The 43,644-nt window shown below is 54.4% G+C and carries 40 protein-coding genes (1 of these 40 running past the window's edge); 25 read left to right on the top strand and 15 right to left on the bottom strand.

Translation table 11 applies throughout. The features are described from left to right. The first annotated feature begins 445 nt into the window (after positions 1-445). Genes WEB54_RS08625 through WEB54_RS08615 form a run of 3 tightly spaced genes read left to right on the top strand, consistent with a single transcriptional unit; the run spans position 446 to position 2,907 of the window. Positions 446-1,279, top strand: coding sequence for a transporter substrate-binding domain-containing protein (locus tag WEB54_RS08625; RefSeq protein ID WP_368055094.1), 834 nt, complete (start codon positions 446-448; stop codon positions 1,277-1,279). Further along, complete coding sequence (locus WEB54_RS08620) at positions 1,276-2,160, top strand: amino acid ABC transporter permease (protein ID WP_368055092.1); 885 nt, start codon at positions 1,276-1,278, stop codon at positions 2,158-2,160. Before WEB54_RS08625 ends, WEB54_RS08620 begins: the two co-directional genes overlap by 4 nt. 3 nt (positions 2,161-2,163) lie before the next feature. Next, a complete protein-coding gene (locus WEB54_RS08615; protein ID WP_368055090.1) occupies positions 2,164-2,907 on the top strand; it encodes an amino acid ABC transporter ATP-binding protein in 744 nt (247 codons plus the stop codon). A 288-nt stretch (positions 2,908-3,195) separates the two neighbouring features. Here WEB54_RS08615 and WEB54_RS08610 read toward each other — a convergent pair whose 3' ends face one another. From WEB54_RS08610 to WEB54_RS08595, 4 genes are all read right to left on the bottom strand, one after another. After that, positions 3,196-3,963 (bottom strand): phosphatase, encoded by a 768-nt coding sequence (locus WEB54_RS08610; protein ID WP_368055089.1) that lies wholly within the window; start codon positions 3,961-3,963, stop codon positions 3,196-3,198. 99 nt (positions 3,964-4,062) lie between these two features. Beyond that, complete coding sequence (locus WEB54_RS08605; RefSeq protein ID WP_368055088.1) at positions 4,063-4,446, bottom strand: DUF1761 family protein; 384 nt, start codon at positions 4,444-4,446, stop codon at positions 4,063-4,065. A gap of 50 nt (positions 4,447-4,496) precedes the next feature. Further along, positions 4,497-4,919 (bottom strand): SRPBCC domain-containing protein, encoded by a 423-nt coding sequence (locus tag WEB54_RS08600; protein ID WP_368055086.1) that lies wholly within the window; start codon positions 4,917-4,919, stop codon positions 4,497-4,499. Next, positions 4,912-5,256: an ArsR/SmtB family transcription factor gene (locus WEB54_RS08595; RefSeq protein ID WP_368055084.1), complete on the bottom strand. Its 345-nt coding sequence runs from the start codon at positions 5,254-5,256 to the stop codon at positions 4,912-4,914. Before WEB54_RS08595 ends, WEB54_RS08600 begins: the two co-directional genes overlap by 8 nt. Positions 5,257-5,446: 190 nt before the next feature. Between WEB54_RS08595 and WEB54_RS08590 the strand changes: the two genes are divergently transcribed. After that, entirely contained in the window at positions 5,447-6,850 is a 1,404-nt protein-coding gene (locus WEB54_RS08590) for a hypothetical protein (RefSeq protein ID WP_368055082.1), read from the top strand. A gap of 75 nt (positions 6,851-6,925) precedes the next feature. On the opposite strand, the gene WEB54_RS08585 is transcribed toward WEB54_RS08590, so the two are convergent. Next, on the bottom strand, positions 6,926-7,843 hold the full coding sequence (locus WEB54_RS08585) for a LysR family transcriptional regulator (protein WP_368055080.1): 918 nt from the start codon (positions 7,841-7,843) through the stop codon (positions 6,926-6,928). Positions 7,844-8,025: 182 nt separating this feature from the next. On the opposite strand from WEB54_RS08585, the gene WEB54_RS08580 reads away from it, so the two are divergent. The 3 genes from WEB54_RS08580 to WEB54_RS08570 all read left to right on the top strand — a co-directional run bounded on the left by WEB54_RS08580 (position 8,026) and on the right by WEB54_RS08570 (position 12,725). After that, complete coding sequence (locus WEB54_RS08580) at positions 8,026-9,027, top strand: TAXI family TRAP transporter solute-binding subunit (RefSeq protein WP_368055078.1); 1,002 nt, start codon at positions 8,026-8,028, stop codon at positions 9,025-9,027. Positions 9,028-9,109: 82 nt separating this feature from the next. Continuing rightward, positions 9,110-11,074, top strand: a complete 1,965-nt coding sequence (locus WEB54_RS08575; RefSeq protein WP_368055076.1) for a TRAP transporter permease — start codon at positions 9,110-9,112, stop codon at positions 11,072-11,074. 4 nt (positions 11,075-11,078) lie between these two features. After that, positions 11,079-12,725: a sulfatase-like hydrolase/transferase gene (locus WEB54_RS08570; protein WP_368055075.1), complete on the top strand. Its 1,647-nt coding sequence runs from the start codon at positions 11,079-11,081 to the stop codon at positions 12,723-12,725. Between the two features lie 187 nt (positions 12,726-12,912). On the opposite strand, the gene mdlC is transcribed toward WEB54_RS08570, so the two are convergent. From mdlC to WEB54_RS08550, 4 genes are all read right to left on the bottom strand, one after another. Further along, a complete protein-coding gene (mdlC, locus tag WEB54_RS08565) occupies positions 12,913-14,493 on the bottom strand; it encodes a benzoylformate decarboxylase (RefSeq protein ID WP_368055073.1) in 1,581 nt (526 codons plus the stop codon). A 14-nt stretch (positions 14,494-14,507) separates the two neighbouring features. Then, positions 14,508-16,511: a tripartite tricarboxylate transporter permease gene (locus WEB54_RS08560; RefSeq protein ID WP_368055071.1), complete on the bottom strand. Its 2,004-nt coding sequence runs from the start codon at positions 16,509-16,511 to the stop codon at positions 14,508-14,510. Between the two features lie 102 nt (positions 16,512-16,613). Next, positions 16,614-17,657, bottom strand: coding sequence for a Bug family tripartite tricarboxylate transporter substrate binding protein (locus WEB54_RS08555; RefSeq protein ID WP_368055070.1), 1,044 nt, complete (start codon positions 17,655-17,657; stop codon positions 16,614-16,616). 406 nt (positions 17,658-18,063) lie between these two features. Further along, entirely contained in the window at positions 18,064-19,515 is a 1,452-nt protein-coding gene (locus WEB54_RS08550; RefSeq protein WP_368055068.1) for an aldehyde dehydrogenase, read from the bottom strand. A gap of 151 nt (positions 19,516-19,666) precedes the next feature. Between WEB54_RS08550 and WEB54_RS08545 the strand changes: the two genes are divergently transcribed. Beyond that, complete coding sequence (locus tag WEB54_RS08545) at positions 19,667-20,563, top strand: helix-turn-helix domain-containing protein (protein ID WP_368055066.1); 897 nt, start codon at positions 19,667-19,669, stop codon at positions 20,561-20,563. On the opposite strand, the gene WEB54_RS08540 is transcribed toward WEB54_RS08545, so the two are convergent. Next, on the bottom strand, positions 20,564-21,505 hold the full coding sequence (locus tag WEB54_RS08540) for an AEC family transporter (RefSeq protein ID WP_368055064.1): 942 nt from the start codon (positions 21,503-21,505) through the stop codon (positions 20,564-20,566). A 66-nt stretch (positions 21,506-21,571) separates the two neighbouring features. Beyond that, positions 21,572-22,246 carry a TetR/AcrR family transcriptional regulator gene (locus WEB54_RS08535; protein WP_368055062.1) on the bottom strand — a complete coding sequence of 225 codons (675 nt, stop codon included), beginning with the start codon at positions 22,244-22,246 and terminating at the stop codon, positions 21,572-21,574. Positions 22,247-22,492: 246 nt separating this feature from the next. On the opposite strand from WEB54_RS08535, the gene WEB54_RS08530 reads away from it, so the two are divergent. The 3 genes from WEB54_RS08530 to WEB54_RS08520 all read left to right on the top strand — a co-directional run bounded on the left by WEB54_RS08530 (position 22,493) and on the right by WEB54_RS08520 (position 25,352). Beyond that, positions 22,493-23,500 (top strand): DctP family TRAP transporter solute-binding subunit, encoded by a 1,008-nt coding sequence (locus WEB54_RS08530; RefSeq protein WP_368055060.1) that lies wholly within the window; start codon positions 22,493-22,495, stop codon positions 23,498-23,500. A gap of 86 nt (positions 23,501-23,586) precedes the next feature. After that, entirely contained in the window at positions 23,587-24,084 is a 498-nt protein-coding gene (locus tag WEB54_RS08525; RefSeq protein ID WP_368055059.1) for a TRAP transporter small permease, read from the top strand. Then, positions 24,081-25,352, top strand: coding sequence for a TRAP transporter large permease (locus WEB54_RS08520; protein ID WP_368055057.1), 1,272 nt, complete (start codon positions 24,081-24,083; stop codon positions 25,350-25,352). Before WEB54_RS08525 ends, WEB54_RS08520 begins: the two co-directional genes overlap by 4 nt. Before the next feature lie 152 nt (positions 25,353-25,504). On the opposite strand, the gene WEB54_RS08515 is transcribed toward WEB54_RS08520, so the two are convergent. Beyond that, a complete protein-coding gene (locus tag WEB54_RS08515; protein ID WP_368055055.1) occupies positions 25,505-25,981 on the bottom strand; it encodes a DUF3237 family protein in 477 nt (158 codons plus the stop codon). Between the two features lie 42 nt (positions 25,982-26,023). Then, positions 26,024-26,971 (bottom strand): alpha/beta hydrolase, encoded by a 948-nt coding sequence (locus tag WEB54_RS08510; protein ID WP_368055053.1) that lies wholly within the window; start codon positions 26,969-26,971, stop codon positions 26,024-26,026. A gap of 652 nt (positions 26,972-27,623) precedes the next feature. On the opposite strand from WEB54_RS08510, the gene dctP (WEB54_RS08505) reads away from it, so the two are divergent. The 5 genes from dctP (WEB54_RS08505) to WEB54_RS08485 all read left to right on the top strand — a co-directional run bounded on the left by dctP (WEB54_RS08505) (position 27,624) and on the right by WEB54_RS08485 (position 33,306). After that, positions 27,624-28,604: a TRAP transporter substrate-binding protein DctP gene (gene dctP / locus WEB54_RS08505; protein WP_368055051.1), complete on the top strand. Its 981-nt coding sequence runs from the start codon at positions 27,624-27,626 to the stop codon at positions 28,602-28,604. Positions 28,605-28,659: 55 nt separating this feature from the next. After that, positions 28,660-29,154 carry a TRAP transporter small permease gene (locus WEB54_RS08500; protein ID WP_368055050.1) on the top strand — a complete coding sequence of 165 codons (495 nt, stop codon included), beginning with the start codon at positions 28,660-28,662 and terminating at the stop codon, positions 29,152-29,154. Between the two features lie 19 nt (positions 29,155-29,173). Beyond that, on the top strand, positions 29,174-30,469 hold the full coding sequence (locus WEB54_RS08495; RefSeq protein WP_368055049.1) for a TRAP transporter large permease: 1,296 nt from the start codon (positions 29,174-29,176) through the stop codon (positions 30,467-30,469). A gap of 66 nt (positions 30,470-30,535) precedes the next feature. Further along, positions 30,536-32,422, top strand: a complete 1,887-nt coding sequence (locus tag WEB54_RS08490; RefSeq protein WP_368055047.1) for a bifunctional sugar phosphate isomerase/epimerase/4-hydroxyphenylpyruvate dioxygenase family protein — start codon at positions 30,536-30,538, stop codon at positions 32,420-32,422. Continuing rightward, positions 32,419-33,306 (top strand): shikimate dehydrogenase, encoded by an 888-nt coding sequence (locus WEB54_RS08485; RefSeq protein ID WP_368055045.1) that lies wholly within the window; start codon positions 32,419-32,421, stop codon positions 33,304-33,306. Before WEB54_RS08490 ends, WEB54_RS08485 begins: the two co-directional genes overlap by 4 nt. A 197-nt stretch (positions 33,307-33,503) precedes the next feature. Here WEB54_RS08485 and WEB54_RS08480 read toward each other — a convergent pair whose 3' ends face one another. Next, positions 33,504-34,868: a GntR family transcriptional regulator gene (locus WEB54_RS08480; RefSeq protein ID WP_368055095.1), complete on the bottom strand. Its 1,365-nt coding sequence runs from the start codon at positions 34,866-34,868 to the stop codon at positions 33,504-33,506. Positions 34,869-35,085: 217 nt separating this feature from the next. On the opposite strand from WEB54_RS08480, the gene dctP (WEB54_RS08475) reads away from it, so the two are divergent. The 6 genes from dctP (WEB54_RS08475) (at position 35,086) to WEB54_RS08450 (ending at position 40,148) form a co-directional block, all read left to right on the top strand. Continuing rightward, positions 35,086-36,075: a TRAP transporter substrate-binding protein DctP gene (gene dctP, locus WEB54_RS08475; RefSeq protein WP_368055043.1), complete on the top strand. Its 990-nt coding sequence runs from the start codon at positions 35,086-35,088 to the stop codon at positions 36,073-36,075. A 61-nt stretch (positions 36,076-36,136) separates the two neighbouring features. Beyond that, positions 36,137-36,664 carry a TRAP transporter small permease gene (locus WEB54_RS08470; RefSeq protein WP_368055041.1) on the top strand — a complete coding sequence of 176 codons (528 nt, stop codon included), beginning with the start codon at positions 36,137-36,139 and terminating at the stop codon, positions 36,662-36,664. A 2-nt stretch (positions 36,665-36,666) separates the two neighbouring features. After that, positions 36,667-37,959 carry a TRAP transporter large permease gene (locus WEB54_RS08465; RefSeq protein ID WP_368055039.1) on the top strand — a complete coding sequence of 431 codons (1,293 nt, stop codon included), beginning with the start codon at positions 36,667-36,669 and terminating at the stop codon, positions 37,957-37,959. A 21-nt stretch (positions 37,960-37,980) separates the two neighbouring features. Next, a complete protein-coding gene (locus tag WEB54_RS08460) occupies positions 37,981-38,424 on the top strand; it encodes a type II 3-dehydroquinate dehydratase (protein WP_368055037.1) in 444 nt (147 codons plus the stop codon). A gap of 54 nt (positions 38,425-38,478) precedes the next feature. Then, the gene (locus WEB54_RS08455; protein ID WP_368055035.1) at positions 38,479-38,769 is read left to right on the top strand and encodes a hypothetical protein; all 291 of its coding nucleotides are present in this window, start codon (positions 38,479-38,481) and stop codon (positions 38,767-38,769) included. Positions 38,770-38,822: 53 nt separating this feature from the next. After that, positions 38,823-40,148, top strand: coding sequence for a methyl-accepting chemotaxis protein (locus WEB54_RS08450; protein ID WP_368055033.1), 1,326 nt, complete (start codon positions 38,823-38,825; stop codon positions 40,146-40,148). Positions 40,149-40,197: 49 nt separating this feature from the next. Here the strand turns inward: WEB54_RS08450 and WEB54_RS08445 are convergent, their stop codons facing one another. After that, complete coding sequence (locus tag WEB54_RS08445) at positions 40,198-41,442, bottom strand: LysR family transcriptional regulator (RefSeq protein ID WP_368055031.1); 1,245 nt, start codon at positions 41,440-41,442, stop codon at positions 40,198-40,200. A 331-nt stretch (positions 41,443-41,773) separates the two neighbouring features. On the opposite strand from WEB54_RS08445, the gene WEB54_RS08440 reads away from it, so the two are divergent. The 3 genes from WEB54_RS08440 to WEB54_RS08430 form a co-directional block, all read left to right on the top strand. Continuing rightward, the gene (locus tag WEB54_RS08440) at positions 41,774-42,796 is read left to right on the top strand and encodes a TRAP transporter substrate-binding protein (protein WP_368055029.1); all 1,023 of its coding nucleotides are present in this window, start codon (positions 41,774-41,776) and stop codon (positions 42,794-42,796) included. Positions 42,797-42,870: 74 nt separating this feature from the next. Beyond that, positions 42,871-43,398: a TRAP transporter small permease gene (locus tag WEB54_RS08435; RefSeq protein WP_368055027.1), complete on the top strand. Its 528-nt coding sequence runs from the start codon at positions 42,871-42,873 to the stop codon at positions 43,396-43,398. Continuing rightward, positions 43,395-43,644, top strand: partial view of a TRAP transporter large permease gene (locus WEB54_RS08430; protein WP_368055025.1) — the beginning only. 1,037 nt of this gene lie beyond the right edge of the window; the window shows 250 of its 1,287 coding nt (coding positions 1-250); it begins with the start codon at positions 43,395-43,397; the stop codon falls past the right edge of the window. Before WEB54_RS08435 ends, WEB54_RS08430 begins: the two co-directional genes overlap by 4 nt.

Raw genomic sequence — 43,644 nt, 5'->3', positions numbered from 1 at the left:
CTCTGACCTCTGCCTCCGGAGGGCAGCGCTCTATCCAGCTGAGCTACGGGCGCGTAACGGGGCGCAGTATACAGATTTATCATCCCAAGTCCACAATTGGTTGTTATTTCAAGGGCTTAGCTGACCCTGGCAAACCAATTCCGCCCTTTCCTTCAATCGACCATCCTTCAGTACGCCTTTCACCGATTAATCCAATCACGCCTTCTGAAAGGTCAGTATGGACAGGCACATGTAAGGTCATTTTTTATTGCCCCCGGGCATGCCCGTCCGGAGCCTGTCAAACACTCCGTCTATCTCGATCTACTTGACCTGTAAGCCGCTATTCGTCAGCATTGCCGGGGATTTCCTGTGAATATCTCTGACCCCCCGTCGCCAGTTACGACGCGCCATTCCAGTGAAATACACCCTCGTTCGGTCGCTTGCGACCTTCACAATGGAGTCTGTCATGTCTGAACGTACTGCCTTTCGAAGTGCTTTGATCGTTCTGTTTTCGCTGTTGATGACCGTATTTACCCAGGCCTTCGCTGAAGAGCGAACGACCATGGACCCGCGCCTGGTCACTCCCGGTAAGCTGACCGTGGGCACCGGTGACCCGGTCTACCCGCCCTGGATGCTGAATAACGACCCGGCCGGTGGTGAAGGCTTCGAAAATGGCCTGGTGTATGCGCTGGCCGATGAAATGGGCTTCGATGCTGACGACGTGGTCTGGGTTAGCCAGACGTTCGACCAGGCAATCGCCCCGGGCAACAAGCCCTACGATTTTGCCATCCAGCAGATTTCCGTCACCGAGGCACGCAAGCAGATCGTCAGCTTCAGCCAGGTGTATTTCCAGCCGGAAAAGGCCGTGCTTGCACTGCCGGGCAGCCCTCTGGAAGACGCGACCAGCTACGATGACCTGCGTGATGCGCGCTGGGGTGCCACCATCGGCACCACCGATAACGACTACCTGGTCAACGTGCTGGGCATCACCGAGGCTGCTATTTACAACGAACAAGTGGATGTATTTCAGGCAATGCGTGCCGGTCAGATCGACGGCACACTGATCTCACTGCCGACAGCCTTGTACGTCACCGCCGTTCAGGTCCCGGAAGCCAACATCGTTGCCCTGTTGCCGCCGGATGAAAACGACCGGGGCCACGGCCTGTTGTTTGAATACAACAACCCGCTGGTTGACTGGGTAGACGACGCAATAACCGCCGTGATCGAGCGCGATGTGGTCGAAGACCTGAAAGCCGAATACCTCATTGCCGACCCTGACCTGCCCATTATTACCCAATGACACACAGCCACCTGCCCGAACAGGGCCCCTCAGGCGGCGCCACCCGGCGCCCGCCTCCGCCACCGCCTGGCCGCACATTCGACTGGCGCGAGGCGCTGGCACCCAGTCTTATCAGCATTGTCAGTATTGTCGTTGTCTTTGGTGCTATGGCCTGGGTGATAACCTCGGCCGAGCAATGGCCGCGTATCAAGCTGCAATTCTTTAACATCGATGCCATGGTCGCTGCCTTCCCGCGCGTTTTACAGGGTTTCTGGATCAATATGAGCATCTGGCTGATCGTGCTGGCGTGCATCCTGTTTCTCGGCATTGCGCTGGCGGTTATCCGGTCACTGCGCGCGCCCTGGTTTGCCCCCTTCCGGCTGATGGTCATTCTGTATATTGATCTGTTCCGGGGCCTGCCGGTATTGCTACTGGTGTTGCTGTTCGGCTTCGGTATACCGGCACTCAACCTGCCCGGGCTGCCGTCGAGCAGTTTGTTCTGGGGTGCCGTTGCCATGGTGCTTAGCTACTCTGCCTATGTCTGCGAGATCTACCGCTCTGGGATAGATGCCGTACACGAAGGCCAGTGGGCCGCCGCCAAGTCACTGGGTTTAACCGAGTGGCAAACCATGATCTATACCATCCTGCCGCAAGCGCTGCGCAATGTGTTGCCGGCGATGATGAATATTGTCGTTGCGCTGCAAAAAGACGTGGCGTTGTTGTCAATTATTGGCGTGCGCGATGCGGTGCGTGAAGCACAAATCTATACTGCCAGTACGTTCAATTATTCATCTCTGATCGTTGCAGCGGGCCTGTTCTTGCTGGCCACCATTCCCATGGCGCGCCTGGCAGATTACGTCACCCAGCGCGATCGTGCTCGTCGTTTGCAGATAGGGGGTTAACCGTTGCCGCGTGTTCAATTGTTCGAGGTGACCAAGTATTTTGGCGATAATCTGGTGCTGGATCAGGTGGATTTATCCGTCGCACAGCACGAAGTTGTGTGCCTGATTGGTGCCTCCGGTTCCGGCAAGTCGACCCTGCTACGCTGCATCAACCGCCTGGTAAAAGCCGACTACGGTGACATCTGTCTCGATGACGTACCGGTCACCGATGAACGCTTTGGCAAGGTAGGGCTGCACAAGCGCATCGGCATCGTGTTTCAGTCGTACAATCTGTTTCCGCATTTAACGGTGCTGGATAACCTGACGCTGGCGCCGCGCAAAGTGCATGGCAAAAGCAAGAAGGAAGCCGAGGCACAGGCACTGGCACAGCTCGACCGCTTCGGCATGGGCAGCTTTGCCAAAGCCTACCCGGAGCAATTATCCGGTGGTCAGCAGCAGCGTGTGGCCTTCGTTCGCGCATTGATGAACAAGCCGGATGTGCTACTGCTCGATGAAGTGACCGCCGCGCTGGACCCGGAACTGGTCGGTGAGGTGCTCGGCATCATCAAGGAGCTGAAAGCCCAGGGCATGACCATGATCATCGTCACTCACGAGATGGGTTTCGCCCGCGATGTGGCCGACCGGGTTTGCTTTCTGGAAGGAGGTCGGATTCTCGAAGAAGGCGACCCACATCAGATGTTCAGCGCGCCCCAACATGAACGCACCCGGGCGTTTCTGGATCGGATTATTGAGGCTGGGCGGTTGTAGTGCTTCGGCGTTTGGTGTCATGAGTCAGAAATTCGGTGTGTAACTCGCTTCACTGGTTGCCGTTATTACAGTGCCAAGCGGGCAATCGGGTACGTCTACTGGAGGCACGCCGTGAACCCCTCCATGGGATTCACCCTAGGGGCTCGCTTCGCTCATGCTAAAACACTCCCGGCGTTTTAGTCCATGTTGTCTAACGGCCACTAGTAGACGCACCCGACAGCCCTTGGATTCTATAGCGGTTGTTTTTTATGAATTTCTGACTCATGACACCAGAATTAACAACTGTGGTTAACTGACGTGGGTCTCAAACTGGTTCGCCCATTCTGCCATCTCTTGCGCGACTGGCTTATCGTGCTCACCCAGGAACCGCAAAAACCGGGGTGTGTTGGCGTTGACGATGCGATGCTCGGGAAAGCCAATTCGTTCAGCATGGGCGATGGCATGGTCAAAATCACCCACGCTGTATGCAATGTGTGAATCCGAACCAAAGCTCACTTTCCAGTCCAGCCGGTCGATCAGTTCCATGATGTGTACGCAATTGGGTTCGCTGCCCAGGCGAGATAGTGAGAAGGAGGAATTGTTGATTTCCAGCACCACATTGTTGTCGCGCGCGGCCCGAATCACCTCTTCATAATCCAGCGGGAAATTCGGGTTGCCGGGGTGGCCGATAATCTGGCATTCGCCGGTCTTGATCGTGTTTATCACCGCTCTGGTGCAGGTGGCTTTATCCGCCGGTGCAAACACCGGTTCGTGGAAACTGGCGATGGCGAAGTCGAGAAATTGGTGCAGTTTGTCGGGGATATCCAGGCCGCCCTCGGGTTCCAGGATGTTGGCCTCGATGCCGCGCAACAGACCTACATTATTGACCACCCTGGGAATAACCTTCATGTTGCCAAAGTGCCAGTAATGGGCGCCGTCGGGCATGGTCGGGGCGTGGTCGGTAATGCTGAACAGCTGCAAGCCCTTGTCGCAGGCGATCTGAAAATAGTCGTGCACGGTGCTGTAGGCGTGGTCGCTGGCAACGGTGTGGGCATGGGTGTCGGTAAGAATGCGCATTGAAGGCCCTGTAAACATGGCTGAGGTCTGACAGGATAGCACAAAGCCCATGACGCTTTCATGAAGGGGGTTGCTTACCCGTAGCACCCCCCCTTCCGTTTAAAAAATACCCTGCGCCACGATCATGACGATGCCGGCAACGATGACGTAGCCAGCATCGACGGCTATCGCGTAGGCCGACTTTTTCACGAAAGCAGCCATCGACGATACAAAAACCGCAACTGCCAATATCGTCAGGATGGCGGTAAACAACGCATCAATGGTCGCAGTGAGTCCGATCACCATGGCCAGCAATAGCAGCGCCACGAGCTGGGACACCATAGCGAACACCGGCATGGACTGAGCGCTGCCCAGGCTCACACCCGAACCCTCCGCCCATTTCTTGCCAAAGACGGAGGGGCTGTACCAGGCCCAGCCGACCAGAAAAGCGACGACGGTACCGGTTAAGACGGCGAGCCAGCTGACTGCTGAGAAATCTTCCATAGTTAGGTTCCTTGGTGGTTAATGAGTGCTAGCCCTGAAAGCTTAGCCGATCAGCTCAGCACGGTGTTCAGTGCTTCCAGAATGTTGGCCCAGCCACTTTCGTGGTTGTTTCGGGAATCCTCACTCGGGAACTTCACATGGGTCAGTTCAACCTGAGTACCTTCCGCCACTTCGTTCAGTTCAACAGTGACGGTAGAGCCTTCAATGGAGAAAGGGGACTCCCAGGTGAAGACGATTCTGTTGTGCGGGTTAAGCTCTTTGTATTCACCGCCATGCGGCAATTCATCGCTACCGGCGGCCATGGTGATGGCAAAACGGCCACCCACACGCGGGTCGGTATCGGCCTTGGGCACGCTCATGCCTTCGCCGGGAAGCATGAATTGGGCCAGGGTGGAAGGGTCGAGCCAGGCGTTATATACGCGTTCTATCGGGGCTTTGATGGTGCGGGTTACGCTTAGAGTCAGGTCAGTCATGGTGTCGATCCTCTTGCAGCAGTTGGTCCAGTTTTTCCAGCCTCAGGTCCCAAATACTTCTCAGGTTCTGAAACCAGCTGTCGATCCTTTGGATCGGCTCCAGGTTGGCCTCTATCAAATGGGTTCGGCCCAGCGTTCTGCGGCTGACCAGTCCAGCGGCTTCGAGCACTTTAATGTGCTTACTCACCGCATTGAGGCTCATTTCATAATGGTTGGCGAGATCCGTCACCCGCGTGGGGCCTTCCTGAACCAGGGTGGTCAGCAGGGAGCGGCGGGTGGTGTCGCTGGTGGCTTTCAGAATGTCCGAAAGCGCTTGTTTATTACTTTGTTCAACCATATGGTTGAATATATACCTGAAACTTTATTAGTCAACCTTTTAGTTGAATATTTTGTAACAGAAGGTCTCCACGGCTACTGCACAACACAATAATTTCCTGGCACCTTTCAAGCCTGTCGCTGTCTTCGCTTTATAGAACGCGACACCTTACACTGCTAGAGTTGCTGTAACGCCCGAGTTGTTCTGCCTCATGTCCCTGCACCGCTTTCTGGCTTTATCGCTGCTGGCAACACTGCTGGCCGGTACGCTGTTGTATCAGTTGGCCAATGTTGAGCCCGCCCTCTGGATCGCCGGTTTCGCGCTGATCGCCTTTATTGTTGTGCGCTGGCGCCGACTGCCCCAGTCGCCGCGCATACTGGTCGGGCTGGCTTTGTGCAGCGGCTTCTTTCTGCCCTGGACCGAAGACCCCTGGGCGGTGTTGCGCACGGCATTCGACCGCGCCGGGTACTTCTCGACCTTTCTGGTTGCATTGAGCTTTCTGCGCCTGGCGGCTCAGCGGTCACGCATGGTACGGCGTTGCGGTGCACTGGCGGTGAATCAGCCGCCCGCCCGGCGATACGGTATTCTCAGCTATACCACGGCGCTGTTTGGGCTGATTCTCAACTTTGGTGTATTGCATCTGCTTGGTTTGATGGTGACCCGGGGCAACACGCTGGCTGCGGCGGCTGGCAATGTCAGCATCCAGCGCACCCGTCAGCGCCGTATGTCACTGGCTATGTTGCGCGGTTTTGCCGCCCTGCCGATGACTTCGCCCTTCTCCATCACGCTGGCCCTGCTGCTGACCATTATTCCCGGGCTGCGCTGGCAGGATATTCTGCCCATCGGCTTTGTCACCGCCCTGTTGCTGATACTGATCGGCTGGATTCAGGATTTTCGGCACAATCCGCGCCGGGCCCCACCGGGTATGGAAGCCAGCCAGAAACGCTACAGCTGGCAACCGGCTGTGCAACTGGTTGGCCTGATCGGCCTGCTAACCGGCGGTGCATTCTTGCTCGAAACCACGACCGAACTGTCACTGACGCTGGCGGTTATTATGATCAGCCCTTTAGTCGGCATTGGCTGGCTTGCCTGGCAGGGTAACCGGGCAGGCACATGGGGTGCCCTGGTTCTGCTCGGCCGCCGGCTGAAAACCGATATTCCCAATCAGGTGGCGCCGCTCAGTGGTGAAGTGAGTTTACTGGCCGGGGCGGGTTTTCTCGGTGCAGCCATTACCGGTCTGGTCACTGAATCTCAGGTGTTGTGGCTGGTGTCTTCGTTACACTTAAACGGTTATTACTTGCTTATTGTTGCAATGATCCTGACCGTCGCACTCGGCCAGGTCGGGTTTAACCCCATCGTCTCGGTCACGTTACTGGCGTCAGCCTTGCAACCGGTAGCAAGCTTCGGATTAACCAATGAATTGCTGGCATTGGGTCTGATGTCGGCCTGGTGTTTAACGGTGAATTCCTCGCCGTTTACCATTTCGGTGTCGATCGTGGGTCACCTGAGTCAGGTGTCGCCACGCCATCTGGCCTGGAACTGGAACCGGCGTTACTTGCTGGTGAGTTTTGTGTTTTTGAGTGCCTGGTTGTTTGGCTTGCAGTGGGTTTATTGAAAGCCCCAAGACCCTTCGACTGGCTCAGGGCGTATATGGCACTTTAAAATTCTGTTTAGGGCAATTGGAAGCAAGTCAGGTTGCCATACGACGTGCAAAAGCAGCTTTCACTATCTGCACCCAGCCCTGGTCCAGATCCTGGGCCCGATGCCACAAAAAGACATCCCGACGCCCGAAGTCCGCCTCAACCGGCAATACCACCAGGTTGTACTCAGCCGTTACCCGGCTGGTCAGTTTTTCCGGCATCAGGCTCAAGTGATTGCCCTCACGCAATATATTCAGGGTAATCGCCGCATCTCCCGATAAGGCGATGGGCGTGTGAATGCCAGTGACGCCCATGGCCTGCAGGCGCTCGACCGGTGATTCCTCAAAGCGAGCGTAGGTGCCCATATTGATCCAGGCCCAATCGTTCAACTCCGACAGCGCCAGGGCATGGTGGCCAGTTCCATCAAAGGCTTTCTTCGCCAGGGTGTGTTGCCTGGCGGCGACCACCACCAGCCTATCTTGCAGCACCAGTTCACAAACCAGATCCTGCGTCGGGGATTGCACTTTGGGGGAAAACACCAGGTCGAGTTCTTCATCATGAATCTGTTCGATCAGGCGGTACGGTGTGTCTACTCGTATCAGCAGGGATAAGTCGTCATGCTCGGCCATCAGGTCCTGGGCCATCTGATTCATCAGGTTATTGGCCAGCAAGGGGCCGACGCCGATACGCAGTTCCTGCTTGAGACCGAGCCCATGACGAATAGCCACCTGACGCGCCGACCAGACGGCCTTGGCGATGGCCCGGCCATAACGGGCCAGGTCAGCCCCCAGCGGAGTCTGCTTTACGCCATGTCGGCTGCGGGTAAAGAGCGGGCCACCGGCCTGCATTTCCAGCGTCTGGATATTGCGCGTCAGGGTTGGCTGGGTGACGTTCAAACGGTTAGCCGCAGCACTGATCGAGCCGCTGTCGAGAATGGTGGCCAGTTGCACCAGATGCTTCGATTCCATATCACCTCCGTTGCGAATCGCCGTGGCCCAATGAAAAACCTTTGGTCAGGCGAGACTAGGCTACCATACAAAAATGTCTGTTTAACCGATTATAAATGAATTATACGAATGCCACTGATGGATGCACACTGTCTAACTGTCGAACAATCCATAAATCCAATAACACGCACGACGAGGTCAATATGAAAAAATCACTGACGCTCGGTCTGGCCAGCCTGGTCCTGACCTTAACTGCCGGTTTCAGCCAGGCAGAAAACCTGCAAATGGATGCCGGTGGCGCTGCCTCGGTAACCGGCATGCTGCCTCAGGCTTATGCCCAATACACCAATCGCGAAGGCATTAACCTGCAAGTCGTGCTCGGCCAGACGCTGACCCGCTCGGTAATGATGCTGGGTGCCGGCCAGCTCGGCTCTTCAGTAGTACCGCCACCGGCGTTCAGCGCCATGAAAGCCGGCGTTGGCCCCTATGCCAGCAACGCCGAACAGGCGAAAGCCCTGTCGAAAAATGTTCGCGCTATTACCGGCCTGCCGGGCAGCACCTATCACGCCATTACCTGGGACCGGGACGGCATTGAAAGCTGGGACGACATTCGCGGCAAACGCGTCTTTGTCGGCCCACCGGCCGGTGCCGCCAACATGCAGATCATGGGCATGATCGAAGCAGCCTCGGGCCTGGTTGATGGCGACTATGAAGCCATTCGCGCGCCCTGGGGTTCGGCTGTTCAGGGCTTTCAGGATGGTCAGTACGATGTACTGGTGCTGTCTGCCCCGGTCGGCCAGCAATCGATCAATGAAATGAGCCTGCAGAACCCGATTCGCATTCTTGGTATTTCCGAAGACCGTATTGGAACCCCGGAATGGAACGATTATGTAGAAGCCGCCGCCATGTCTTACACCGTAATTCCGGCTGGCACCTATCGCGGCCAGGTCAATGGCGATGAAGATATTTTCACGGCCTCAAACATCATGTGGATGGGTGTGGGCGCATCGATGTCCGATGACATGGCCTATCGGCTGGCCAAGGCTTACTGGGAAAACATCGACGAGTTGAAAGCCTCTAACGCCCTGCTGCGCACCATTAGCACCGAGAACCCCTTTGAAGGCGTCAACGCGCCACTGCACCCCGGTGCGGTTCGTTACTATCAGGAAAACAACATCGCCATTCCTGAAAACCTGATGCCCTGACAGGCCTAACCTGGAGTGGTCGCCCGACCACTCCATCTGTTAAACCAGGGCGCCTGATCCCAGGCACCCGGAGGACCCTCCCATGACGACACCGTCCATGATGTTAGCCAATCGATTGCAACAAGCCCTCTGGGTCGTCGGCGGTGTGCTGGCACTGGTAGGCCTGATCAATGTACTGCCCAGCTACGGCTTCCTGCCGCGCCTTGGGCCGTTTGAACTTGAATGGTTCCGTCCGTTCTTTTTCACCCTCTGTGTGGTCATTGGCATTTTATATCAGTGGCGCGAACAGACGCTGACCAAAGGTGTGCCTTCGATTTTGCGCGTAACCTTCGACCTGGCTCTGATCGCCCTGACGCTGTATTGCAGCGTGCGCTACTTTCAGGTCGCGCGGATCATGGAAATGTCCATCATGTTTTTTACTACCTGGGATGGCATTACTGCGCTGATGGCCGTTCTGGTCGCTACGGTTATTTGCTGGCGTCTATGGGGGGCTCCCATTGCCATTATCGGCTTAATCGCCGTGTTGTACCTGGGTACCGGCGAATACTGGCCCGGCGTGCTGCAAACCGCTGGCGGCAATGCGATGGACCGGCTGGCCGCCAACCTCTGGTTCGGTAGTGATAACGGCGTGGTCGGGTCCATTTTCGCGGTAATTCTATCGACCGTTTTGCCCTTTATTATTCTCGGCGGCGTGTTGGAAGGTTGTGGTGCAGGCTCGTCGATGATCCGTATTTCCTTTGCCCTGATGCAACGTTTTCGGGGCGGGCCTGCCTATGCGGCCATTCTGGCCTCTGGCATGTTCGGTACTGTTTCTGGCAGTGCAGTCGCCAACGTGGTCGGCACCGGTGTGGTGACCATTCCAATGATCCGCAAGCGCGGCTTCAGTGGTAACTTCTCCGGGGGGCTTGAGTCTTCAGCCTCGGCTGGCGGTCAAATTCTGCCACCGATAATGGGCGCCGCGGCTCTGGTGATGGCCGACTATGTCGGCGTATCTTACCTGACCGTGATCGTAGCGGTGATGATTCCGGCTATCGCCTATTACGCGAGCCTGTTTCTGGCCGTTTATTTTGAAGCGAAAAAGCTCGGCCTCAACGCTGAGCCGGAAGGCGACCTGCCTGAACCGATCGATCGTCAGGACTGGATCAACCTACTGCTGCTTCTGGCACCACTGGCAACCATTGTCTGGCTGTTGATAGAAGGTCTGTCTCCCGCTGGTGCCTCCATCAGCGCCATTTTGTTACTGCTGGTATTGAGCTTTCTGAACCCCAGCGTCAGACAGAAACCTCTGATACTGCTTACTTCGCTGGCCGAGGGCGGTGTTACCGTTGGCCGACTGTCGATGGCCATTGCTGTGGTCGGCATCATCGTCGCGACGTTGGCGGCCACCGGTATTCCCACCACCTTTGCGGTGTTGTTGTCGAATGCGTCGGACTACTCACTGCTGGCGGCCCTGCTGATCACCGCGCTGGGTTGCATCGTGCTCGGCATGGGCATGCCCACTTTGCCCGCCTACATCGCCATCATTTCAGTGATGGGGCCCACCCTGCAGGCCTTTGGCATGGAACTTCTGACGGCTCACATGTTCGTGTTCTTCTTTGGCGTTGCCTCGGTCATTACGCCACCGGTAGCCATCGCCGCTTACGCAGCGGCGTCCATCTCCGGTGGCAAACCCATGGCCACCGCCATTGCCAGTACCCGGATTTCAGCAGTGCTGTTTCTGATTCCATTTGCATTTGCCTATAACCCGTTAATGCTCACCTCGGCCGCAGCGGGCGGTGATTTCTCGCTCGGCGCTTACGCCTGGCTGCTCGCGCAACTGGTACTGGCGTTGTATCTCATCACCAGTAGCCTGGCCCGTTTTGACCGTAGCGTTTTATCACTGCCAGACAGTGCCGTTCGTTTTGCGCTGGCTTTGGGGTTGTTGTCGCCGTATCTCGTCGTGAGCATTGTCTGCCTGGCGTTAGGTCTGGCGCTACTGGCCTGGCACGCCGTGCGCCAGAGTCATGGCATTCACCCCACCGCCAACTCACAACCGGCCAAAGGATAAGCATATGAACGCCGTAAAAAATACGCTCTTTATCATGATCGATCAGCTGCGCTGGGATGCCTTGTCCTGCTATGGCAACCGCGTCGTCGACACCCCCAACATCGACCGGCTGGCCAAACGCGGAGTACGTTTTAATAACGCCTACACCCAGGGCACCAGCTGCGGCAATTCGCGCGCGTCGTTCTACACCGGCTTACACATGCGCTCGCACGGCGCTACCTGGAACGACTGGCCTTTCAGCCTGAGCGAATGGACACTGGCGGACTATCTGCAACCACTAAACCAGCGTGTCATTCTGCTTGGCAAGACTCACATGAAACCCGACCTGGACGGCATGGACCGGCTCGGCATTGAGCCGGAGTCGGCGCTGGGTCAGCGCCTGTATAACGCTGGTTTTACCGGAGGCGAGCACGACGACGGGCTGCACCCGGAAGGGCCTGCTGGCAAATACTCAAAGCAGGAACCACGCTACAACGAGTATTTGCGCCAAAACGGTTTTGACGGTGACAACCCCTGGCTCGAATGGGCCAATGCGGCCGAAACCGAAACCGGCGATATTGTCTCCGGTTTCTATCTGGAACACGCGCACCGGCCCGCCCGCATTCCGAAAGAGCATTCGGAAACGGCGTATCTGACCAAGCGCATCATCGATACCATCGATGAACTGGGCGATGAGCCCTGGTGCTTGCATGCTTCCTACATCAAACCGCATTGGCCCTGCATCGCACCGGATCCGTATCACTCACTGTACCGGGATGCAGACTTTGCTCCGGCGGTGAAATCGGAATCTGAACGCCAGGACCCGCATCCGATTTACCGGCAATTCATGCAACTGGGGGTCAGCCAGACGTTCAGTGACGATGAAAAACGCGCACACGTTTTACCGGCGTATTTCGGGCTGGTGAAAGAAGTGGACGATCACATCGGTCGCATTCTGAATCACCTGGACGCCAAAGGGCTCACCGACAACACGCTGATTGTGCTGACCGCCGACCATGGCGATTATTTAGGTGATCACTGGCTGGGTGAGAAGGATCTGTTTCATCAGCCTTCGGTAAAGTTGCCGTTGATCGTCGTCGACCCGCGTGCAGAAGCCAATGTAACGCGGGGTCAGCAATGCGATGCGCTGGTGGGTGCCATTGATGTATTACCGACACTGATCGAATGTGCCGGTGGCCGTCTTTCCGAGCACGAACACCGACTCGAAGGCCACTCGCTGTTGCCTTTTCTGCATCAGGCTTCCAGCCCCTTTGAGCGGGATTTCATTGTCGCCGAAGACGACTACGGTCGCCTGCCCGTCGCCGCGCAACTGGGGGTTGATTCACTGGCGGCCCGGATGACCATGGCGTTCAACGGACGCCATAAACTGGTGCATTGCCCCGGCTTCCCCGACATGCTGTTCGACCTGCACAACGACCCGGACGAACTGGTGGATCTGGGTCGGGATCCGGCCTATGAAGGTGTACGGCGCGAGTTGCGTGACCAGTTACTGGACTGGAGTGCCACGCTTCACAATCGTAGGGCGGTCAGCCGGGAGATGGAACAGAGCGCCAATGGCCTGTCGCGGCGTCAGGGTATTCTGATTGGGTTCTGGGATCGGGAGTCGGTACCGGAGGCGATGAAACCGCCATTGAGTATTGGGGTTAAGTAATCGTTAATTTTCTGGGTGGCGCGAATGGCAGCTTGGGTAACGACCGAATTGGCGCGCAACGATAGCCCGGAGCGGCTGCGGTTCAACCAGATCCACAGGTGGCACAGAATGCCACCGGTATCCCCACCAGTAACGACAGTAGGGGTTAAGGCTTTGAGCTGCTGCGCTATTTAGCGGTGTAACGCTGTTAAAACGAGGTCGATACTTCAATCAAATACGGTTTATCTTGCGAAAACGCATGTGTCAGGCAAGCAGACAAGGTATCTGCATTAGTGGCTGCACAGGCGTCTACCCCATAACCCCGCGCAATTGAACAGAAGTCGATACCCGGCACATCAAGGCCGGGTACATCTTCGGCATCCATTAGTTTGGCAAAACGACGCAGTGCGCCATAGGTGCCGTTTTTCAGGATGATAAACACCACCGGAATTCGGTAGCGGGCAGCCGTCCACAGGGCGGTAATGTTGTAGTTGGCCGACCCGTCGCCAATCAACGCGATGACCTGGCGTTGCGGTTGCGCCAGTTGCACCCCTACCGCCGCCGGCATACCAAAGCCCAATCCACCGGCTGCCGGGAAATAAAAGCTGCCCGGTTCGCGCATGATGATGTTGGCCCAGAATGGTCCTTTGGTGGCCGTCGCTTCCTTCACGTATATGGCGTCACTTGGAGCAAGCTCATTGACGATGCGGAAAACGGTATCGGGGTGCATCCGGTCGGCTTCATCCTTACCCGGCGGCGGTAACGATCTTGCAACTGGCTGGGCACGTTGTTCACCGACAATACGCTCAGGCAACGCCGCCAGCATGGCGGCAATGTCGCCCACCAGCGCTTCGCCCAGTGGCGCCCGGCTTGCTTCAGCCGGGTCGTCCGTCAGGTGGATCAGTCGGGTCCCCGGCGCCAGAAAGTCACCCGGTATATTCTGGTGATAGCGAAACACCGGCGCACCCACAACCAGCACCAGGTCATGCCCCGCCAGGGCCTCATTCAGACCTTTCTCTGATATCGGCAGCGTACCGCGAAAAGCTGGATGATCGGTTGGGAAAGGGCAGCGCGATTCCGAGGGTGCAATCCAGCCGACGGCACCCAGCCGCTCGGCCAAGGCTACGGCACTGGCGTTTGCTTTAACGGCGTCCACGCCCGGCCCCAACACCAGTGCCGGACTCGTCGCCTCCGACAACGCGTCGGCGAGCCATTTTAATTGGCTTTCAGAGGGCGAACTTGCTGTCTGTACGGTTCGGGACAGTAAATACTCGCTGTTGGTACTGGATGCCTGCGCCCAGTCATCCAGTGGGATTGACAGATACACCGGCCCTTTTGCAGGTTGATTGGCCGTGTTAATAGCCTGACTCAGCATGCGAGGGACATCCGTTGCACAGGTCGGTTCACCGCTCCATTTAACCAGCGGGCGTGGCAACAGATTGGCATCGACATTGGCCAGCATGCCTTCCATACCGACAAGGTGCCGCGATTGCTGACCGGCCGTTATTACCAATGGGCTGTGTGAGTAAACTGCATTAGTCAGTGCGCCCATGGCATTGCCGGTGCCAGCGGCAGCATGAAGGTTGACCAGCGTTGGCAAGCCGCTGGCCTGGGCAAAACCATCGGCCATGCCAACAACCGCGCCCTCATGCAGACCCAAAATGTAGCGAAAGTCTTCGGGGAACCCTTTCAGAAAGGGTAACTCGTTCGACCCCGGGTTACCGAACACCGTCGTCATGCCCTGGTGGCGCAGCACCTGGTATGAAATATCTTTTACAGTTTTTGTCATGGTGGTCATCCCGTTCAGAACAGAGTAAACAGCGGAGCTGGCCACGCCAGATCAAGAATGTAGACAAAGGCAAACCAGCAGAACCCCCAGAACAGCAACGACAGAGGCAGCACCAGTTTCAGCCGTTCGCGACCGAGCAGCATGTAGCTGATCAGATAAACCGGTAACGCTGCAATAAGACCTACAGACCAGGCAAGCACACCAAACCAGGCTAATAAAGCCAGGTATTTCACACCGCCCAGCAAAATCTGTTTGGGCGTCAGCTCGCCAAAATCGGTCTCAAGATCAAAATGTACTTCTTCGGCCGTTTCACCTTCGCTGGATTTAACCGTCACAAAAATACCCAGCAAAGAGAACAGTGCCATCAGAAAGCCCAGTGTCGCTGCAACTCGCGGCATTATGCCCGCATCGAACCGCCATTCGCCGGCGGAAAAATAGGCCAGTATCATCATCACCATCACACCGAGTGAGAACGCCACATCGAGATTCCAGGTCGGTGTCCAGGCTAGGGTGACCTTCCCTTTCAATGCTTTGCGGGTCTTGATAACCCGGCTAACAATCACACCCAGAATAAACAGAGCTGTAATCGCCAAAAGCACAGCCACGGCTGGGCGCAATGTCCAGCCCCAGCCATGAACGTTCATGGAAATGAAGTAATACTTCTCGACCAAAGGCGCCAGTATGAAAGCCAGAAACAGAGGTGCCCGTGGCCAGCGCACCCGTTTCATCACCCAGCCAAGAAAGCCCACCAGTAAGAGAAACAAACCGTCTTCCCACTGGCGAGTGGATTGCACTGCACCAATAAACACGACCGAGGTAATCAGCGGTACCAGCACCGTGGAGCGGACAAAAACAACCCGCGACAATGGCTTGGCCATCGCCAACGCCACGAACCCACCGACGATATTCGCCGCAACAATTCCCCAGACCATCATGTAGGTCATGTCCAGGTTGGAACTGAGCATATTAGGGCCGGGAGCGATGCCGTGCAGCAACATGGCACCGAGCAACAAAGCCATGGGTGCGGAACCGGGTACACCCAGCGCTACCGTTGGCAGCAAGGAGCCACCTACCGTTGCATTGTTGGACGACTCGGAGGCAATAACCCCGCGCACATCACCTTTGCCAAAATTGCTCGACACTTTGCTGCGCATGGTTGTGTAGGAATAAATCAGCCAGGGAATGATCGATGGACCGATCGCCGGAATAATGCCCAGCAGTGAGCTCATAACGGAATTACGGGCAACCGGCCAGGCGTTGTCGTAAGTATCGCGTGCGCCCTGGGTGACACCCTTCATCGGTTTGCTCTTGTCCTCATCCGAGGCAATCGATTTGTTCTGTATGGCCAGGTCAGCTAATTCGGGCAATGCATAAATACCCAATGCCATAACCAAAATGTGCAGACCATCCCACAGGTAAATAGTATCGAAGGTCCAGCGCAGAGTTGCGGTGGTATCCTCCTGGCCGATAAACGCCAGTAACACACCGATTAAACTGGCACCCAACCCTTTTGCAATGGAGCCACCGGCCAGCGCGCCCACCATGGCGAGGCCCATGATGCAGAATGCCAGTAACTCGGGGGACGTAGAGCCCATTAAAATAGGCAGCACAACGGGAATAATAATGACCAGTACCAGCGCACCGATAACCCCACCGACAACGGAAGAGGTAAAGGCGGCACCCAGTGCACGGCCTGCCTCGCCACGCTTGGCCATAGGGTAACCGTCGAGCACGGTCACCATGGAGGTCGGCGTGCCCGGCACACCAAATAAAATGGCCGGTATTGAATCGGCCGTCGACATGACAGCCATCGCTGCCACCAAAAATGCCATCGCCTCAACCGGCGACATGCTAAAGGTAAAGGGAAGTAATAACGCCATGCCCATCAGGCCGCCAACACCGGGTATGACCGATAGCAGGCTGCCGATCAACACACCAATAAACAGATGGAACAGTGTAGACGCCTCGGTCAACATGCCAAAGGCACTGCCCATAGCACCCAACAGGTCTGCTTGCATGAAAAACACTCCTAAAAAAGACAGACTGCTCATTGCAGCCTGTCTCAGATATCAATTAACCGGAGCCAGAGGCTCCGGCCAGGCATGAAACGCAACGCGCTTTTAGTTGCCCTGTGCCATTTCAAAAAACCAGGCTTTAACGTTTTCACTGACGTTAGCCGAGTCGGCAATCACCGTATCCACGTACTCGCCGGTTTGCGGATTGATTGGAATGCTCCGCTCCTGGGCTTCCGCAATGAATTCAGGGTCAGCCATGGTTGCATTGAACGCCTCGCGCAGGAATTCGATACGATCTTCCGGAACCCCCGGAGGTGCGATCAGCGACAAACCAATGGCACCTGACGAAACCACTGAACGGGCGATGTCGTAGTAATCGTTCGACTCGTCAATCAACTCCATAATGGTTGGCGTATCCGGCAATTGCCCCATACGCTCCAGACCACCGATGGCCAATACATTCACATCACCACTTTCGACCAGGTGCCATTTGTTGGCAAACAGGTTAGCGGGTTCAGCTGTAGTGCTTGCAACTTCACCTTGTTCCATGGCCAGGAAGGTTGGGCCACCACCGCTGTAGCCAGCGACCTCTCTGAAGTTTGTGCCCAGCCCCAGGTTGGCGATGGCCATATACTGGTGGAAAGAGGTGCCCACGGTCATGATGCCATGGTTGCTTTGCTCACCTGAGTCGGCCAATTCGGTCAGGCTTGAATAACCGGCGTCACCACGGGCAACATAGATGCGTGGCAAGTCGACAATGCGACCAACGGCCTGAAATTCATCGGCTTCATAACGAATGGTGTCCGGATTGGCGAACTTTGAAGACACAATAGCTGGCACTGGCATACCGATGATGGTGCCATCCTTCGGGGCCGCCTGGAAAAGGTAGTTGGCACCCACGGCGCCGCCAGCACCCGTTCGATGCTCAAGCACGGTATCCATACTCTCAGGCAAATGCTTTTCCATATGTTTCATGGTCAGCAGCATGTACAGGTCCATAGTGCCACCGGCGCCGGTTGTACTCATGAACCGCAGCGTTTTGCCATCGTAAAATTCTTCAGCAGATTCAGCATTGGCTGGCATGCTCAGCGCAGCTGTAGTGCCCAATGCTAGCGCGAGCATTGACAGATTTTTTGTGATATTCCGCATGATTGTTACCTCATTTTTTTTGTCATGAATAATGACTACTTTCAGTCAGAACCGTTTACCGATATTTCGTTTCAGGTTTTTCGGGCAAACACCTCCCCAAACCAGAGAGCGCAAGGCATTCTCCGGCAATCAAAGCATTGCCAGTTTAATCAGTGCAACGCGATATCCTGTCGAGTCGGCACTTATAGTGCGGGTCTGGTATTTCCAGGCCATCCAGCGAAGGGGCAAACATCCTGTATCCCCATGTAAATCACTATTTATTCAGATATTTTCTGTGTTCGATGGAAATCTATATTTATTAATTCCATTCCTTGACCAGAACATACTTCTCCAAGGTTATAAAACTAACAACAGAGACTCCTTATTACTTTTCAATGGCACTCCATTCATTGATCTGGATCAATTATCAGAATGGGTAATGACGCTTCCCAGCCTGGTTGGTTATCCAGCGTAATTCAGTAAATTCATTAATAGCGGCTTTACTGCCAAACCGGCCATAACCGCTCCCCTTAACACCACCAAACGGCATTTGTGCTTCATCCTGAACCGTTGGTCCATTGATGTGACAGATACCACTTTCAATCCGGTTAACAATGGCCATGGCCTTGTTGTAGTCCTGACTGAATACAGCAGAAGACAACCCATAGTCACTGTCGTTGGCGATTCGGATAGCATCTTCTTCGTTCTGGGCGCGAATGACGGACAGCACAGGCCCGAATGACTCTTCGGAATAAATTTGCATCGAACTGGTTACGCCATCGATCAGCGTTGCATCCATCAATACGGTATCCGCCTGCCCACCCGAGAGCACCTTAGCGCCTTTCTTTTCGGCATCGGCAACCAGTCGGTTTAAGCGTTCAAGTGCAGCCGCGTTCACCACCGAACCGAGAATGGCCTCGCCTTTCTCCGGGGCAGCCGCCGTAATGGTGCGTGCTTTGGCAGCCAGTTTGTCGATCAGCTCATCAGCAATGCCGGGCGTTACAATGAGGCGTTCAGTCGACATGCAAATCTGACCCTGATTCATGTAAGCACCAAATGCAGCAGCATTCACTGCGGCGTCTACATCAGCATCGTCCAGTACGATCATCGGTGCCTTACCACCCAACTCCAACAACGCAGGCTTGAGATTCTCGGCACAGAGGCTGGCGATAATCCGACCTACTCGCGTCGAGCCGGTGAAATTAACCCGTCGAATGGCAGGGTGCTCAATCAGCGCTTTTACGATGTTCGGTGCATCTTCAGGTGCGTTGGTGACCATATTGATCACGCCTTCGGGGGCACCTGCTTCAATCAGCGACTGAGCGATCAACTGGTGCGTTGCCGGGCAGATTTCCGAGGCTTTAAACACTACGGTATTGCCACATGCCAGCGGCATAGCAATGGATCGTACACCCAGAATAATGGGGGCGTTCCAGGGGGCAATACCCAATACCACACCTACCGGTTGACGCACGGCCATCGCTGTCAACCCCGGTACATCGGAGGGAACAATCTCTCCGTTTAGCTGAGTGGTCATTGAAGCCGCTTCACGCAACATGGACGACGCCAGATGAATATTGAATCCACCCCACATCGGCGTTGCACCCATTTCCTGCATCACAGTTTGCGCAGCCTCATCAGCTTTGGCAGCCAGGCAGTCTGCGGCTTTTAACAAAATGCTGCGACGTTCGTTCGGTGCCATACCGGACCAGACCGGAAAAGCGGCTGCGGCGGCGTCTGCTGCAGACATGGCATCGCTTACGGACGCTGCAGCCGCTACTGAAACCACCTCACCGGAAATGGGGTTCTTGCACTCATAGGTGCGGTTATTCTGAGCATGTTTTTGCTGATTATTCACCAGCATGGAAACTTCAAACATGAAGTGATCCTCGCAATTATTTTTAATCGGATCGATGCGCATCGAGTTGTTATGGGAGAACCATAGCCAAAAGAACCTCCGGCGTGAACTGGTTTTAATTGCATTTAATCAACGATAAATTGTACATTAACCACCACTTCGAGGTTAAAAAATGATCGAAACAGCGATTCAACAACCGATTCAGCGACATCTCGACCTGATTGATGTGCGCTACCCCAAGTCGCCAACCAGTTGGACCGCACCGAAGCAGGACTGGCGCCACTTTGCTCAATGTATATTGCTGCGAGCAGGCTCTGGCAAGGCGCGATTCAAAGGCACTCACATCGAGCTGAAAGCACCGATGCTGGCCTGGTTACCGGCTGGTATGTTAATCGGTTGTGATTTCGCAGCGGGTAGTCAGGGGCAGCTACTCACCGTATCGGAAGACTGGCTGATTCCGGCCGTTAACCGTCAGTTGGAACCGAACGTTCCATTTCGATCACTGGCCGATACCCTGCATGAGATAAAATCAATTGATGATCAGTTGATTGCACGTATTCAACCCTGTTTTGAAGCGATCAAGTCAGAACTGTATGAGAATCACATTGGCGCGAAGTCGGTCGTATCGGCGCAGCTTACAACCTTGCTGGTGCTGCTGTTCAGGCAAGACGCCGACCGGCCACCGGAAACGGAAGATGGCAGTATTCGTTCCACGCTGTTTCAACGGTTTTTGCAATTGATTGAATTGCACTTTCGCGATCACTGGAAGGTGGTCAACTACGCCGAAAACATGGGTGTCACTGAACGACGGCTGGAGTCGGCAACGCGGCGCGATATTGGCCAGTCACCCATCACTCTGATCCAACGCAAACTGATCAGCGAGGCCTGTCAGCGCCTGGCGCATTCGCCGTTGTCGGTCGCCGAAGTTGCATACGGGCTGGGCTTCAAAGACCCCGCCTATTTCAACCGGTTTTTCAAACGACACATGGACGATGCACCCGGCACCTGGCGGCGAAAAATTCGCAAACAGGCACCGAGTGAAGACACCACTTTTGCGGCGTGGCCTTAATTAAAACAGCAACGCCAACACCACTGAAATGGAGAAAAAAGATACCAGGGTTGCCACAACCAACGTCGCCGCATAACGGCTCGGGTCGAGGTAATTACCGGCGATAACCGGGTAGATGCTCAACATGGGCATCGAGGCGATCAGAATAGCGATGATTTGCAGTTGCCGGTCGAAGGGCGGTAATAGCCAGATCATCAACGCGACCAGCAAGGGGTGGAGGCACAGCTTGCCAACGGTCACCCAGCTTATCTTCCAGACATCGCCTTTTATGGAAATGCCCACTAATGAGCCGCCAATAACAAACAGCGCCACACCGGCTGAGGCGTTGGCCAGAAAACCTAGCCCACTGGAGATTACATCCGGCAAGCCCAGACCGGTAATGCTGTACAGACTGCCCAATACAATCGCGATCAATATGGGTTGCGTCACCAACCGGCGCACAAAATTGCTGAACACCTGGCGGGCGCTGCCGCCTTCGTGCAAGGCTCTGGACAATTCCAGCACCATCAGCGCCAATGGCATGATCAGCAAGTTCTCTACCAGAAGAGTCATGGTGAAGGCCGCCGCTGGCAGGGTGCCAAAAACCTGCAGCAACACCGGATAACCGACAAAGGCACTGTTGCTCAAACTCATACCCAGCCCATTCAACCCGGCTTCCGAGGTCGTCGCTTTCGAGATCCCTTTTGAGAATACAAACCCGATCAGGTAAGCAAGCAAGGAGCCCGCGCCATAGGCGATCAGATAATAGGGCGTCATTGCGGTCAGAATTGGGGTGGTGGTCAGAGTGGTAAAAATCAGTGCTGGCAAACAGAAATACAGAACAAAGCGGCCCATGCCGGGTATAACCGACTTGGGCATCAGTTCCGTACGCACAGCCAGGTAGCCGATACCGATCACCATAAAAATCGGAACAATCACGTTAATGACGGAGATGTCTTGCATGGAAGTAAATTACCCTGGTGGTTGTGTGCAGTTAGGCGGTGCTGGTTTGCGACTAGCCGGTCGCGTTTATTCCGCCATCAATTCCGGCTTCACAACATACCTCAAAACCATATCAATCACATGGCTGGCGAGCTTTTCCTGGTTGGACGCTGCGTTTTGGTCCCAGTTGAAAATCCGCGAAAAGGTGTAACGGTTGGAAACGTTAAAGAACGACAGGGCGCTGATCAGCCAGTGTAACTCCAGTGCTTCAAGACCGGGCCTGAACTGATCGGCTGCAAGACCGCGCCGATAGACTTTTTGCAGTTCATCCACGGCACCGGCATTAAGCGACTGAATCAAATCGGATTGTTCGATAAACCGGCCATGGTGAATGTTCTCGATCATGACCATGCGAATGAAGTCCGGATTTTTAACGTGGTGCTCGAAGGTAAAGGCGACCAGCTTGCTCAGTGCGTCTATCGGCTCCAGGTGATCCAGCTCCAGTTCGCCTTCTTGCTGTCTCACCTGCTGGTAGGAGCGTTCCAGCGCACTCAGATACAGGGTTTCCTTGTCCTTAAAGTAATAATAAATCATCCGTTTAGACGTTTTGGTTTTTTCAGCGATCTCATCAATGCGTGCACCAGAGAGCCCCTTTTCCGAGAACTCCCGGGTCGCGACCCGCATGATGTCGGCTTTCACCCGAGCCGGGTCGTTCTTGCGACTGCGCTCTTTGCCTTTCGTTGCCACCTTGGTTGTGGTCATTCTTTTTATCCTCACCCAATGCAATGCCACCAGTATGCCACAGGTTGACTGAACGTACCATTTCGTACATTATAAAATGGACGATAAGTACCTGTATGCCATTACTGGGTTACAGGCATGTCGTAACCTTGGGGCGTGCGGCCTGAAAATTGAAGTTGATCGCCGATGTGCAGCGTTGCAAACAGCCCAATTTCTACTACAAAGCAAGAACGTGCAACTAACCAACAATAAAAAGAGGAAGTAACCATGAAGCGCTTATCCATTCAGGCCTCAGGTCTGGCTCTCGCTATGATTACTGCGGGTGCAGTGTCCGCTGAAAACCTTCGTTTTGCCCACGTTGATCCGAACGACTGGACCACCTCCAAAAAAGGCGCCGCCGGTCAGGTCTTCAAGAATCTGGTTGAAGCCGAAACCGACATGACGGTCGATCTGTTCCCGGCCGGCTCTCTGGGCAGTGAAGACGATCTGGTCCAGGGCACTCAGGACGGAACCATCAGCATTACCATGGTCTCCGGCTCCTACGCTAATTACTGCGCGGCCGCCGCGGTTACCGATATTCCCTACACCTTCCCGTCAGCCCCGGTGGCCTGGGAAGTCATGGACGGAGAATTCGGACAGGCCCTGGCTGAACACTGCCTGGAGCAAACCGGCCTGCGCACCCTGGCCTACGGTGAAACCGGCTTCCGCCACTTCACCAACTCAGTCCGCCCGATCGCTTCTCCGGCTGATATGGAAGGCCTGAAATTCCGCGTACAAACCATTCCGTTGTACCTGGAAATGGTGCGTGGCCTGGGCGCCGAACCCCAGGGTATTGCCTGGGGTGAGGTACCCACCGCCCTGGCGACCGGTGTGGTCGACGGTCAGGAAAACCCGATCTCCGTAATCTACGGCAACAGCTTCTACGAGTTCCAGAAATACCTGACGCTGGATCGCCACGTCTACGGGGTCGATCACATCCTGATCAACGAAGACCTGTTCCAGTCTCTGCCGGAGAGTGACCAGGCCGCACTGCAGCGCGCAGCCATTGTTGCCGGTACCGTGGGTCGTGCCATTCAGCAATTCGGGTCCGCCGAGGGCGTCTCCAAGCTGATTGAGGAAGGCATGGAAGTCACCCAGCCGACCGATGCGCAAATGGCTGAATTCCGCGCGGCGGCACAGCCGGCGGTTCAGGCTTACCTGCGCGACGAACTGGGCAGCGATGCCGAGTGGATCGATCGGTTGTCTGATGCGGTAGACAGCGCCACCTCCAACTAAGCGTAGCCACGCTCAGTACCACCGGTCAGTTTCGTTCTTCAGGATCTGACCGGTGCCTCTTCTGGTTCACTTCCGGGGTTTGTGTCATGTCTGATGCCCTTCGCCTGTTTCGTCGTCTGCTGATCGGTATAAACGGTACCGGTGCCGGCCTGATGATGCTGGCTGTTTTCTCCATCGTTTTTGCCAATGCCTTCTGGCGCTATACCGCCGGTCGCTCCCTTACCTGGGGTGAGGACGTCGCCATCTACGCCATGATTTACGGCATTATGTTCGGCGTTGCCCTGGCCTATTTGCAGGACCGCCACGTTCGCTTTTCCATTGTTGTCGATTTGCTGCCTGCGTCGCTTCGCCACTATAACCAGCTTCTGATTGATGTTCTGGTGCTGGCCGTCGGAATTGGTTTTGCGATATCCGGCTACGAATTTATCGACAGCCGGGGCGGCCGCAGCTCGCCCAGCACCGGCTTGCCCATGTGGATGTTTCAGTTCTCCACCCTGATGGGCGGCGTTTTACTGTCGGTCAGCGCTCTGACCATGGCCGCCTGCCGCCTGCTCGGCATGACCGAAGCGGAGGCCGACGCATGATTTACGCCCTGTTGCTCATCACCCTGATCATCGGCGTGCCTTTCGCCTTTGTGATATTGGGCACTCTTCTGGTGTTCATGATTGGGGCTGACTTTCCCTACCACATTCGCATCGTCGCCCAACAAGCCTTTGGTGGGTTGCATTCCTTCCCTTTGCTGGCCGTGCCCCTGTTTATTCTCGCCGGTGAAGTGATGAACGAAGCCGGTATTACCCGGCGCATCATCGCACTGGCCAACGCCCTGGTCGGGCGCATGCGCGCTGGCCTTGCCCAGGTCAATATCTGGGCCTCGGTGATGTTTGCCGGCCTGTCCGGCTCCGCCATTGCCGACACCTCGACACTCGGTCGGGTTTTTATTCCCGAAATGGAGAAGGAAGGGTACCCGCGTGATTTTGCGGCGGCGCTGACGGCAGCGTCTTCGGTCATCGGCCCGATCATTCCACCCAGCATACCGGTGATCATTTATGCGCTGACCGTCAGTGGTGTATCAGTACCCGGCTTGTTCATGGCCGGCATCGTTCCCGGCTTGCTACTGGCGACGGGCCTGTCGATTTACGTCTGGTTTTTTGCCGGCCACTTCGGCACCCGCAAAACCCATGCACCCGGTACCCGTCGCAAGGCGGTGTTCAGTGGCCTGGTTCCGTTGTTTATGCCGGTCGCCGTTATTGGTTCGATATTGCTCGGCATTGTGACACCCACTGAAGCGGCCTCCTTTGCGGTGGTGTATGCGCTCTTCGTTGGCCTGGTGTTGTACCGGTCTATTCCGGTACTCGCCCTGCCACGTATTTTTACCCGTGCCATGCGCGACAGTGCGGTGATCATGATCATCATGGGCGCGGTCTCGGCCGCCAACTGGCTGCTCACCTACAACCGCATTCCCAACATCATTACCGAATGGGTCCTGGCAACGATCGACTCGCAGCTGATGTTCCTGCTTGCGGTCATGTTGCTGCTGTTGGTGGTTGGTCTGGTGCTGGAGGGCATAGCGGCCATTCTGGTGCTGGTGCCGATACTGCACCCCATCGCCGTCGGGCTGGGAATTGAGCCTTTGCACTTCGCCATTCTGGTTATTTTCAACCTGATGATTGGCCTGATCACACCACCTGTAGGGCTCTGTCTGTTCGTTGCCGACTCGGTCGCACGGGTCGGTCTGTCGGCCATTGTGCGCCGACTGATGCCGATGTTGCTGGTCGAAATTGCGGTATTGATGGTCATTGCACTGGTGCCTGACCTGGTGACCTTCCTGCCCAGAGTGACCGGTTATCTATAAAACCGTGTCTTGTAATTTCAGCATCCCCTCGGCGGTTAAAAGTGCTGGCTGTACTGACACATTGACCGCGATAGAAAAAGGGCGAGTTCACTCTCTGGTACTCATTGACAGTACCAGAGAGTGAAATGATTCAGTAAAATATTTCTAAAAGCTCATTCTACAATGTAAACATCGATAGAAATAGAGCTCCCTCTTGGCATAAGTGAAGCAATGAATATCCGGTTTCGCATCCACTCGTGGGGCCCGTTAGGCACGTCAAACACCAGTGAAGATCGAAAGTAATATTCATTTGGATTGACCAAATCTCTACTGCTGAGACGCTTGGTAACCTCGGCGCTGGATACTCTCAATCCCTTGTTTCTCACCAACAGTGGCGTGCCATCCTCCGCAATTATCGTATATTGCGCCTCAATTTCCGAGACACCATCTAATCTCAACAGTGGCCAATCAGAACCCCCCGGGGCAATACGCCCATTTAAACGAGGTCCGCTAACCTCGCCACTTAGAATTGGGATATGTATCCGCTCACCTTTAAGACCCTGGCCCGCCAACAATGGAACCTCAATATTAGCCAGAATAGTAAAGGCAAACTCCAGACTAGGCGGGACAGGTCGGTTTTCAATTTGCATCCTAAAACCTCACAAATGGCAGTTGACTGGATAGGCTGATCTTTATTCCAGATTTTCACTAGTTACAAAAATTGAAGTAAGCCAATCAGCCATATCATGTAACTTTTGCTTTGAGTCTGCACAGTATTCCATGCCACGAAGATACCCGTGAATAAGACCTTTTCCACTATCCAGGCTGACCTCAACCCCGGCCTCTTTCAGGGTGTTGTAATAGGCGAGCCCGCTGTCTCTCAATGGGTCATACTCAGCGACCGCTATAAATGTTGGTGGCAATTTGTCGTGGGAACTAGCTTTTAGCGGAGCTGCAAGTGGGTTTTCCTGATCTTCAACCTTGGAACAATACATTTTGTTCACCCTTGGCATATCCGCAGTGCGAATCATCGGACCACTTGCATTCTCTTTAAATGAAGGTAAGTCGGTATCAAAACTGACTGCCGGGTATATTAACAGCTGAGCGCACAAAGATTGAAGCGAGTCACGAAAGTGTAGCGCAATAGCGGCAGAAATATTGCCTCCCGCACTGTCTCCGCCAACGGCAATGCGATTAGCGTCAATACCAAGATCCTCGGACCGATCGAAAGCCCACCTGACCACTGCCATACCTTGATACACTGCCGCTGGAAAGGGTTGTTCCGGCGACAAAGCATAATCGACACTTATAACTGTCTGTTTACACCAGGATGCCAGCCGAGCCGTAATATCCCAATGTGTCTCAGGGCTACCTTGCATCCATGCTCCGCCATGGAAGTAAATTAATGCAGGCTGGCTTCCTGACTCTTTATGTCGAAAAACTCTCACACGAACGTTGCTTGGTTCAGCATCAACCCAATATTCCTGTCCTGTCTCCACATCTTCCGGTGTAGGCAGCCTCATATTTTTTGCCACAACTTCAAAATGCTTGCGTCGATCCTGAACAGACGTTAAGTCAGCCGCCGCTGCCCATTCTCTATCCCACCGCTCCAAAAACTTTACAATTTCAGGGTTTATCATTTTCACCTCCACGTCGAGCTATTGATTTATATCACAAACCCTACTGACCTCTTAAGAGCCAACTGGGCGTTCATTTTCTTGTCAAAAGGAGAAAAAAATTAGGTCTGTCATTAAGACTCGCTTCCTTACTCCTGTTTTATGACGCTGTAAGAATCTAACGAAAATCGCCAAATCCATGAAAACTCCGTCTTGCTGCTTGAAAGATGCATCCCACATTTGAGACATTCCAATTTCAATTGGCAGCGCTCGTCAAAATAGGTGTTCAGCCACTCAATTTCTAACACCTCCCTATCCTCAAGGGCTAAAGAACAGACTGACATTTCCCTTGAAATCAACGCTTTCAACGCAGATAACTGACTTTGAACACCGTACTGATACAGCAGCTATATCCCTCCTGTAATTGACTTAGGTCACTCCGCAGACTTCTGTACTTCTTAAACCAGTAGGAGTATTCTGACACATCTTGACTGAACGTACCATTCCGTACATTATTGAACTCACGTCAAGGTGTGCTTGCCAGCGAGGCGAGTCAACTGCGATGAGAGCCCCTTAGCAAGAGGCTAGGGGTAAGGTATCGGCGCCGGTAAGAGCGTCGTCAATAAAAACAAGATCAATCCCGAAAAGTACCGCCGGAGGTTACATGTCCCGAGTTATGACTAAGAATACCCTGCTGCCTATCACATTGGCTGCATTCACCGTTGCCAGCGCACTGCCTACTTTTGCTGAAGAAAAGGTAGAGCTGCTCTATTCAGACACCGTCTCCGAACAGGATGCAAGAACACAAGTACTGAAAAGTGCCTTTGGTGAATGCCTGACTGATGATTTCGACCTACAAACGCATCATGGGGCAACACTTTTTTCTCAGGGCACTGAAATGGTTGCTATGCAACGCGGTAACCTTGATATGGCAAGCCTCGCAATATTCGACTTCTACAACCAGGTACCTGAGACTAGTATTCTTGGGGCCGCCTACATGTTTCGCGATTACGACCACATGCGAAGAGTCTTTGATGGCGATGTGCTTAACGAGCTGTATCAAAAGATTGAAGATAGAACGGGAATTAAAATCCTTGCTAACCCTTACATAGGAACTCGTCACATATCGTTGAATAATGACGATGTAGTTATGACCCCAAGTGACCTTGAGGGAGTAAAGCTACGTATGCCCCCAGGCGAAGGTTGGCAGTTTGTCGGTGAAGCTTTGGGTGCCAACCCAACGCCTATCCCTTTTACCGAAGTTTACACAGCCTTACAAACTGGCGCAATTGATGGACAGGACAATCCTCTGCCGGCCAACTATTCAATGAAATTCTATGAAGTTTCTGAACAAACAATTCTCACCGGTCACTTAATTGCTGCTAATCAATTCAGCATTTCCAGTCGTAAATGGAACAGCTTGAACGCCGAACAGCAGGACACTCTTAAAACCTGCGCCATGAACTTCCAGAATGAACTGGACAAACTGGCATTGGACCAGGAGGCTGAATTGATTTCATACTTTGAAGAGGAAGGCCTGAATATTTACACGCCCGACAAAGAAGCGTTTCGAAGCCATGTACTTGAACAATACGAAAACTCAGAGTATTCGGATGATTGGCCTAAAGGCCTATACGAAGCCATCAACGCGCTATAGTAGAACAAGTTTACCCGGCTGAAAAGCCGGGTCCTTAACTATCGAGGAATTTAGGATGAACGCATTCTACTCAATAAATAATTGGCTATATCGGCGTGCTGAAAACCTAATGGCGCTTTTGCTCGGATCGATGTTTCTGCTATTCATTGTGCAGGTATTTTCCCGCTATGTTTTGAACAATTCAATCAGTTGGTCTAATGAGTACATTAGTATAGCTTGGTTATGGAGCATACTATTTGGCTACGCTTTTATCGTGTCTGACAAGCAGGTAATACGAATTGACATGGTATACGGGGCCGTTGGCCCTACCACACAACGCATCATGGATGGTGTTGTCCACTCTCTTTGTGCATTAATATTCCTTATCGCGCTACCAGATGCTTACAGCTACATAAGTTTTATGGCGATCGAACGAACTGCCGATATGCGAATTCCGTTTAGCTGGGTGTTCTCAATCTACCTCGGCTTTAGCATCGCCGTCATAGGCCGATCCACGGGAATGGTCTGGAAAGCTATTACCAACAACAAAAAATACTTACCGTCCGAATAACCATCCTGAGGTACTTTTCATGTTTGATCCATTTACTATCAGCGTAATACTGATAGTCATCATGACCATCATGGGTTTGTCAGTTGGACTGGCAATGATGGCGGGAGTCATTGTTTTTCTTTTACTCAATGGATATGACACTTCATTAGGGGCGGAGACACTACTACAAGGGTTGTTCAATGGGTACACACTGATCTCCATCCCATTGTTCATCCTGGCAGCCGACATCATGAATCTTGGCACATTGTCAGATCGGCTATTAAGGTTCTCCCAAGCCCTCGTTGGCCGATTCAAAGGCGGACTGGGTCACGTAAATGTCGTTTCTAGCGTGATTTTCTCAGGAATGTCGGGCTCTGCAATTGCTGACGCGGTTGGGATGGGTCGAATCATTATTGGAATGATGACCCGGGATGGAAAATATACGCCCGCTTACGCTGCGGCTATAACAGCGGCTTCAGCGACAATAGGGCCAATTATTCCTCCTTCGATACCTATGGTTCTCTATGCACTTATCTCAAATACGTCTATTGGCTTTCTCTTTGCGGCGGGAATTTTCCCTGGCCTGCTAATGGCTCTTGTACTTATTATTATGAATTCGATAATTGCACACAAACGCGATATTGGTACCGATGAAGCTACGAAACTATCTGAGTTTCCAAGAGTTACGGCCCGCGCTTTTCCTGCACTGATGCTTCCTGTTATCTTGTTGGGTGGCATATATAGCGGTATTACCACACCTACTGAAGCAGCGGCCGTTGCCGCCTTTTATGCACTTGTCATTTCTGTGGTTGCCTACCGCTCAGTCAGCGTCAGACAGTTCTACCAGACTTTAGTACAAAGCAGCAGGTCTACGGCCTCTGTGGGTATCTTGGTTGCTGGCGCTCTTGCGTTTAATTTTGTGATCGCCAGAGAAGGCATCCCTGATAGCATTGCCAGTTACTTGGCTCAATACGAGATGTCGAAGATCACGTTTCTTATTACCATAAATTTGCTAATTCTTGCGCTAGGATGTGTGCTTGAAGGTGGTGCGATATTGCTGATTATCGTGCCTATATTTATCCCTACAGCACAACTCCTTGGGATCGACATGATTCACTTTGGAGTTATTGTGTTAGTGAATTCCATGCTTGGGCTGATCACTCCACCGTATGGCATGTTGCTATTTGTCGTATCGAGTATCACTGGAACACCGATTCAAAAAATAATACGCGAAGTGCTACCATTTTTACTCGCACTACTGGTTGCCCTGGTGTTTATCAATGCTGCGCCAGACTTCGTTCTCTATCTACCACGGGCTTTAGGCTACCAGGGGTAATTAGAATGAACACTCTACATATTCTACAAACTAGAGACTCTGCCTAGTTACTTGAGGGTTAGAAGTATGTATTCATCCATAGCCACAGTGTGCCTCAGCGGCACCCTGCGCGATAAAATAACCGCCATTGCTGACGCGGGTTTCGAAGGCGTTGAGATTTTCGAAAACGACCTGACCGCGTTCAATGGCACCGCTCGTGAAGCGGGCCAGCTGATTCGTGACCGGGGTTTGACACTGGTCACGCTGCAACCCTTTCGGGATTTTGAAGGCCTGGAAGGTAAGGACCGTCAACGCGCCTTCGATCGCGCCGAGCGCAAATTTGATCTGATGGAAGAGCTCGGTACCGACCTGCTCATGTGCTGCAGTTCGGTTCACCCCAATGCCAAACCCGGTATCGCCCGGGCGGCAGACGACTACGCCGAACTCGGTGAGCGGGCGGCGAAACGCGGCCTGCGAATCGCCTTCGAGGCGTTGGCCTGGGGGACTCATATTCACGACTATCGCGACAGCTGGGAAGTGGTGCGCCGTGCCAGCCACCCGGCGGTCGGCCTGGTGCTCGATACCTTTCACATCTTTTCCCGCCAGACTGAGCTCGACACCATCGCCAGCATTCCCGGCGACCGGATTTTTCTGGTGCAAACCGCCGATGCGCCGCGCCTGTCGATGGATCATCTGTCGTGGAGCCGTCATTACCGCTGCTTCCCCGGTCAGGGTGAATTGCAGATGCCGCAATTCATGGAACTGCTGAGTGAAACCCGGTACGACGGTGCTCTGTCACACGAAATTTTCAACGATGTGTTTCGCATGGGCCATTCCGACCAGACCGCGCGCGATGGCATGCACTCTTACCGGCTGTTGCGCACCATGGCCGACCAGTCGACGGTGCCGGCACCGCAACCGGTCGAGCGGCTCGCCTTTATCGAAATTGCCATCAACCCGGACCGGGCGGATGTCCTGCGCGCCGACCTGAGCGCTCTGGGTTTGCGTTGCGTGGGCAAACACGCCCGGGTCGCGGCCGAGCGCTGGGCGATGAACGACCTGAATGTCGTCATCAATACCGAGCGTGATTTTGCCGGTCGGGTACCCGGACGCGAAGCCACGTCCGTCAGTGCCTTTGGCCTGCAAGTCGACAACGCTTACCAGGCGATCAAACGCGCCAAAGCCCTGGGTTACGACCTGGTTGAACCGAAAGACGTCAATGCCAGCCACGACATGACGGCGATGCGCAACATCGACGGTTCGCTGGCCTACATTGTCGATGCGTCGCAACTGAGCCGGGTCTGGGATACCGAATTTTCTGTGGATGTGCAGCCAATACCCGAAGGGCCGCTGCTTGATGTCGACCACCTGAGCCTGTCGCTGTCGTATCACGATTATTTGTCGGTGATGCTGCAATACCGTTCGGTGTTTGCGCTGGAACCGACGGCGTCTTTTGACGTCACCGACCCCAGGGGGTTGATCCAGAGCCAGGTGCTGCACAACAGCGACAACGCCAATCAAAGCCGGCGTTTTCGACTGGCATTGAACGCCAGCGCCTCGCCGGACACCACCAGCAACCGCCTGGTCAAAACCGTGGGGGGCTCGGGCGTGCAACACATTGCCCTGCGCACCCGTGACATGGCCGCCACCGTTGCCGGACTGGCCCGGGCCCACACGCCGACCCTGCCGATACCCGTGAACTACTACCGCGATCTGCTGGCGCGCTACGAACTGGGCGAGTCCGAGGTTCAATGGATGCAGGACCACTCGGTGCTCTACGACGAAGATGCCTTCGGCGCATTCCGCCAGCTCTATGTCCGGCCCGATCATCAATCGTTCTTTTTCGAACTGGTGCAACGCGATGGCTATCAGGGCCTCGGCGCACCGAACGCGTTCGTCCGTGCCGCCGCCCAGCAACAGGCGGATGCCCTGGCCAACCCGTCTGCAGACACTGATGGAGATTCCATACCATGACACCGGCCATGAAACTGGCATTAATTGGCGAGGGCATCGCCAAATCCCAATCACCCGATCTGCACCGGCGCCTGGGTCGTCTGGTGGGCATCGATACCCAATACGACCTGGTCGATTCACTGGGCGTCGACGGCTTTGACTTCCCGGCAACCGTGGCCCGTCTGCGTCATGAGGGGTATCGCGGCACTAACGTGACCTTTCCGTTCAAGGAAGCGGCCAAAAACCTGGCCGATACCCTGAGCGACGGCGTCCGCCGGGTAGGGTCATCCAACACCCTGATTTTCGAGAACGGCAAAATACACGCGGAAAACACCGACTACAGCGGCTTTATCAGTGCCTACCGCCGCCAGTTCGCCGACCGGCCCGCGGGTTCGGTGTTGCTAATCGGTGCCGGTGGCGTGGGCCGCGCGGTGGCCTGTGCACTCGGCGCTCTGGGTGTTACCGAGCTGTACCTGGTTGAGCGTGAACAGGCGCGCGGAGAAACCCTGAGCCGGGACCTGAACGCCCAGGGCATCACCACCCGGACCCTCACCGCCGATGAAGCAGAAAGCCGGATGGCGCAGTTTGATGGTGTGGTCAATTGCACCCCGGTCGGGCACTTCAACCACCCGGGCTGCCCGATTCGTACCGACCGCCTGAACGACCGGCAATGGGTGTTCGACGCAGTCTATATTCCGGCCCGCACGGCCTTGCTGATCGCCGCCGAACATCAGGGAGCGGCAACGCTGTCGGGGGTCGATCTGTTCGTCTTTCAGGGCATCGATGCGTTCCGGTTCTTCGCCGGTCACCAGGCCACGGCAGCCGACATTGACACCCAGGTCGGTTCAGTGCGTGACCATTACTTTGAACAGCTGGTGGTAAATTCAGGCACCAGCGCTTCATAGCACAGGGGGCGTCATCTGACCTTGCTCGTTGTACTTGAATTGAAACGAAAGACTCTCTCAACACTTCCCCGGAGCTCTGGCTTGTCCGAGGGACTTTGACACCAGTGGTGCGGCATCCCGACGGACTTATATAGGAATGCCGCACCGCCAAGGGCCCGGCTCAAACCTCCGGCACCAGAACTGCGGTTTCTACTCAGTCAGCCCGGGATACTTCCTGCAGCCAGCGCGTGTTCTACCCCACCCCATAGGTGCTCGTGGAGCGTTTTCCTGGCCCCCTGCACGTCTCTGTTCATGGCACAGTCGAAGAGTTCATGATGTTCATCGCCCGCGATAGGCCCGCGATAGGACAACGCAATGAATTGATACCGCAAGTACTTGTCGAAGATGGCATTGTGCAGGTGCATCAATGATTGGGAGCCGCACGCTGAGATCAATGCCTGATGAAATTGCCAGTCACATTGCTTCCAACGTTCAGTTACCTGGTTGTTACCTTTTTCCATATCAGCCTCTGCGGAAGTCAGTTTGTGGTAAGCTGCCACAACCCGCGCTTCCCAGTCGACGTCTCCCAATCCAAAAGAGTCCTCAAGGGCCTTGCCTTCCACTAAAAGACGCAATTCGGCCAACTCACGTATGTTAATGGCTGACACAGGCGCAACTTCGAAGCCGCGCTGACCTTCGGCAATGACAAAACCTTCTGACGTTAATCGGTTAAGTACTTCGCGTAAGGTCGCTACGCTGGTCTGGTAGAGATCGCGCAGACTGCTGATCTTCAACTTGTTCCCCGGGGCTAGCTTTCCGGTGATGATATCGGCCCTTAATTTGCCCCATACCGTCTCGCCTACAGACGAAGCGGCACTTGCCTGACTCGATGCCGTGCCGATGTAGGGTGTTGCCACACGTTTTGCCATAGGCAATTGACCGATGCTAACCGTATGAGCGACACAGGCATCAATATGTTCGTGCAGTACAGTCAATGCACGTTCTGCGTCTCGTTGAAGAGCCGATTCCAGTAGAACGCGATGTTCCTGAGCGGCTGGCTTTCCGCGGAAGATGACCGCGACAATTTGATATCTCTGATAGCGGTCAAAGATCATGCTATAGGCGTTGAGTAGCTCTTGCGAACCACAGGCAGAAACCAGGGTACGGTGAAACTCGCGGTCGTAGTACTTCCATTCAGCACTGCGGCGGGTATCCCCCGTCATCATCAGGCGCTCCATCGACTCGAGCTTGTGGTACGCACCAACAACGAGCCCTTCCCACTCCAGGTCACCCTTACGGAAAGACTCCCGCAATGCATAACCTTCCAGCAATTCACGCAATACCGCTAACTGTATGAACTCTTCCTGAGTAACGGCAGCAACCTCGAACCCCCGTTGACCTTCGGAATAGACCAGGCCCTCAGCCGACAATCGGTACAGGGTCTCCCTAAGTGTACTAACACTGGCCGAATAGCGTTCTTTCAATGTATCCAGGCGTAGCCTGGAACACGGTGTCAGCCGACCTCCAATGATATCGCTACGAATTGACCGGTATGCACTTTCACCCGCTGTTTCCTGCTGCACAGATAGCAAGTTCTGGCTCCTCTGTAAAACCAACATTCTGTCACCCAGCCTCCGGCTCGGCAACAAAAAGGCACCTAAAAATGATATTTTCTATAATATCCGTTAATTATCGTTAAAACGGTTGATCATTATTTTGTATTATGTAGCATGAAGTCTGTCCAGCGAGGGTGCGGTAGCCTCTTGGTGGGCAAACAATCACAATAAAAGGAGGCATTCCATGCCCATTACCGCCAAATACCGCAACATCATTGTCGCAGGCGCCATGCTACTCTCGGCGACCGCGTCGACCGTTGCCGTCGCAGAAGACAACCCCAAACTCCGTTTCTCCGCTGTATTTTCCGAGCAAGACATCCGCGCCGAGATGATGCAGCGCTTCGAAGACGCCGTCGCGTCGGATTTCGATATAGAAATGCACTACGGAGGCACCTTGTTCAGTCAGGGGTCCGAACTGGTCGCGCTTCAGCGTGGAAACCTGGAGATGAGCAATGTGTCACCACAGGATATTTCCAACCAGATCCCAGCGTGGTCCATCTTAACCTCCGCCTACCTCTTCCGGGACGCTGAGCATCTCCTGGCATTCTTCAGAAGTGATGCAGGAGAAGAGATGAAAGGCATGGTAGAAGATCAGCTAGGGGTGCATATCCTGGGTCCAACCTTTTTCGGAACGCGCCATGTCGGCTTGGTAGATGATGAGCGCATCGCAACTCCCGAAGACATGTCCGGCGTTCGATTGCGCATGCCTCCGGGTGAGTCCTGGCAGTTCCTGGGGCAGGCACTGGGAGCCAACCCGACAGCCATGGCTTATTCTGAAGTCTATACAGGGTTGCAGACCGGTGCGATCGATGGTCAGGACAACCCTCTGCCGAATGTGCAAAACATGCGGTTTTATGAAGTAATGGACCAGATTGCCCTGACTTCTCACCTGGTAGCCTTTGATCTGTTAATGGTCTCATCGAGCGTCTGGAATGATATGACACCAGAACAGCAACAGTCCTTCCAGAGCGCGGCTAACGAGGCTATTGCCTGGAGTACGGCTGAGCATCAGCGAAATGAGCAGAATTTGGCTGACTTCTTTCGCAGTGAAGGTGTTGACATCTACACGCCTGATGTCGATGCCTTTCGCAGCTATGCTCAGCAACTTTACCTCGAATCAAGGCTCTCCGAATCCTGGCCCGAAGGTATGCTCGAGCGCATCAATAACCTTTGATAGCTATCGGATCGGCCGCATCGCGGGCGCCCGATCCAGCTAAATACGAGAGCGTTAAGTTATGAAGATGCGCCAGAGTATCCATCGTATCGCGACGTGGTTCCGACGTGCTACCAATGCCGTCGCCGCTGCCATGCTTGCCGTAATGTTTATTTCGTTTTTAATCACTGTACTTTTCCGATATGTACTTAACTGGCCTGCAGGCTGGGCTTCGGAACTTAGTACTATGATGTGGGTATGGCTTGTTCTGTTTGGCGCAGCCTTCACATTGGGCGAACGGGACGAAATTCGATTCGACATTTTCTATAGCAATGTCCCGCCCCTGGCCAGGCGAGTAATGACCGTACTCTTCTCCTGTGGCGTTGTTCTGCTTTTTTTAATTTCACTGCCTGCGGTATATGACTATGTGACTTTCATGAAAGTGCAGAGTACATCTTACCTGCGTGTTCGTTACGACTGGCTTTACTCCATCTACGTTGTCTTTGCTGTGGCTGTTGTACTTCGCTACCTATGGCTTGGTATTCGTGCCGCCCTTGGGCACGACCCAATGGTTGCGAACGAACCCCAAAGCGACAGTAATAGAGGTTAATAATGGATCCATTTACGCTCGCGCTTCTGGTGATTATTGCTCTGGCACTTCTGGGTTTACCCATCGGTTTGTCAATGATTTCAGGCTCTATTGTCTATCTCTTTATGAATGGTATGGACATGGGTCTGGTTGCCGAACGGCTATTGAACAGTATGTATGGTGGCTACGTTATCCTTGCCGTTCCGCTGTTCATTTTAGCGGCGGACTTGATGAACATTGGCACCATGACCGATCGACTGCTCCACTTCTGCAATGCTCTGGTTGGTCGGTTTCGTGGCGGATTGGCTTATGTGAATATTGTTCAGTCCATCATTTTTTCCGGAATGTCCGGTTCTGCATTCGCAGACGCAGCCGGTACTGGCCGGATTATCGCTAATATGATGATAAAGGACGGCCGCTATACGCGAAGCTTTGCTGCGGCATTGACGGCAAGCGCTGCAGTCATAGGCCCGATCATCCCGCCTTCCATACCGATGGTGCTGTATGCGCTTGTTTCAAACGCATCCATCGGCTATCTGTTTTTAGGCGGCATTATCCCCGGGTTGCTCATGGGGGTCATGCTGATGGCGGTAGTATGGATCACAGCGCGCTACAAAAAGTTTCCGGTAGAAGAACCCACTCCCGTCCGGGCCTTGCCAGGCATTACTGTTCGTGCTTTCCCTGCGTTGATGCTACCGGTCGTTTTGTTAGGCGGGATTTACAGTGGGGCAATGACACCGACAGAGGCAGCAGCTGTGGCGGCAGCCTATGCTTTATTGGTGTCGATTGTACTTTATAGAAACATCGGCATAAAACAGATATATGGCTCACTCGTCAATAGCGCCCGCTCTTCTGTAGCCATTGGTATGTTGATCGCCGGTGCGCTCGTCTTTAACTACGTCGTGACGTCCGAGAACATCCCTCAATCTTTGAGCCTGTTTTTGGAAGGCTATAACTTGTCGGCATTGCAGTTTTTGCTCATCGTCAATCTGGTGCTTCTGCTGCTTGGATGTCTGTTAGAGGGAACGGCCATTATCCTGATCATTGTGCCGGTCTTTATTCCTTCTGCGAACGCGCTGGGCATCGACCTCGTTCACTTTGGTGTGATTACGGTAGTAAATATTATGATTGGGCTGGTGACACCGCCCTATGGGCTACTGATATTCATCATGCAAAGCATCACCCGGGCGCCGCTACGCAGTCTGTTCGTCGATCTGATTCCATTCATTGGTGCTCTGTTCCTGGCATTAGTGTGCATCACGCTTTTTCCCGACATCGTTCTCTGGCTACCACGTCAATTTGGCTACGATGGCTAAAAACAACAAGAGGAAATTGAAATGAAGCCGATCTATATCCTTAATGGCCCTAATCTCAACAGACTGGGAAAGCGTGAACCTGAGATTTACGGTCACACCACATTGGACGAAGTTGAGTCTATGTGCCGCAAGGCCAGCGGTCATTACCCGGTGGTTTTTCGTCAGTCCGGTTACGAAGGTCAGTTAGTGGAATGGATACACGAAGCCATTGACGAGCCCGCCGCTGCGATCATCATTAACCCCGCGGGGTTAACCTTTTCTTCCATTCCGATCCTGGATGCGCTCAAGATGTTTCCAGGCCCAATCATTGAGTTGCATATTTCCAATATCCATCGTCGTGAGGACATTTATCACAAGTCGCTGGTTTCCCGAATAGCGACTGCCGTTATTGCCGGCCTTGGTCCAACAGGGTATCGAACAGCAGTGGAGGCCGCGTTAAACCTGATCGAGAACACCAACCATTGACCGTAGCCACCCAATATTGGTTCAAGCAACAATTATAAATTACAGGCGCCTGTCATGAACCGTGTTTCTATTACCCTGAAGATCAGTCTGCTCATAGTAGCGTTGTTTATTGCGCTACTTACTATGGCGGTGCTGTTCGTTAATGGCTTCCAATCCGTCATTACTAACATTGAGAACGATGCCGAACTCAGGCAATTCAATGCTTCGCTGACTGACGACTGGGGTCGCCTTAAACAGCAATATACAGTGGCCAGGGATATGGGCCTCGCTACTCGGCGCGAGTTGTCCAGCTACCTGAGTTGGAGCAGGCGCTTGAGGACGCCAAGACAACTGAGGAAAACCTGACAGGCAAGTTAACCCGCCTGGATACAAGGCTGGTCCAGAACTGGGATGCGGTAATGCAGTCCCGGACTGGCGAGTCACTGCAAGTGTTGGTTGACCAGCTTCAGGTTGAGTTTGAAGCATTGCGTATCGCTTTCGGCGAAGCAGGGAATGCCTGGGTGAACAAGGCAAGCTGGAATGAGAACAGCGAGGTCCAGGAACGATTGGATGAGTCGTTGGAAGACGTGGAATCTCTGGTCAATCTGATGAACACGCAGTATCACACCCTGATGAACTTACGGTCCGAACAACTGATCACTTCACAGCAAACTACGGTATTCAATCTGATCGTAGGTCTCGTTGCCCTGTTGGTGCTAGCGGGCGCTGTAGCTTTGTGGGTGCTGCGTAAACTGAAACGAGACCTTAAGTCCATCGTCGGTGCCACTAAAAAACTGGCGGGTGGCGATTTGACCGCGAACATCGAGGCTCGTGAAAACGGCGATGAAGTTGACGAGGTTAAGCTGGCTGTTGCACAAATGAACGCCAAGCTTTCGGGCATCGTCGGGTCTGTCATGCATCTATCAGAACACCTGCGCACCTCCGCCAGCGATATCATGGCTGACACGGAAGCCCGCTTTCACGACGCCGAAGCTCAACAGCAGAAAATGAAACAACTGGCCGAGGCAATCCGAGAGCTGCAATCGGCTTCGCACCAGGTCTCTGAAGCGGCGGTACAGTCGCTGGGAGTGGCCGAGCAGGCGAATGAGGCGGCGGCCGACGGGAACATCACTGTGCAGAGTACGGTAGACGCCATACAGGCCCTGGCATCGGAGATCGAACAATCAGTCACGGTCATTGAGCAGCTCGACGGTCAGGCCGAGAACATCACTACAATCATCGATTCCATCCAGGCCATTGCCGAACAGACCAATCTTCTCGCCCTGAACGCTGCCATCGAAGCGGCCCGTGCCGGCGAGCAAGGCAGGGGCTTCGCCGTGGTCGCCGACGAGGTGCGCAAGCTGGCACACCGAACCCAGCAATCGACCGAGGAGATCAAGCAGACGCTGGAGCAACTGCGCAAAGGCACCCGGGCAGCCGTCGGTGTGATCGGGGACAGTCACACCAGGTCAGTCGATTCGGTCGATACGGCCAGCCAGGCTGGCAGTGCTATCAAACGGTTCGTCGGTTCAGTCGAGCAGATTAAGGACTGGACCTTGCAAACCTCGGCAGCCGCCGAGGAACAGAATGCAACGCTCGCTGGCATTTCCAGTACTGTTAACGACGTTAACGCCATCACCGAGGAAAATACCCAGCGCGCACGGGTGTCACTGGCTTCCACGGAATCCCTGAACCAGCTTAGCCAGGAGCTGCTCGAATCGGTGTCTTACTTCAGGGTACGGTAGTCACTTAATTCCAAACTCGCTGAGCAAAGACATCCCGCAACCTGAGTGGTCACCTGACCTTGCGGCTAGTACTCGCCAGCGCCTGCGCCAGTGAACGAACGATGGAGATAAACAACCGCTGAGTGGTGGTCGGTTGCCAGTCCTTGCGCGTGGTGATGCCAATCGGGCGCTCGACCGGGGGCATGTCGACGTTCAGCACCGTGAGAATGCCTTCCTGCTGCTCGTGTTCGATCTGGTGGCTGGAAATGAAGGTCAGCCGGTCACTGCCCAGCAGCAGTTCCCGAATCACGATCTGCGAGCTGCATTCAATAACGCCGCCAAGTGCCCCCGGATCCTGAGACGCGATCAAGCGGTTGAACAGGGCCCGGGCCGGGGTGCCCTCACGCGGAACAACCCAGGGGTAGCCGTGCAGGTCTTCCAGTGTCAGGGCACCCCGCCCGGCCAGCGGGTGTTGTTTGCGCGCCACCACCGAGATCGGGCTGGTCAGCAGTTGTTCCTGGTGAATGTCCGAACTCGGTGCCGGGTCACGCAGCGCGCCGATCAGTAAATCCAGCTCGCCGTGCAGTAGCCGGTTCAGCAGGTCGTCGTAGGGCCCCTCCAGAACATCGACCCGAATCTCAGGCTTCAGCGCCGAAATGCGGTTAATGGCCGCGGGTAGCAAAAAGGTTCGCGCCAGCGGCATGGAGCCGACCCGAATCAGAGTGGAATCCGCCCCCTGCATTTCATGCACTTCAAATAGCCCTTGCTCGAGTTCGCGCAACCCCAGCAAGGCGAAGCGTGCCAGGCGCAACGCAGCGCGGGTCAGGCTGATACCAATGCTGGTTTTTTCGAACAGAACCGCGTTGAGCAACCCTTCCAGCTCACCGGCGGCGCGATAGACCGCCGGCTGCGAAATACCCAACGACCGGGCCGCCGTGCTATAGCTGGTCGCGGTTTGCAACGCCAGCAAAGCACGCAAGTGGGCGTTGGTCATCTGATCAGAGGGATGAACAGACGCCCGAACCCCTTCCTGCTTGCGATCGGCAATGCGCACCGCCTCCCGCGCACCGGTGCGCAGAAACGCCATGCAGCGGTCTACCCGGTGCACCAGCAATTCGCCACTGTCGGTCAGGTACATGCCGTTATGGCGTCGCACGAACAAACCGATGCCCAGACGGGCCTCAAGCTTGCCAACGGCTTGGGTCACTGCCGATTGCGACAGAAAAATACGCTCGGCCGCCGCGCTGATGCTGTGCGAGCGAGCGACCTCACTAAAGGCCCGCAAATGCCGTAAATTGGGGATCTTATCAAGCAATACACGGCTCCCATTCGCTTGAAATGTTACATAAGTTTAACCAACTTATAACATAAATTAATACCTTGTTAAGGAAAACTAACTGGTTCATCCGCGCCAGGCTGTGAATACTGGGTTCATAACGGTTGCAGATTGCCTGATCGTTCAGGCGAAATTCAGGATCTGGATTACACTCTGTGCCAATGGTCGACAACTACCCCGAACGCTTGGGCACGTGTCGATTGGAACTTGCAGCAGTCTTGCAGTAAGAAGCCGCCTGGCCGGGAAAGACTGGCCGGATACACGAGCCCAGGGGGCTTGTGTATTAAAAAAACAACGAGGTAACTGAATTATGCTTAAGCACGTTAAGACAACATCCCTGATTGGCCTGATGGCTGTTTCCGCCGCCTCTGTGCAGGCTGAAGAAGTCACCTTGCGCGTTGGCCACCTGTGGCCAGCGGTCGCTGCTGCCCATACCGACGTCGTACAGGCCTGGGCCGATGCGGTCGAAGCGGACTCCGATGGCCGCATTGAAGTACAAGTCTACCCAAGCGGCCAACTGGCAGCACCACCGGCTCAGTATGATGCTGTTAAAAACCGCATCATGGACGCCACAGCGACGGTTCAGGGCTACACGGCCAACCGTTTCCCGCTAACCCAGCTGGTTGAACTGCCAGGCGTTTCCGACAGCGGCAAGCAAGGTGCCTGCATTTTGCAAAACCTGATGGACGAAGGTCACATCGACGAGGAATACAGCGACACCCAGCCCATCTTCATTTTCACGCATGGCCCGGGCGGTTTCCACGTTTCCGGCACCAGCATCGACTCGCCTGACGACCTGGAAGGTCTGCGCATTCGTCGCCCGACCACTGTTGTGGGTAACATTCTGACTGAACTGGGTGCCCAGCCAGTCGGGATGGCGGCGCCTGAAAGCTACACTTCCATGCAGCGTGGCGTTATCGATGGTGTTGCCCTGCCCTGGGAAGGTGCTTTGTCTTTCCGCCTGAACGAGCTATCCGATTCACACACTGAAATCGGTGGCCTGTACACCCTGGCGTTCATTCTGACCATGAACGAAAGTGTCTATAGCAACCTGTCTGCCGAAAACAAAGCGGTTATCGATGCCAACTCCGGCATGGACTGGTCGCTGAGAGCCGGCGAAGTGTTTGATGCTCAAGACGTTGCCGGTCGCCAGCAGGCGGTCGATGCCGGTCACGAGATCATTCAGATCGAAGGCGGCACCAGCAACCCGGCCTGGGCACCGTACATCGAGCGTGCCAAAGAGACCTACCTGGCTGATCTGGAAGGCCGTGGTCTGCCTGCCCGTGAAGTGTACGAGCGCGCGATGGCGTTGCGTTCACAGTGTGAAGTCTAAACGACTTTGAATCAGTGCCTTGCGCCCGATGAGGGCGTAAGGCACTGCCTTCCTGTTTCCCTGGAGCGATCCCTGTGCGTAACCTGATTGACTGGATACGAAAGCTTTCACTCGGCTTCAATATCATCGGTGGTACGGCCCTGATCCTGACCATGGTGATCGTGCTGCTAGAAATTCTGACCCGTACGATTTTCGGCCTGACCGGTGGCTCCGTTGACCTAACCTTCAGCGGTGGCTTCGAACTGGTCCGCCACGGCATGATGATTACCTTTGCTTATTCAATGCCCTACTGCCTGGCCCGGGGTCAGGTGGTGGTTGATATCTTTACCGATAGCTGGTCCAACCGTATCAAAGCCATTATCTCCGGCCTGTATACCCTGTTATTCGGTATTTTTGGATTTCTGATGAGCTTCCGCCTGGTTGAGTCTGCTCATACTGCGCTGCAGTCGGGTGAAACCACTCAGGATCTTGCCTTGCCCATGAGCACCATTTATTACATCGCCGCTGTCGGCATGTTTATGCTTGGACTGCGCGGTTTTGCCATCGCCTGGGAGGAGATTTTTATCAAAGACGAACCTCTGAAAGCAGGTGACACGCTATGAGTTCACAACTGATCGGTTTTATCTGTGTCGCCGGTATGCTCGGCATGATCGCACTGCGTATGCCCATTGCATTGGGCATGGCGATCGCGGGTTTTATCGGCTTTGGCTGGATCGTCGCCTTTGACCCGGCCATTTCCATTCTGGAAAGCGGCGCTTTCGAAACCATTTCCAATTACGATTTCAGCCCGATTCCGATGTTTATTTTCATGGGAGTACTCGCCTCCAAGGCGCGCATGTCGGCTGAAC

The sequence above is a fragment of the Saccharospirillum sp. genome, from assembly GCF_040881935.1.
In the GTDB taxonomy this organism is placed as follows: Bacteria; Pseudomonadota; Gammaproteobacteria; order Pseudomonadales; family Natronospirillaceae; genus Saccharospirillum.
Note: the sequence above shows the minus strand (reverse complement) of the source record. Positions and strands in the feature narration are given on the sequence as shown.

Excerpts from the sequence above, each read along its gene's own strand:
- WEB54_RS08555 (WP_368055070.1), bottom strand. The coding sequence starts at position 17,657 with ATGCGGAATATCACAAAAAATCTGTCAATGCTCGCGCTAGCATTGGGC.
- WEB54_RS08500 (WP_368055050.1), top strand. The coding sequence starts at position 28,660 with ATGAACGCATTCTACTCAATAAATAATTGGCTATATCGGCGTGCTGAA.
- WEB54_RS08525 (WP_368055059.1), top strand. The coding sequence starts at position 23,587 with ATGTCTGATGCCCTTCGCCTGTTTCGTCGTCTGCTGATCGGTATAAAC.
- WEB54_RS08530 (WP_368055060.1), top strand. The coding sequence starts at position 22,493 with ATGAAGCGCTTATCCATTCAGGCCTCAGGTCTGGCTCTCGCTATGATT.
- dctP (WP_368055043.1), top strand. The coding sequence starts at position 35,086 with ATGCCCATTACCGCCAAATACCGCAACATCATTGTCGCAGGCGCCATG.
- WEB54_RS08610 (WP_368055089.1), bottom strand. The coding sequence starts at position 3,963 with ATGCGCATTCTTACCGACACCCATGCCCACACCGTTGCCAGCGACCAC.
- WEB54_RS08560 (WP_368055071.1), bottom strand. The coding sequence starts at position 16,511 with ATGCAAGCAGACCTGTTGGGTGCTATGGGCAGTGCCTTTGGCATGTTG.
- WEB54_RS08550 (WP_368055068.1), bottom strand. The coding sequence starts at position 19,515 with ATGTTTGAAGTTTCCATGCTGGTGAATAATCAGCAAAAACATGCTCAG.
- WEB54_RS08520 (WP_368055057.1), top strand. The coding sequence starts at position 24,081 with ATGATTTACGCCCTGTTGCTCATCACCCTGATCATCGGCGTGCCTTTC.
- WEB54_RS08465 (WP_368055039.1), top strand. The coding sequence starts at position 36,667 with ATGGATCCATTTACGCTCGCGCTTCTGGTGATTATTGCTCTGGCACTT.
- WEB54_RS08580 (WP_368055078.1), top strand. The coding sequence starts at position 8,026 with ATGAAAAAATCACTGACGCTCGGTCTGGCCAGCCTGGTCCTGACCTTA.
- WEB54_RS08605 (WP_368055088.1), bottom strand. The coding sequence starts at position 4,446 with ATGGAAGATTTCTCAGCAGTCAGCTGGCTCGCCGTCTTAACCGGTACC.
- WEB54_RS08470 (WP_368055041.1), top strand. The coding sequence starts at position 36,137 with ATGAAGATGCGCCAGAGTATCCATCGTATCGCGACGTGGTTCCGACGT.
- mdlC (WP_368055073.1), bottom strand. The coding sequence starts at position 14,493 with ATGACAAAAACTGTAAAAGATATTTCATACCAGGTGCTGCGCCACCAG.
- WEB54_RS08595 (WP_368055084.1), bottom strand. The coding sequence starts at position 5,256 with ATGGTTGAACAAAGTAATAAACAAGCGCTTTCGGACATTCTGAAAGCC.
- WEB54_RS08540 (WP_368055064.1), bottom strand. The coding sequence starts at position 21,505 with ATGCAAGACATCTCCGTCATTAACGTGATTGTTCCGATTTTTATGGTG.
- WEB54_RS08570 (WP_368055075.1), top strand. The coding sequence starts at position 11,079 with ATGAACGCCGTAAAAAATACGCTCTTTATCATGATCGATCAGCTGCGC.
- WEB54_RS08545 (WP_368055066.1), top strand. The coding sequence starts at position 19,667 with ATGATCGAAACAGCGATTCAACAACCGATTCAGCGACATCTCGACCTG.
- WEB54_RS08575 (WP_368055076.1), top strand. The coding sequence starts at position 9,110 with ATGACGACACCGTCCATGATGTTAGCCAATCGATTGCAACAAGCCCTC.
- WEB54_RS08515 (WP_368055055.1), bottom strand. The coding sequence starts at position 25,981 with ATGCAAATTGAAAACCGACCTGTCCCGCCTAGTCTGGAGTTTGCCTTT.
- WEB54_RS08495 (WP_368055049.1), top strand. The coding sequence starts at position 29,174 with ATGTTTGATCCATTTACTATCAGCGTAATACTGATAGTCATCATGACC.
- WEB54_RS08590 (WP_368055082.1), top strand. The coding sequence starts at position 5,447 with ATGTCCCTGCACCGCTTTCTGGCTTTATCGCTGCTGGCAACACTGCTG.
- WEB54_RS08535 (WP_368055062.1), bottom strand. The coding sequence starts at position 22,246 with ATGACCACAACCAAGGTGGCAACGAAAGGCAAAGAGCGCAGTCGCAAG.
- WEB54_RS08600 (WP_368055086.1), bottom strand. The coding sequence starts at position 4,919 with ATGACTGACCTGACTCTAAGCGTAACCCGCACCATCAAAGCCCCGATA.
- WEB54_RS08620 (WP_368055092.1), top strand. The coding sequence starts at position 1,276 with ATGACACACAGCCACCTGCCCGAACAGGGCCCCTCAGGCGGCGCCACC.
- WEB54_RS08460 (WP_368055037.1), top strand. The coding sequence starts at position 37,981 with ATGAAGCCGATCTATATCCTTAATGGCCCTAATCTCAACAGACTGGGA.
- WEB54_RS08510 (WP_368055053.1), bottom strand. The coding sequence starts at position 26,971 with ATGATAAACCCTGAAATTGTAAAGTTTTTGGAGCGGTGGGATAGAGAA.
- WEB54_RS08485 (WP_368055045.1), top strand. The coding sequence starts at position 32,419 with ATGACACCGGCCATGAAACTGGCATTAATTGGCGAGGGCATCGCCAAA.
- WEB54_RS08450 (WP_368055033.1), top strand. The coding sequence starts at position 38,823 with ATGCAGTCCCGGACTGGCGAGTCACTGCAAGTGTTGGTTGACCAGCTT.
- WEB54_RS08490 (WP_368055047.1), top strand. The coding sequence starts at position 30,536 with ATGTATTCATCCATAGCCACAGTGTGCCTCAGCGGCACCCTGCGCGAT.
- dctP (WP_368055051.1), top strand. The coding sequence starts at position 27,624 with ATGACTAAGAATACCCTGCTGCCTATCACATTGGCTGCATTCACCGTT.
- WEB54_RS08585 (WP_368055080.1), bottom strand. The coding sequence starts at position 7,843 with ATGGAATCGAAGCATCTGGTGCAACTGGCCACCATTCTCGACAGCGGC.
- WEB54_RS08440 (WP_368055029.1), top strand. The coding sequence starts at position 41,774 with ATGCTTAAGCACGTTAAGACAACATCCCTGATTGGCCTGATGGCTGTT.
- WEB54_RS08455 (WP_368055035.1), top strand. The coding sequence starts at position 38,479 with ATGAACCGTGTTTCTATTACCCTGAAGATCAGTCTGCTCATAGTAGCG.
- WEB54_RS08625 (WP_368055094.1), top strand. The coding sequence starts at position 446 with ATGTCTGAACGTACTGCCTTTCGAAGTGCTTTGATCGTTCTGTTTTCG.